Consider the following 54,896-nt stretch of genomic DNA (forward strand, 5'->3'; position numbering starts at 1 on the left):
ACGACTTTACCCGGATCAACAATCCGCCGCCGAACAATGATCCCAACATCTCCAACGACTATCGCTCCTGGGGCGTGGAACTGACCGGGCGCCTCAATCTCGGCAATTTCCGCCTGGCGGTCGATGCGACCTGGGTGAACCCGAAGATCAAGGACAGCGCAACGGCGGCGTTGGTCGGCAACCGGCCCGGTGGCATTCCCAAGCTCACCTATCTGATCTCGCCATCCTATGATGCGGGCCTGTTCGCGGTCGGCCTGTCGGCCAGTGGGCAGTCCAGCGCACCCAATGACGACTTCAATCTCTACACCGTGCGCGGCACGACCTTCTTCAATGGCTTCGTGAAGGTGCGGCCGATCGAGAATCTGGAGTTGGGCCTCAACGCCAATAATCTGTTCGATACGCTTGGCTATCGCGGTGGCGGCCAGCTGCTGCCGATCAGCGCAACGACTGGCATCTTCCAGAATAGCGCGGTCTATGGCCGCACCGTGACGGCCTCGATCCGCTATAATTTCTGACCCGATCCGATGCCGGAACCTATTTTTCGGCTACCTCGAAGGCCCGGCTCCCTCAGGGCGCCGGGCCTTTTCTTGTCAGCTTGACTCCCGGATCACGATCTCCGGCGCGATCTGGATCGATCCGACCTCCTCGCCCGCGAGCCGCTGACACAGCTGCTCGACCAGCAGGGCGGCACCGCGGCGGATATCCTGCCGAATGGTGGTGAGCGGAGGGTTGGACAGCCGTGCCAGCGGCACATCGTCAAAACCCACAACCGACAGCTGGTCGGGCACGCGAATATCCTGTTCGGCGGCGGCGGTGATGATGCTCATGGCGGTCACGTCGGATGCGGCAAATACGCCATCGGGGCGATGGCCCGCCGCAAAATAGTCGGCCGCCACGCGATAGCTGGCCTCCGGCGTGACATGCGCATGAACCAGTTCGACCCGATCGCGCACATCGGCGGGCAGGGCGGACAGAAAGCCTTCATAGCGGGCGGCAAATTCCGGCACTGCGACATTGCCGAAAAAGGCGAGCTTGCCGCGTCCACGCTCCAGCAGATGTCGCGCCGCGAGCGCGCCGCCAGCGACATTGTCGGTTCCGATCGTCAGATACTGATTGCGCTCGGCATGGGCGCCCCAGATCACCAGCGGGCGATAATGGCTCGCGGTACGGTCCAGCACGGCGCTCTGGTCGGACTGGCCGATGATAATGACGCCATCGACCCGGCCGGCGCGGATGAAGGCGTCCAGCCAATCCTCGCCATCGGGCAGGACGCGCGACAGCAGCAGGTCATAGCCGCGCTCCGTCAGTTCGTCGGCCAGAAAGCCCAGCATCGCCATGAAGAAAGGGTCGGACAGATGCTGCCCGCGCTCATGACCCAGGGGCAGCAGGACAGCGATCGCCCCGGTGCGGCCCAGTCGCAGATTCTGCGCAGCGACATTCAACTGGAAGCCATGCCGGGCCGCCAGTTCCTGAATACGGCGGCGGGTATCCTTGTTGAGCGCGCCCTTCGACGTCAGCGCACGCGATACCGTCGATACCGAGACGCCGGCGATCCGGGCGAGGTCGGTTATGCTTCGGACAGGTTCGTTCTGATGATCCGTCATGGCCTATCGTCTAGGCCAGGGAAGGACGGGGGACAATCCGGATCGCGGCTGTATCAACTCTTTCGAGGTTTCCTGACGATCAGGGTGGCAGCTCCGGCGGCGATCATCATCACACCGCTCATCAACAGGATGTTACGCGGATCGCTGCCCAGCAGCGGACGGTAGATGACCGGTACGATCAGTGTTTCAACCAGCATGGGAATGACGATGAACATGTTGAAAATGCCCATATAGACCCCGGTCCGCTCGGGCGGGATGGCGTTGGCCAGCATGACATAGGGATTGCCCATCATGCTGGCCCAGCCAATGCCGATGCCGATCATCAGCAGAAACAGGTGGGTGCGATCACTGGTGCCTGGGATGGCCAGCATCGCGGCACCGGACAAGGCTACGGCCACGGCATGGACATAATGCGGCCCGATCCGCCGACTGAGCGGCACCATGGCGAAGGCGGCGAGGAAGGCGACGGCATTGTAGAGCGCGCCCGCCTGGCCGGTGAGTAGCACAGCTTGGCGGAAGCCGCTGCTCGCTGGATCGGCAGTGTCGAAGATCGCGCGGGCCAGCGCGAAGCTGATGAACTGCCAATAGGCGAACATGGCGAACCATTGCAGCAGCATCGACAGGGCAAGCTGGCGCATGGCGACGGGCATGTCGCGCACCGCCGCGATGAAGTCGCGCAGCGCCGTGCCGAAGGACAAGCGCTCGCCGCGCATGCGCGCCATCTCGTCCGCTGGCAGCGGCAGTTCGGGCACGCGCAGCACGGACCACAGGATCGTCGAAATGGAAATGACCGCACCGACCAGAAAGGCTATCCGCGTGATGTCGGGTATGCCGTTCGCATCGACCAGATCGGCATCGAAGCCCCACCAGACCAGGAGCGTCGGCGCCAGATAGGACAGCGTCTGGGCAAGGCCGGTAAAGGCACTTTGCGTCAGGAAGCCGACCGATCGCTGGCTCTCATTCAGTCGATCGCTGACATAGGCACGATAGGGCTCCATGGTGATGTTGTTCGCCGCATCCAGCATCCAGAGCAGGCTGGCCGCAAACCAGAGCGTCGGGCTGTAAGGCATCATCAGCAGGCCGAGGCTGCACAGTAGGGCGCCGATCAGGAAATAGGGCGTGCGCCGCCCCCAGCGGCTGACCGTTCGGTCGCTCAATGCGCCCACGATCGGTTGCACGAGCAGGCCGGTAACCGGCCCCGCCAGCCAGAGCAGCGGCAAATGCGCCTCATCCGCGCCAAGATAGCGATAGATCGGCCCCATATTGGCCTGTTGCAGGCCAAAGGAGAATTGGATGCCGAGGAAACCGAGATTCATTTCGACGATGCGAGACAGACGCATTCGTGGTTTGCTGGCTCCGTCCCGCATATGATCCTCTCCGTCGCCCTTGCGACCTTTCTGACGTCGATCATACAGAGTGATGATGGATATGCAAACGTTTGCTTATTCTGCGAGGCAGTATTTTCGAGGCAGTATTTTCGAACCCAAATAGCTGGAGATTTATTGGCTGGATCGGCCGGGGAGGGGGCGCTCTGCATGATGGACAGCCATCGGAAGCTGTTGCAATCTTCGCGGCATTCATGATCCCTGATCATGACATCATGCCGATCATCGCATGAACCTGAACGGCCTCTCCTGTGTTATCCTCCATCTGGGTAGATGGCAGGCCGGAAGACGGCCGCCATTTTTTTCTTCGATAGAGCGCGCAACCAGCGTCTGCAGGGGAGATTTTCATGGCCGATTTTCCGGATATGGGCGTGTCGCGACGTGGCATATTGGCGGGCGGCGCCGCCTCCGCGACGGTTGCCGTCATTCCAGCACCAGTGCAGGCGCAGCCGTCTCCCGCTGCGCCACCGCCGATGATGGCGGTGGATTTCATCGTGAATGGCAAGCGGCAGCAGTTGAAGCTCGACACCCGCACGACATTGCTCGACGCGCTGCGCGAACATCTCAAGCTGACCGGCACCAAGAAGGGCTGCGATCATGGCCAGTGCGGCGCCTGCACCGTGATGGTCAACGGCACCCGCATCAACAGCTGCCTCAGCCTGGCTCTGCAGCATCAGGGCGACGAGATCACCACGATCGAAGGGCTGGGCATGCCCGACAACCTCCATCCGATGCAGGCCGCTTTCATCGCCCATGACGGCTATCAGTGCGGCTATTGCACGCCGGGGCAAATCTGCTCTGCCGTCGCCGTGCTCAAGGAAATCGAGCACGGCGTGCCCAGCCATGTCCAGGCGGACATCACCCGCGCCCCGGACTATTCCAATATCGAGATGCGCGAGCGGATGAGCGGCAATCTCTGCCGTTGCGGCGCCTATTCCAACATCGCGCAGGCCATGGCGCAGGTCGCGGGAGCAAAGGCATGAAGAGCTTCACCTATGAACGGGCGAAGACGCCCGAGCAGGCCGCCGCGGCCGTGGCCGGCCGGCCAGGCGCCAAATATCTGGCTGGCGGCACCAATTTGCTCGACCTGATGAAGCTGGAGATCGAGACGCCGACCCATCTGGTCGATGTCCAGGATCTGAAGCTCGACCGGATCGAGAAGACGGCGGAGGGCGGGCTGCGGATCGGCGCGCTCGTCACCAACACGGCGCTCGCGTCGGACATGGCGGTCCGCCGCGACTATGGCGTCCTTGCCCGTGCGATCGTCGCCGGCGCCAGCGGCCAGTTGCGCAACAAGGCGACGACGGCCGGGAACCTGCTGCAGCGAACCCGCTGCCCCTATTTCTACGACACCAACATGCCCTGCAACAAACGCCGGCCCGGCACCGGCTGCGCGGCGATCGGCGGTTTTTCCCGACAGCTTGCCGTCATCGGTTCGTCGGATCAGTGCATCGCCACCTATCCCGGCGACATGGGCGTGGCGCTGCGCCTGCTCGATGCGAAGGTCGAGACGGTCAAGGCCAATGGCGCAAAGCGCGCAATCGATTTTGCCGACTTCCATCGCCTGCCCGGCAATGAGCCGCAGCGCGACAATGTGCTGGAGGCTGGCGAACTGATCACCGCCGTCACCCTGCCCAAGCCGATCGGCGGCACCCAACTCTATTACAAGGTGCGCGACCGGGCCTCCTATGCCTTCGCGCTGGTTTCGGTCGCCACCGTCATCCAGAAGGACGGTGGCGGACGCGTGGCATTTGGCGGCGTCGCCCATCGGCCCTGGCGGGTGGAAGCGGCCGAAGCCGCCTTTCCAGGAGGCGCCCGCGCGGTGACCGAGAAGGTCTTTGCCGATGCCCGCCCGACCGAGGACAACAGGTTCAAGCTCAAACTGGCCGAGCGGACGCTGGCGTCGCTCATGGCCCAGGCGAGGAGTTGAGCCCATGAAATTCGATGCCCCCGCCAAGGCCAATCTGTTCGATCAGGCCAAGATCGTCGGCAAGTCGACGCCCCGGATCGACGGCCCGCTCAAGACCACCGGCCAGGCGCCCTATGCCGCCGAACGCCATGATGTCATCGCCAACCAGGCCTATGGCTTCGTTGTCGGATCGGCCATCGCCAAGGGGCGGATCGCCGCGATGGACACAAGCCTGGCCCGCGCCGCGCCGGGCGTGATCGCGATCGTGACCGCCCCTGATACCAAGCCGGTCGGCAAGGGCATGATGAACTATGCCCCGCTTTTCGGTGGCAGCGACATCCATCATTATCATCAGGCGATCGCCTGCGTGGTGGCCGAAAGCTTCGAGCAAGCGCGCGCCGCCGCGGCGCTCATCCGCACCGATTATGTGCGGGACAAGGGCGTGTTCGATTTTCCTGCCGTCGCCCCGGCCGCGCCGCTGGCCAAGGGGCAGGGAGGCAAGCCCGACACCAGCAGTCAGGGCGATTTCGCCACCGCCTTCGCCGCAGCTCCGGTGAAGCTCGACGCGCGCTACAGCACCGCGAACGAAAGCCATTCGATGATGGAACCGTTCGCCACCATCGCTGCCTGGGACGGCGACAGGCTGACGCTCTGGACGTCCAACCAGATGATCGCCTGGGCCAAGCAGAGCATGAGCAAGATCCTGGGCATCGACCCTGCCAATGTGCGGGTGGATTCGCCCTATATTGGCGGCGGTTTTGGCGGCAAGCTGTTCGTGCGGGCGGATGCCGTGCTGGCGGCGCTGGGCGCCAAGGCGGCCGGACGGCCGGTCAAGATTGCCGTGCAGCGCCCGCTGATGGCCAATAACGCGACCCATCGCCAGGCGACGATCCAGCGCATCCGTATCGGCGCGGAGCGGGACGGGCGGATTACCGCGATCGGGCATGAAAACTGGTCGAGCAACATCAACGGCACGGATGGCGAGGATGGCACGGCCCAGACGCCCAAAGTCTATGCCGGCGCCAATCGCATGACCGCCAATCATGTCGCCATGCTCGATCTGCCGGAGGGCAATGCGATGCGCGCGCCCGGCGAGGCGCCGGGGCATCTGGCGCTGGAAGTGGCGATCGACGAACTGGCCGAAAAGCTCGGCATGGACCCGATCGAACTGCGCATCCGCAATGAGCCCGAAGGGACGGTGCCCGCCAACGCGACCCAGCGCATTTCCGACCGCAATCTGGTCCGCTGCCTGCGCGAAGGGGCGGAGCGGTTCGGTTGGGCGCAGCGCAGCGCCAGGCCGGGGCAGCGCCGCGAAGGCGCCTGGCTGATCGGCATGGGCGTCGCGGCGGGCTATCGCGGCGGGCCGACGGCGACGTCCGGCGCGCGCGCGCGGCTCGGCACGGATGGCCGTATCACCATCGAAACCGACATGACCGACATCGGTACCGGCAGCTACACGATCATCGCCCAGGCCGCGGCGGAAACCATGGGCGTGCCGCTCGACCGGGTCCAGGTGGTGCTGGGCGATTCCGATTTTCCCGCGTCGTCGGGTTCGGGCGGCCAATGGGGCGCGGCCAGTTCGACCGCCGGCGTCTATGCCGCCTGCGTGGCGTTGCGCCGCGCGATCGGCCAGAAACTGGGGTTCGACGCCGATAGCGCGACCTTTGCCGACGGCCGGATCGATGCGGGCGGTCGCCGCATGGCGCTGACCGATGCCGGCGCCCTGACGGCGGAGGATGAAATCAGCTTCGGCGATTTCAAGAAGGGCTATGACGTCGGCACCTATGCCGGCCATTTCGCCGAGGTGGCGGTCAACGCCTATACCGGCGAAACCCGCATACGCCGCATGCTGGCGGTGTGCGATGCCGGCCGCATCCTCAATCCGCTGTCGGCGCGCAGCCAGGTGATCGGTGCCATGGTCATGTCGGCCGGCTCCGCCCTGATGGAGGAACTGGCGGTCGACACCCGCTTCGGCTTCTTCGTCAATCACGATCTTGCCGGCTATGAAGTGCCGGTTCATGCCGACATCCCGCATCAGGAATGCATCTTCCTCGACACGCTCGACCCGGTGGTCTCGCCGTTGAAGGCGAAGGGGGTGGGGGAACTGGGCATATGCGGTCCCGGATCGGCGATCGCCAACGCCATCTACAATGCCACCGGCATCCGCGTGCGCGACTATCCGCTGACGCTCGACAAATATCTCGACCAGATGCCCGACATCGCCTGACCCTTAACCGGAGCAAGACCATGAAGCCGGACAAGACCGCTATCGTCCTGATCGAATATCAGAATGATTTCGTCAGCGAGGGCGGTGCCCAGCATGAGGCGGTCCGTGACGTGATGCGCGCCAACAGCATGTTGACGAACAGCGTCGCGCTGCTGGATGGCGCGCGCCAGGCGGGGCTCACCATCCTTCATGTGCCGATCAGCTTTGCGGAGGGCTATCCCGAATTGTCGCCCCGGCCCTATGGCATCCTTGCCGGCGTGATCGCCGCCAGGGCCTTTCGCCGTGGCAGCTGGGGCGCGCAGATTGCCGATGCGATGGCGCCGACCGATGGCGAGATCGTGGTGGAGGGCAAGCGTGGCCTTGACTGCTTCGCCAGCACCAATATCGATTTCATCCTGCGCCAGCACGGCATCACGCACCTGGCCATTGCCGGCTTTCTCACCAATTGCTGTGTCGAATCCACCATGCGCTCCGCCTATGAACGGGGCTATCATGTCGCGACGCTGATCGACTGCTGCGCCACCATCGGCGAGGAGGAACAGCGCGTTGCGATCACCAAGGATTTCCCGATGTTCTCGCTGCCAATGACCGGGCGGGATTTCCTCGCGCAATTTGGCTGAAGGACCGATCTGCCCCCTCCAGAGCGGGGGACTTCTGGCCGGGAGGGCAGCATTTGCCCTGATGCCTGCACCATTCTGCAAACGCTTCATAAGTTTATGTTGCTGTGCAGCATAAGCCATTGTGGGCCGTAATCGCCGCGGTTAGGGGCGCTTTCGATGAGGCTGGCAGGGAACAGGTGTCGAGTTGGCGAGTGAGCGTTTCGGCTTGCGGCAGGCGGCCGCGTGGCTGTCGGAGGTCGTCGGGCCTGACCGCAGCTATGTAAATGTCGGGATCGTCTATACGGTGGCGATCAGCCTGTTGTCGCTGGCCACCCCCATCTCCGTGCAACTGCTGATCAACTCGGTGGCGCGCACCGCGCTGGTCGCGCCCTTGTGGATCCTGTCCGGCGTGCTGTTGGCGCTGCTGCTGGTCGTGGCGGGGCTGAGCGCGCTGCGCGTCTATTTGCTGGCGATCTTCGAACGCCGCATCTTTGCGCGGGTGGTTGCGGAAATCACCGTGCGCGCGGTCCATGCGCAAAACCCCTTCTTCGTGGATGAAAGCCGGGGCAGCCTGTTCAACCGCTATTTCGACATGGTGATCGTCCAGAAATCAGTGCCCAGCCTGGTGATCGGCGCCTTCACCATCGTGCTGCAGGGGGCGGTGGGACTAGTGGTGACCAGTTTCTACCATCCCTTCTTCCTGGCCTTCAACCTGGTGCTGGTGACGGTGTGCCTGATGATCTGGCTGGCCTGGCGGCATGGTGCGATCACCGGCGCGGTGGGCGTCAGCCATGCCAAGCATAATGCCGCGCACTGGCTGGAAAGCGTCGGCGGTTCGAACGGTTTCTACAAATCGGCCCGGCACCTGAATTTCGCGATGGACCGGTCCGAGACGGTCATTGCCGACTATATCGCCGCGCATCGCCGTTATTTCCGCTACAGTTTCGCGCAGACGCTGGGTTATTTTCTGGTCTATGCCTTCGCGGCGGCTGCCTTGCTCGCGCTCGGCGGTAATCTGATCCTGGCCGGCCAGCTTTCGATCGGGCAGCTGGTCGCGGCGGAACTGATCCTGTCCGGCGTCTTCTACGGCATCTACCAACTTGGTTCCTATCTCGACACCTTCTATGATCTGGTCGCAAGCAGCGAGGAATTGTCGCAAATCCTGGCCATCCCGCAGGAGCGGCTTGGCCGGCGCGGGGAGGCGCCACGCGACGGATCGGTGCGCTTCCGCGATGTCGAGATCGACAAGGCCCAGATCAATTTCGAGATTGCGAGCGGCGAACAGGCGGTGATCCTGGCCGAACCGGGCATGGAGAGCACCCTGGCGCTGCTGCTCAAGCGCCACGCCGCGCCCGACAGCGGCATCGTCCTGATCGGCGGCAGCGAATTGGGCAGTTTCGACATGTATCTGCTGCGATCGGCGGTGATGGTGCTCAATCGTCCGACCATCATCGATGTTACCCTGCGCGAATATCTGTCGTTCGCCGAAGGCCGCGACATGGATGGAGCGCGGATCATGAACGCGCTGGAACGGGTGGGCCTAGGCGCGCGGCTCGCCAGGCTGCCGCACGGGCTGGATACCCAACTCGCCAGCTCCGGCTCGCCGCTGTCGATCGTCGAAGTGATGCAGCTCAAGCTTGCCAATGCTCTGCTCAGCCGTCCGCGCGTGCTGCTGTTGTCGCAACTTTACGACATGATGCCGATTGCCAGCCTCAAGGCGACATTGGCCGAGTTGCGGGCAGCGGGCACGACCGTGCTGCTTAGCAGCGGGCGCCCCGAAGCGCTCGACCTCGACGCCTGGTATTGGGTTGGCGCGCGCGCGCAGCAACGGTTCACCGACAAGGATGAATTTGCCCGCTTCGTTGCGGCGCGGGAGGCGCAGGCATGACGCTCGATCGCGCCCAGGCCGAACATTTTCCGTCACTCGCCCAGTTGCGGCCGCCCCGACTGGTGACGACGGTCGCCTGGCTCATCCTGCTGGGCGTCCTGCTCGTGCTGGCGATCCTGTTCGTGCCCTGGCAGCAGACGGCGCAGGGCGGTGGTCAGGTCACGACGCTGAGCGCGCAGGACCGCGCCCGCGACGTATCCTCGCTGGTGAGCGGCCGAGTCGCCGAATTTTACGTCAGGGACGGCGATCATGTCCGGGCTGGCGATCCGATCGTGCGCGTGGTCGATGTCGATCCGGATTTTCTCGCCCGGCTGGCCGGGGAGAAGGCGCAGGTCGAGGCGCAGATCGCGGCGGTCCAGCAGGCGCGCGCGACCGCGATGATCGACGTCAATCGCACCAGCCAGCTCTATGCCGAAGGACTGGCCGCCCGGCGCGACTATGAGCAGACCCAGATCAAGGTCGCCGATGTCGATGCGAAGCTGGCCGAAGCGCGCGCGAAGCTCAAGCAGATCGAGATCAAGCTCGCGCAAAGTTCGGCGCAGATCGTCTCGGCACCGCGCGAAGGCCGGGTGCAGGATCTGAACGCCGCAGCGGGCGGCGCGCTGATCTCGTCGGGAACGGTGCTGGCGACGATCGCGCCCGAGAATATCACCCGCGCGGTCGAACTGTATGTCGACGGGCGAGACGTGCCGCTGGTCGAGCCGGGGCGCCAAGTGCGGCTCGAATTTGAGGGCTTTCCGGCCTTCCAGTTCAGCGGCTGGCCGGCTTTTGCTGTTGGCATCTATGACGGCCAGGTGCGGTCGGTCGATCCCACGCCGCGCACCGACGGGTTGTTCCGGATCTTGGTGGAACAGGCGCCGGGCAAGACCGCCTGGCCGGAGCGACGCTTCGTCCGTCAGGGCAGCAAGGTGCTGGGCTGGGTGCAGGGCGACACGGTGCCGGTCTGGTATGAATTGTGGCGCCAGCTCAACGATTTCCCGCTCAACTTTGGCCAGGATCAGGTGGCCGGCAAGGGCGAGGCGAAAGCGCCCAAGGACGACAAGAGTTCGATCGAGAAGAAGAAGTGAGGATGTGGCGTGCGATGGCGCTGCCCATGCTGGTCGCGGCCATGGGCGCGGGCACCCTGCCGTGCGCGGCTAGTGAGGCCCTGTCGGTCGATGCGACGCCCGCGCCGACCGCAGGGCAGCCCTCGACGCCGCTGACGCTGGATGAGGTGCTGCAATCCTCGGCCCGCTCGGCGCCCGATATCATTGCCGCCCTGGCTCGGGCGCGTCAGGCCGAAGGGCGCGCGATCAGCGCACAGGGGGCCTTCGACACGGTGTTTTCCGTGGATGCCCGCAGCCGGGTCGAGGGCTATTATGACGGCTCGTTGATCGACAGCAAGGTCGAACGCCCGCTGACCGGCAATGGCGGCTATGTCTATGGCCAATATCGCAATTCGCGCGGGGATTTCCCGGTCTATGAGGACAAGGCCTATACCAATCGCGCGGGGGAGCTGAAGATCGGGGCACTCTATGCCCTGATGCGCGATCGCCTGATCGACGCGCGGCGATCCGCGTCGCAAATCGCGGGCAATGACATCGACATCGCGCGCTTTGAAACGCGGGCGACCGCCATCGGTGTGCAGGCGCGCGCCATAGCCGCCTATCAGAAATGGGTGGCGAGCGGCCTCAAGCTCAAGGCCTATGAGGCGCTTTACGATCTGGCCGAAAGCCGTAGCCAGGGCATTGCGCGCCAGGTGCAGCTGGGTGCCAAATCCGCGATATTGCTGACCGAAAACGAAGCCAACATGGTCAAGCGCGAGGCGCTGGTGGTGCAGGCGCGGCAGGAGTTTATGGCGGCGGCCAACAGCTTCTCGCTCTATTATCGCGATGCGGACGGATTGCCGATCCTCGTCGATGCCGCGCGCCTGCCCGCGTCCGCCGCCGCGTTCGACGGCCTGCGGATCAACCCGCTGTTCGCGATCGAGGATCGCCCCGACTTCGGCATCCTGCTGGAGGAAATCGATAACGCCTCGGTCAAGCTGGCACTGGCCGAGAACGACACCCGCCCCAAGCTGGATTTCGAAGGACAGGTCGCCAAGGATGTCGGTGCCCAGGGGCTGGGTGGCTATAGCCGCACGCCGCTGGAAGTGATCGTCGGCGTCACCTTCAAAGTGCCATTGCAGAACCGCAAGGCGAGGGGCAAGGTTGCCGAGAGCCAGGCGAAGATCGACGAACTCACCGTCAAGCAGCGCTATCTGGCGGACAAGATCCGCACCGAAGTGGCTGGCATCGGCATCGAGGTCGATGCCGCGCGCGTGCTGGTCGATACGACCCGGCGGCAGCGCGACTTGGCCGAACGACTGGCCCAGGCCGAACGGCGCCGCTTCGATCTGGGATCGAGCGACTTCTTCCTGGTCAATAGTCGCGAGGAAGCGGCCACCGACGCCGCGGTCAAGCTGATCGAGGCGCAGGCCCGCATCGCCGCGGCCCAGGCCGAAATGGCGGCGGCAACGGCCGATGATCGGGCGCTGGGACTGGATCGCAGCTAGGCGGCATATGGCTGCGACCTGGCGTCAGGGCCCCGGTCGGTCGGGAAAAAGGGCCTTGATCGCCGCATAGGCGGCTCTCGCCTTCATCAGGGCGTCGAACTGGACATGGTGCCAGGGCGAGCCGATCGCGACGGCGCCATCGACAATCTTCCGGTTGCTGCCCCATAGTCGATGGCAGTGCCCCGCGCCGCGTGGGACGCAGCTGTCGAAGGACATGTCGGGGCGGCCCCCGATGCGATCCCTGATGTCGCGCATCAGAAGCTGGCCCGGCGCATAAGCGCGATAATCCTCGTCGAACGCCATCTTGAAGCCATGGCCCCAGATGGCGGCTTCAAACCAGCTCGACATGGCGATGGCGCGGCCCCCGACCGACAGGGTGGCGAGGCGGGCGCTGCCGTTCGCATGACCGCGCTCAATCACTTCGCAAAACAGGGCCTGGGTCGCGCCGTCGCTTGCCAATGCGCTGCCGCCCCGGCCTTTCCAGCCCGATGCCTCAAGGTCCAGAAACGCGTCGATCCAGGCTGTGCATGGCGCGTCCGGCGCCAGAATGTCGATCGTGACCGGGCCATGTTCCTGTTCCAGCCGCTTCGACAGGCTGCGCAGTCGGCTCCGCATTTTCGCGTCGCCGCGGCCTTCCCCTTGCTTGCCGGCGCGATAGGCTGGACGATCATGGCAATGGATGGTGTGGAATGCTCGCCTTTCCCGTTCGCAGCGGTCGAACAGGGCGATACTGACCGGATCGTCGGCATCCAGTCCGGAGACATGCAGCATGATCTCCCCGCCTGAGCGCTGGTCCAGGAAGGCGAACAGGCTCTTCCAGAACAGGTCGGCGGACTGCGCGATGACCAGCGGCGTACCCAGGAATTGGTTGGTCGCCGCCCAGTTGCGCCAGATGCGCACTGGCCATCGGCCGAAGCGTGGTACGGCGATCAGCGGCATGACGCCCAGCCATGGTCCATTGATGGGGGCGACGACGGTCAGAAACACGTCAGCGCCATCAGGCGCGTGGCTCAGGGCGGCGTCCATGAACCAGTCCTGCGCGAAGACATTGGCGGCCCCGGCCAGTGCCGACAGGGCTGCCCACTGCGCGCGATCATCGGCCGTCAGATCGGCATGGCGCAGGATGCGGACGGCGGGTTGGTCGGCATCCGACATCGGCCAGGCATGGCTGGCGTCCGGTTGGAAGCTGCCGGAGGCGGGAAGGTGGCTCATAACAGCCCGGCCTTGCGCGCCACGCGGCACCCGATCGAGCGCCATTTGGCGGCCTTGGGCCATATCGGCACGTCGCCGGTGGGCAGGCCCCATCGCCGCAGCAGCGGATTGATCTGCATGGCGTCGCCCAGCGCCTGGCTCCACTGGCTCTGCCAGGTGATCGACAGCGAAATGGATGGCTCCGCGCCCGCCCTTACCCAATGGGGCGAGGCATAGGGGATGAACAGGCCGTCGCCCGGCTGCATGGGGTGGATGTCGGCATCCGCTTCATAGGCGTCGTTCCAGGGCAGCATATTGTCGCCACCACCATAATAGGCTTCGTGCCGGTCGATCGGCAGCCATGGTGCCATCGGGCGATAGGTCGCGAACTGTTTGTCGCCCGCGATCTGGAAGAGGATATTATATTCGCAATCGAAGTGAAACGGGGTGAGCGTTCCCGGCGCGGAAATGAAGATGAACCCCCGCACCGTCAGCCCCGGACCGGTCGCTGGAGAAATTGCGGGGCCGATCTGGTCCATCAGCCTGGCCAGCAACTCGCGATAGGCGGGCAGTTGCTCGACGAAGCGGAGCATGATCCAGTTGCCGCTGGTCTGGATCGAGCGAATGACGGTGGCGACATCGGCGTCGTCGGAGCGATCCATCGCGAATTCGCCGCCATTGGGGGCGTTGCCGATCCGGCGTTCGACAAATTGCGGTGGCAGGTCGATGCTGGCTTTTGCCAGGGCTTCGAACGAGAGCAGCGGATGGTCCGTCAGGCTATGCTGCAGCATCGTTGGCGACAGCGGGTAGGCGCTGGCGAAAGGACCGAGACTGGACGGCGCAACAAAGCTCATGGAGGAAGTTCTTCCGCAATGACGAGATGAATTGCCGCATACTTGTCGTGCAAGGTTGAAGATCGCGTTAAACAAGGTGCGCGTCTTCCTGTATATTTTCAGGCCATAATAAGTTCAGTTTCTGTCTGGGCTGAGCTGAAATGGTGATGCGGAAATATCGATTTGGATGAAAAATGGTTGCGGCAATGATTTCTGGTCTGTTTCCGCATTTGATGCGATGAAGAAGATCGTAATGCGGTGTTTCGATCGTGCCTGGTCTTAGATGCGCGCCATTCTCCCCTTGCGCGATTGTCGGATGCCGCGCTGGCGGCAACCGTGCGGCATCATGATATTGCCGGCAGCGGCGAGAGATCGGCACTTGATGGGGCGCCGCGGACGCACGCGCCGGCACGACGCATTTTGCTGCGGAGAAGCCTTGAGGCTCTGGTTCAACTCAGCCGGTCGATCGCGTCGCTGTCGAGGCCGCCGGGGATAATCATGATCGGGCAGGGCATCTTGCCCGCGTCCGATCCGGTGAAATGGGAAACGAGCGCGCCGGGCGGGCCGCTGGCGGCGGCGCCCAGGACCAGGGCGGCGACATCGTCCATTTCCTCCAGCGTCTTGCGCACGACCGCGACGGGATCGCCCTGGCGCACGGTGATGCTGGGGCGGATGCCGGATTCGTCGGTCAGCGTGCCGGCCGCACTGGTCACCAGCGCTTCGGCCCGTTGCAGCGCCTCATCCTCCATCGTCGCCTGGACGCCGCCCCACTGAACGAATTCGGACGGCGGGATCAGGGCCAGGATGCGGATCGTCCCGGCCGTCTTGGCGGCGCGGCGCGCGGCGAAGCGCAGCGCGGTTTCCGCTTCGGGCGATTCGTCCACGACCACCAGATATGTCCGCATTGTTCGATATCCCCGAGAAACAAAAATCGGCCTTGCCGGCCCGTCAAAACTGCCCCGACGAACCAACGAGGTGAAATGTGGGGCATTATGGGCCCTTGCGCAAGGCGTGGCCTTGACCGTTCCGGCCAAAGGGTGAAAACGGGCTCCGAAACGGCGCGTGCCAGATAATCAAGAAGAGGCCCCGAACGCATGAGCAAGACGATCCAGATGCCTGCCCTGTCCCCCACCATGGAGGAGGGCACGCTGGCCAAGTGGCTGGTCAAGGAAGGGGACAAGGTATCGTCCGGCGACCTTCTCGCCGAGATCGAGACCGACAAGGCAACCATGGAATTCGAAGCGGTCGATGAAGGCACCGTCGCCAAGATCCTGGTGTCGGAAGGCGCCGAGGGCGTGAAGGTCGGCACCGTCATCGCGATCATCGCCGAAGAGGGCGAGGATGTCGCCGAAGCCGCCGCCAGCGGTGGCGCTGCCCCCGCGCCCAAGGCTGATGCGGTTCCCGCCAAGGCCGAAGCCGCCGCCCCCGCCGCCAAGGCTGATCCGGTGCCGGCGAAGGCGGCTGCGCCTGCCGCCGCTCCGGCGGAAGGCCGCGTGAAGGCGAGCCCGCTGGCCCGTCGCCTGGCCGAAGCCAAGGGCGTCGACCTGGCCGCTGTTGCCGGTTCGGGTCCCAATGGCCGCATCGTCAAGGCCGACCTGGATGGCGCCGCTGCTGCGCCGGCCAAGGCCGCTGCGCCGGCCGCTGCCGCGCCTGCCGCTGCCCCGGCACCGGTCGCCGCCGCTGCCGCGCAGGATTTCGGCATCCCGCACGACGTCATCAAGCTCAACGGCATGCGCAAGACGATCGCGCGCCGCCTGACCGAGTCCAAGCAGCAGGTGCCGCACATCTACCTGACCGTGGACATCCAGCTCGACAAGCTGCTGAAGCTGCGCGGCGAGCTGAACGCCGGCCTGTCGGGCCGTGGCGTCAAGCTGTCGGTCAACGACCTGCTGATCAAGGCGCTGGGCGTCGCGCTGATGCAGGTGGCCGAGTGCAACGTGCAGTTCGCCGGTGACCAGATGCTGCAGTTCAAGCGCGCCGACATTTCGGTGGCCGTGTCGATCCCCGGTGGCCTGATCACCCCGATCGTCACCGGCGCCGACATCAAGGGCGTCGCCGCCATCTCGAACGAGATGAAGGACCTGGCCGATCGCGCCAAGGCCGGCAAGCTGCAGCCGAGCGAATATCAGGGCGGCACCGCGTCGCTGTCGAACATGGGCATGTTCGGCATCAAGCAGTTCGAAGCCGTCATCAACCCGCCGCAGGGCATGATCATGGCGATCGGCGCGGGCGAGAAGCGTCCCTTCGTGGTCGATGACTCGCTCCAGATCGCGACCGTGATGTCGGCGACCGGCAGCTTCGACCATCGCGCCATCGACGGTGCCGACGGCGCCCGTCTGATGAAGGCGTTCCGCGAACTCATCGAAAATCCGCTGGGCATGCTGGCCTGATGGCGAAGATCGACGAGCAGCCGCCGGAGCATAGCCCGGCGGTGCGCGTCATCGCCATGCCGGCCGATACCAATCCCCATGGGGATATTTTCGGCGGCTGGCTGATGAGCCTGATGGATTCGGCTGCGGGTTCGGTTGCGGCGCGCTACAGCCACGGCCGTGCGGTGACGATCGCGGTGGAGGGCATGACCTTCCACCGTCCGGTCATCGTCGGCGATGAGGTGTCGGTGTTCGCGACGCTGAAGTCGGTCGGCCGCACATCGATGAAGATCGATGTCGAGGCGTGGCGCCGTGCCCGTCACGACGATCGATCCTATCGCGTGACCCAGGCGACCTTCACCTTCGTGGCGATCGGTGAAGATCGCCAGCCCCGTTCCGTGCCGCCGCTGCCTGCTCAATAAGGGCGCGGCCTGACCAAGATATCGAATAGCGAGAGAGACCATGGCTGATACCTATGACCTGATCGTCCTCGGCTCCGGCCCGGGCGGCTATGTTGCCGCCATCCGGGCGGCGCAACTGGGCCTCAAGACCGCGATCGTGGAGCGCGAAAATCTGGGCGGCATCTGCCTCAACTGGGGCTGCATTCCGACCAAGGCGCTGCTGCGTTCGGCCGAAATCTTCCATTATATGCAGCATGCCAAGGATTATGGCCTGGTTGCCGAGAAGATCAGCGCCGACATCGAGGCGGTGGTGAAGCGTTCGCGCGGCGTCGCCAAGCAGCTCAATCAGGGCGTCACGCACCTGATGAAGAAGAACAAGATCACCGTCCACATGGGCGATGGCAAGCTGACCGGCAAGGGCAAGCTGACCGTCACCAAGGACGGCAAGAGCGAAGAACTGACCGCCAAGCATATCATCGTCGCGACCGGCGCCCGCGCCCGCGACCTGCCACAGCTGAAAGCTGACGGCAAGCGCGTGTGGACCTATCGCCATGCCATGACCCCGGCGGAAATGCCGACCAAGTTGCTGGTCATCGGTTCGGGCGCGATCGGTATCGAATTCGCCAGCTTCTACAACGACATGGGCGCTGACGTGACCGTGGTCGAGATGATGGACCGGATCGTGCCGGTCGAGGATGCCGATGTCTCGGCCTTCCTGGAGAAGGCGGTCAAGAAGCAGGGCATGACCATCCTGACCGGCGCCAAGATCGAGAAGATCGCCGCGACCGACAAGGCCGTGACCGCGACCATCAAGGACAAGGCCGGCAAGGACATCACCGCCGAATATAGCCATGTCATCGTGGCGATCGGCATCGTCCCCAATGTCGAGAATATCGGTCTGGAAGAGGTTGGCGTCGAGCCCGACCAGCGCTTCCACATCAAGACTGACGCCTATGGCCGCACCAATGTCGACGGCATCTGGGCGATCGGCGACGTCACTGCGCCGCCATGGCTGGCCCACAAGGCGAGCCATGAAGCCGTCACCACGGTCGAGGCGATCGCGCAGGCGCTGGGCAACAAGGATGTCCACCCGCATGCGATGGACGTGCGCAACATTCCGGGTTGCACCTATTGCCACCCGCAGATCGCATCGGTCGGCCTGACCGAAGCCAAGGCCAAGGAAGCGGGCTACGACGTCAAGGTCGGCATGTTCCCCTTCATCGGCAATGGCAAGGCGATCGCGCTGGGCGAGGCCGAGGGCTTCACCAAGACCGTGTTCGACGCCAAGACCGGCGAACTGCTGGGTGCCCACATGATCGGCGCGGAAGTGACCGAGATGATCCAGGGCTATACCATCGGCAAGACGCTGGAGACCACCGAGGCCGAACTGATGCAGACGGTGTTCCCGCACCCGACCATCTCCGAATCGATGCATGAAAGCGTGCTCGCCGCTTATGGGCGTGCGCTCCATATCTGATCGGCCAAAGACGCTGGCAAAGGGCGCGGGGATATTCATCCTCGCGCTTTTTTGCGTGCTGGGAATTGCGCTGGCGCAGCGCAATGGGCTGCTCGACGATCTGAACATCGGCCTGATGGGCTGGGCCGGACAGGGGCGCGAGACGGCGCTGGGCGGGCATGTGACCATGGTCATGCGGCTCGCCTCGGCGATCGGCGGCACCGCGATCCGCATCATCCTGTCGCTGGTCGTGCTGGGGGCGCTGGTCTTCACCGGACGGCGCGCGGCGGCCTTGTGGTTTGCCGGGGTGGAGATTGGCGGCACGCTGCTCAACCTGATCCTCAAACAGATTTTCGCCGCGCCCCGGCCCGACCTGCTGCCGCATCTCGACATCGTGCATAGCTACAGCTTCCCCAGCGGCCATGCGGCGGGGAACATGATGTTCTTCGGTGCGCTGGCGATGCTGGCCGGCCGACGCTGGGCTTATGGTGCAGGCGGGGCGATGATCGCGCTGATCGGCGCCAGCCGGGTGTGGCTGGGCGTGCATTGGCCGAGCGACGTGATGGCCGGATGGATCGAAGGGCTAGGCTGGCTTGTGCTGTGCGCGGTCTGGCTACCAGCGCGGCGAGGGCAGCAGTAAGGCCCGGCCGATGCTGCTGTGCGGTGGCATGCCGTCGGCGGTAACGAAGCCATGGACCCAGAAACTGTCCCAGGCGCTGAGCATAGCCACCAGCAGCAGAGCCAGGCCTGCGCTGGCACAGAGCAGGCGGGCGCCCCGCAGCGGATCGGCCGGCATCAATGCCAGCAGCACGAGCGGCAGCAGCGGCAGGAAATAGCGGCCCTGCGTCCCCTGGACATAATCGGCGCCGAGCGGCGTGCCGGTGAGATACATGGCGGTTTCAATCAGCAGCGCGGTGCCGAGCGCGATCGCCAGCCACCAGAGCCGCTGGCCGAGGCCGAAGCGCACGCCCGATCCGCTCAGCACGGCGCTGCCAAGCATCAGCAGGGCAAGGGGGTAAGCGAGCAGCGGCAGCAGGATCGCGTTCCAGCCGAAGCGGCCGACGATTTGCAGCGCATAGACTGGTGCCCGCTCGACGATGCTGGAGACGAGGATCCGGGCATAGCCGGCCGGATCGGCCAGGATCACGGCGAGTTGCTGCGCCAGCGGCGCGGTCAGCACGCTCTCCCCGGTCTTGCGCGAGGTGATGTGATAGAGCGCCTGGCTGCCGCCATTGGCCTTCATCCAGACAGCGAAGATGACAGCGCCCAGCAGCATTGCGCCAAGGATCAGGGCGTTGCGAAGCAGGCCGGCGCGGCTTGGCCAGCGCAGGCCGGCGGCCATCAGCGGCAGATAGACGCCCTTGGCCAGCGCCAGCAGCGGCGCGGTGACGAGCGTGGCGGCTGCGCTGGCACGGTCCGGCGCCATGAAGCCGATCCGCAGTGCCAGAGCGAGGCCGAGAAAGCCGATACCGTTGATGACCGCATCGGGCGAGAGCGAGCCGATCTGGTAGCAGAAGGTCGGCAGCAGCGCGGTGCCGAGCAGCGCCATCCGGCCAAATGGGATGAGGCGCAGCGCGGCGGCGAGCAGGAGCAATGCGGTCAGCGCATTGGCGATACGGCCGGCATAGAAGGCGCCGATGCGCGGCAGGCCGAGCGCGTCGCCTATCGCGAGGCCGACGGCGCCGGGGGTATAGAGGGTTGGCGCATAGCTGGCGACATTGGGAAATTCGGCAAAGCCCGTGCCGGGGCGAGCGGCGTCGGCGGCCCAGGCGCGGTCGATCATCGTCTTGTCATAGCGGTGGCGTTGGCCGTCCGGTTCGGTCGGGAAATCGAGAGCATGCAGCTCAACCGCGGCACGCGGCAGTTCCGCGCCGATCCGGTCGCCCTGGATTTGCATCACGACCTGGCCCTGCGACAGGGCCAGCGCCTTCATATAATGCTGGTTCTCATCCGGGGCCTGGAAAGGAGGTGTCAGGAGCGCGAAGAACAACGTCGCGAGGCAGATCGCAAGAAACACTATCCGTTCGAGACGCGACCATGGCGCGGCGATCGCCATGTCGGCATAAGGATGGTGCCTGAAAGAAGATCGCTCGCTGCGCATGCCCGCCGTTCGGTTGAATATTGATACGCCCTAGATATGCCCCGTTAACATTTTGCGATGCGAAAGACGAAGGTTGAATGGCAGCGATCTCGAAGTGCCTATCCGTACTCGCAGCGACGATACAAGGGCAGCGAGACTAATGGCCAACTGCTAACACTCCTTCTCCCGCTGGCGGGAGAAGGATACGAAGCCTTGCTGGCAAAGCCGGCTAGGCGAAGTTGGATGAGGGCTGCTGACTCCAGAAGACCCTCACCCTCCCACGCCTTCGGTGCGGGCCCCTCTCTCTCCTGTAGGCGGGAGAGGAATGGCGGAACGTCTGCTCGCCACTGAATATCATCACCGTGGCGAAGGCCTTACCCTCAGGCCTCTTCCGCTTCCAGTTCCTGTTCGACCGGCGGGTGGAGCCGCAGGCGGGTGACGCGGCGGCCGTCGCTGGCCAGGACTTCCAGTTTCCAGCCGCTCTGTTCGTGCGGGATGATTTCGCCCGGTTCGGGGACGCGGCCGGCGAGCACGAAGGCGAGGCCGCCCAGCGTGTCGACATCTTCCTCAATCTCGCCCAGGCGCGGGTCGATTTCCTCGGCCACATCGTCCAGTTCGGCGCGGGCGTCGGCATCCCACATGCCGCCTTCCAGCGGCACCAGCATCGCTTCGGGCGCGTCGTCATGCTCGTCCTCGACCTCGCCGACGATTTCCTCGACCAGATCCTCGAAGGTCAGCAGCCCTTCGGTGCCCGAATATTCGTCCAGCACGATGGCGAGATGGGTGCGCTTGGCGCGCATTTCGGCAAGAAGGTCGAGCGCGCCCATGCTTTCGGGCACATAGAGCGGCTGGCGGATCAGCGGCGCCAGCGTATCGGGCACCGGCGCCTTGCCGGCGAGGATCGCGAAGGCATCGCGGATATGGACCATGCCGACGATCGTATCGAGCGTCTCGCGATAGACCGGGATGCGGCTGTGGCCGGCCTCGGCGAACAGTTCTGCCAGTTCGGCGAAGCTCGCCTTTTCCTCGATCGCGACGATGTCGGCGCGGGGCAGGGCGACGTCGTCGACCGTATGTTCGGAAAAATGCAGCAGGTTGCGGACCATCTGCCGCTCGATCGCGGACAGATCGCCTTTGGCAGGCGGGGCCGCGCCCTCTTCCTGCTCTTCCTCATCATATTCGTCGAGCGCCTCTTCCAGTTCCTTGCGGAGGCTGGGGGCTTCATTCTCGCCGAACAGGAGCGACTTCAGGCCGCTCCATAAACCGCCCTCGTTACTACTGTCCGCTTCCTTGGAACCGGCGCTATCCTTCGGGCTGCCTTCAGCCATCTTTCTTCCTATTCCCCTGTTTCAGAACATTGTCGAAGCCGGTGATAGACCGGATCCGAATAAGCATGATCAACCATTGTCCCGATCCCCATAGGGATCGGCCAGGCCAAGGCTGAGGAGTGCGCGGATTTCCAGCGCTTCCATCGCCTCGGCCTCATTGTCGTCCATATGGTCATATCCAAGCAAATGAAAAGTCCCGTGGACGATCAGATGCGTGGCATGGTCGGCAACCGATATGCCCTTTTCCGCGGCTTCGGCGGCGCAGACCCCCTCGGCCAGCACGATGTCGCCCAGCAGAACCTCGCCATCATCGGTGTTCGCCGTCACTTCCAGCAGGTCTTCCTGCACCATCGGGAAGGACAGGACGTTGGTCGGCTTGTCCTTCTCGCGATAGACGCGGTTGAGCTGATGCACCTCATCATCGTCGGTCAGCTTGACCGCGACTTCATAGAGGGTGGAGTCGGTCGCGAAGGCGGCATAGGGACTGTGCGCAATGGCGGCCGAAACCGCCTGTTGCGCGAGAAATTCCCAGTCCGTGCCGGGCCAGCCTTCTTCATGAAGGACAGCGACTTCGATCATAATGTTGAGATCCGTTGTGAAGATTTAGGCATCCGGCCCCTCATAGGCCTGGACGATGCGGCCGACCACCGGATGGCGCACGACGTCGCCAATGCCGAAGGGGACCATGGCGATGCCCTCGACCCCGTCCAGCCGCGCGACCGCGTCGGCCAGGCCCGAAATGCCGGGTTGCGGCAGGTCGACCTGCTTGGGATCGCCGCAGATGACCATGCGGCTGCCTTCGCCAAAGCGGGTCAGGAACATCTTCATCTGGGCGATGGTGGTGTTCTGTGCCTCGTCCAGCACGATGAAGGCATTGGCGAGCGTCCGGCCGCGCATGAAGGCGAGCGGCGCAATCTCGATCTCGCCGCTGGCTATCCGCCGTTCGACCTGCTCGGCCGGCAGCGTGTCGTGCAGCGCATCATAGATCGGCCGCAGATAGGGATCGACCTTTTCCTTCATGTCGCCGGGCAGGAAGCCGAGCTTCTCGCCCGCCTCGACGGCGGGACGGGAGAGGATCAGGCGATCGACGCTGCCGGTGATGAGCTGGCTCACCGCCTGAGCAACCGCAAGATAGGTCTTGCCGGTGCCTGCCGGGCCAAGCGCGAAGATGATGTCGTTCCGGGTCAGCGCCTCCATATAGGCGACCTGAGTGGCGGAGCGCGGAACGATCGTCTTCTTGCGGGTGCGGATCATCACCTTGGGCGGTTCGGCGACGTCATGGCGGATGATGCCGTCCAGCGTCGGTTCGGCCGACATGGCGATCACGGCTTCGACTGCGCCATTGTCGATTTCCTGCCCGGCGACGATGCGGTTGTAGAGGCCGGTCATTACGTCGCGGGCGCGGGCGGCGGCTTCGGCCTCGCCCTCGATCTGCAGCTTGTTGCCGCGCGCGGCGATATAGACGCCAAGCCGGTTCTCAATCGCGACCAGATTCTGGTCATATTGGCCGAACAGCGCACCCAGAAGATGCGGCTTCTCGAACGTCACTTCCAGGCGCGCGCGCTCGGCAATGTCGGTGCGGGGATGGTGCGGTTTCTTGCCCATTCAAAAGCCTCCCTGGCTCGTCATGCATCTCGTAAGGACCGGCAGGCGCCGTGGGTCGGGGAGATGGCTTCCCGGCTGTGCGGGAATGACGAGGCTTTGGTTCAAGCGGCTTTCCTCCTGCTGATTTCGCCGGCCAGGCTGTTTGGGCCGGCGCTGATGATATCGACATCGACCATGTCGCCAATGCCATATTCGGGGGCGGTGACATGGACGGATTGCAGCCAGGGCGTCTTGCCGATCAGCTGGCCGGGATAGCGGCCCTTGCGTTCGAGCAGGATGCTGGTGGTGCGGCCCACCGTGGCGCTGTTGAAATCGACCTGATGGCGGTTGATCGCGGCCTGCAGCCGGGCCAGCCGTTCGTCCATCACTGCGGCCGGGATCTGGTGATCCATGTCCGCCGCCGGGGTGCCGGGGCGGGGGCTGTATTTGAAGGAATAGCATTGCGCATAGCGCACCTGGTCGACGATCTTGAGAGTATCTTCGAACTCTGCGTCGGTTTCGCCGGGGAAGCCGACGATGAAGTCGCCCGACAGGGCGATGTCCGGCCGGGCCTCGCGCACGCGCTCGATGATGCGCAGATAGCTGTCGACCGTGTGGCTGCGGTTCATGGCCTTGAGGACACGGTCATTGCCTGATTGCACCGGCAGATGGAGGAAGGGCATCAGCTTGGGCTCGTCGCCATGGGCGGCGATCAGGCCGTCGCTCATGTCGTTGGGGTGGCTGGTGGTGTAACGGATACGCTCCAGTCCGCCCAGCTTCGCCAGTTCGCGGGCCAGGCCGTCCATGCCCTGCATCCGGCCCCGATCATCCTCGCCGGTCCAGGCGTTGACGTTCTGGCCGAGCAGGGTGATCTCGCGCACGCCGCCATCGACCAGCGCCTTGGCCTCATCCAGGATCGCGGTCCAGCTGCGGCTGATTTCCGCGCCGCGGGTATAGGGCACGACGCAATAGGTGCAGAATTTGTCGCAGCCTTCCATGATCGTCAGGAAGGCGGTCGGCCGGGCCTGCTTGGTGCGGCCGGGCAAAGCGGCGAACTTGGAATTGGCCGGCATGTCGGTGTCGACCGCATCCTCGCCACGCTGCGCCTTGCCAATCAGATCGGGCAGGCGGTGATAGGCCTGCGGGCCGACGACGATGTCGACATTGCGGGCGCGGCGCTGAATCTCGCCGCCTTCGGCCTGGGCAACGCAGCCGGCGACCGCGATCATCGGGCGCGTGCCATCCTCGCGGGTCAGGCGGCCAATGTCGGAATAGACCTTGTCCACCGCCTTTTCGCGGATGTGGCAGGTGTTGAGAATGACGAGGTCTGCCTCTGCGCCATCGGCAGCAGCGGTCATGCCGCGCTCGCCCAGCATTTCGGCCATGCGTTCGCCATCATAGACGTTCATCTGGCAGCCGAAGGATTTGACCTGGAAGGTGGCCGGGCCCTTGCCGGCTTTATGTTCGGGGGCGTCGTTACGATTCATGCCGTCCAGCTATACAGGCGCTTGGCCCGAAGAGGAAGGTGGCAGGTGCGCAGCAATGCTTGCGGCGATCCGCTGGTGCGCGGTGGCCGCCAATATCTTGCGATCGGCGCAACTGGCCGGGTCGAACGGCTCCAGGAAGCGGATGGTGACGGGCAGGCGGCCCTTGCGTTCCAGCAGCCGTTTGACGTTGGCGCCGGCGGGTTCGTCGCCATGCCAGGCGATCTCTGCCGTGGCTGCGCCATAATCGATATGGACCGGCTGGATCATCACCGCGCGCGGCGGCGGCATCAGCACGGCGAGCAGCGAGGGCTTGAAGGGCAGCAGGCCACTGCCATCGCTGGTCGTGCCTTCCGGAAAAAGCGCGACCGGCTGGTGACCGGCGAGCGCGGCGCGCAGCGCATCGAGCTGGCCCGACAGGCTGCCGCGTTTCTCACGCGAGACGAACAATGTGTTGTTCTGCGCGGCGAGCCAGCCGATCACCGGCCAGCTGGCAATGCCGTCATGGGCGACGAAGGCGGCGCCGGTGGCGTCAGCCAGGGCGAGAATGTCGATCCAGCTGACATGATTGGCGACCAGGAACATGTCGCTGTCGACCGGGCGACCCTCCACCCGGACGCGGGCGCCGACCGAGCGGGCCGCCATCCCCAGGAAGCGGCGTGGCCAAGGGGATGGACGGCGAAGCAGGCGCCACAAGAGGTGCGGGGGCAGGCAGAGCAGCAGGCTGCCCAGCAGGGCGGCGATGCGGCCTGCCCGGCGCAGTGGCGCCAAGGCGTCAGTCCTTGCGGTCGAGGGCGACGCCGTACAGTTCCATGCGGTGGTCGACCAGGCGGAAGCCGAGCTTTTCGGCGATCTGCTTCTGCAGCAGTTCCAGTTCGGGATCGACGAATTCGATGACGTTGCCGGTTTCGACGTCGATCAGATGGTCATGATGCGATTCCGGGGCGGCTTCGTAGCGGGCGCGGCCGTCGCCAAAATCGTGGCGCTCCAGAATGCCGGCTTCCTCGAACAGGCGCACGGTGCGGTAGACGGTGGCGATCGAGATGCCCGGATCGATGGTGGATGCGCGCTTGTGCAGTTCCTCGACATCGGGGTGATCGGTCGCGTCGCTCAGCACCTGGGCGATGACCCGGCGCTGTTCGGTGATGCGCAGGCCCTTTTCGTGGCAAAGGGCTTCGACGTCGATCTTGCGGTTCATGCGGGGGGCTGGCTCGCTTCAAAAATGGAAAAGTCGGACATTGCCTAGCCGCTTTTGTTCCAACGGAAAAGGGGCGCATCGTCGATGCGCCCCTTTCGCAATAGGTAAATACCGCAAAAGGGCGCTTATTTCTCGCCACGGGTTCGGCGGCGCTTGGTGCCCAGACCGATCTTCTTGGCCAGCGAGCGGCGCTGTTCGGCATAATTGGGGGCGACCATCGGGTAATCGGCCGGCAGGCCCCACTTGGCGCGATAATCTTCGGGGGTCATCTGATAATGGGTCATCAGGTGACGCTTGAGCATCTTCAGCTTCTTACCGTCTTCCAGACAGATGATGTAATCCGGCTTGATCGATGCGCGCACCGAAACAGCCGGTTCCGGCTTGACTTCGGGGGCGGGCGCCGGGGTCGAAAGACCGGTCAGCGCGGCATGAACATTCTGGATCAGGGTTGCGACGTCGGAAACAGCAACACTGTTGTTCGAGACGTGCGCAGCGACAATGTCGGAGGTCAGAGTGACGAGCAGTTCGCTCTGTGCCGATTCGTTTTCCATTTTTCTTGTTTCCTGCAAAGGCTTCTATTGTGCGACCCGCCTGAGGAAATGGATTCAGAGCGGTATATCTTGGCTAGACCCTGTGGCCTGCCTTCGCAAGAGAAGATTGCCTTAAACAAGCATGTCGATGCGAAAACTCAAAGCGTCATGAAGCTTTCCATCATTGCCCCGATAGTAACCGGGGCGACGATGTACATATTCGAAACCAATAGTCTCATAAAGTTTGACCGCCATGTTCGATGCGCGGACTTCCAGGTTCATCGACGTGATGCCGCGGCGACGCGCCAGCGTCAGGCTGTGGCCCAGCAGGGACCGGCCAATGCCACGGCCACGCCATAGCGGATCGACCGCCAGCAGCAGCAGTTCGCATTCGTCCAGCACGGAGCGGACCAGGGCGAAGCCGAGCGGGGCCGCATCGACATGGGCGACGGTCAGCCAGGTGCCCGGCATGGTCATGACCCCCGACAATTGGGGCAGGGTCCAGGCCTCGCCGAACAGCGGGTCGAAGGCGCGGGTCATAACTTCCATGGCGTCGGCGAGCGCATTGCGCTCGCCCTCATCATAGGTGTCGAGCGTCAGGCCTGCGGGGATCATGAAGCGGCGCGCTCCGCGATCGTCTTGGCGTCGGCCTCGCGGCCATAGAGCGGGGAGGGGGCAAGCGGTGGCAGCTCTGCAATCAGGCTGTAGCGCGCAGCTTCGGGATAAAGGGCAATTGCGGTGCCGTCGCCGCGCGCGGTGACCAGCGCCTCGGCCCCGGTGCCGTAAAATTGCGCCATGTCCAATTGGGTCGCGAGCGTGGCGATCGGCGTGGAGGCGGGCTGGGTCGTGGCGGTGCGGCCATCGGCCTCGAACAATTGCCAGAAGAGTTCGCCATGGCCGCCGGTGATGGTGACCGCGACCGGGTCATCCCGATGGTCGAGCGCCGCCATCGCGGCGATCAGGCAAAAGGCGCTATAGCCATGGAGCGGCACCGACCAGGCGAGTGCCAAAGCGCGGGCGGCGGCGATGCCGATGCGCACGCCGGTGAAGCTGCCCGGCCCGACATCGACCGCGATCGCATCGGCGCGCCCGCCATCGGGCAGCGCGGCGATAGCGGGCAGCAGCGCCTCGGCATGGCCGCGGCCGACGATTTCATGAAAATGGCCGATTGGCTGGCCGTCTTCCAGCAGCGCAACGGACAGCGCCTGTGTGGCGGTGTCGATGACCAATATGCGCAAATTCACTCCCCCGAAGCCGCGGTGCCGATATGGATATGGCTGCGGTTAATCGATCCGGGGCGATTTGCCAAATCCGGTCATCGCAGCGTCAGACCGCGCGGACTTCCGTCACTTCCGGCACATAATGTTTGAGCAGCTGCTCGATGCCGTTCTTGAGCGTTGCGGAGGAGGAGGGGCAGCCGGCGCAGGCGCCCTGCATGCGCAGATAGACGGTGCCCTTGTCGAAGCCGCGATAGATGATGTCGCCGCCGTCATTGGCCACGGCCGGACGCACGCGGGTTTCGATCAAATCCTTGATCTGGTCGACGATTTCGGCATCTTCCGGGTCATCGGTGAAAGCCTCTTCTTCGGCCGGGACGCTGAAGCCCGCGGCGGTGCCGGCGGCGAACAGCGGCATGTTGGCCGAGAAATGGTCGAGCAGGATCGAGAGGATTTCCGGTTTCACGTCGCTCCATTCGGCGCCCGGCGCGATCGTCACCGAAATAAAGTCGGCGCCGAAGAAGACGCCAGTCACGTCACCCAGGCCGAACAGCGCATCGGCCAGCGGCGTGGCTTCCGCCTCTTCAGGGTTGGCAAAGTCGCGGGTTCCTGCAGCACCCATGACGGCCTGGCCGGGGAGGAATTTGACAGTCGCCGGATTGGGCGTGAGTTCGGTCTCGATCAGCATGGCCGCTATGTGGCGACGCGCGCGCGAGAGATCAAGCGGTCAAACGGAACTTCGGCGGCGTCGGGCCATTTCCCTTGATGAAGCCCCAGATAAGGAGATGGAAAGATGAGCGACGACAAGGATATTCGCGAACGTTTCTGGACGGATCTGTCGAGCAGCCCGTTCCTGATGGTGGGGTTGCAGGGCAGCCATGCGCACAGCGTGCCGATGACCGCGCAATTGGACAAGGATGCCGATCATTGCTTCTGGTTCTATACCAGTCGCGACAATCGGCTGGCGCCCGGCGGCCCGGCGATGGCGCAGTTCGCGGCGAAGGACCATTATCTGTTCGCCTGCATCAACGGCACGCTGGTGCCGGAGACCGACGAGGCGGTGATCGACCGCTATTGGTCGAAGCAGGTCGAGGCCTGGTATCCGGGCGGACGGCAGGATCCCAACCTGCTGATGCTGCGCTTTGATCTTGGCACGGCGGAAATCTGGCGCGCCGATCTGTCGATCGGCGGCGTGTTCAAGATGATGTTCGGCGGCGATGTTCGGGCGGAGTTGCGCGACAAGCATGCCGAGGTCAACCTCTAAAGGACTGACATGATGTTGGGCGGCCGCGGGCGAAATCCCGTGGCCGCTTGCTTTTCGGCGGCATTTGCCCCATATGTGCGGCAGCGCAGCATGGCCCTTGGGGCCCGATAGCGATTGGCAGCGTGATCGTTCCTGGCTCTGACAGGCCCTGGGAACCGGCCAATGACAGTCTGCGCCAAGCTTGAGGCTTCCCTATTCACGCGGGGCGTTTCCTAACCCGCCTTGCGCCCTTGCTGCGTCCGCAGACAGGTTGGCGCCCGGCCGACTTGTGAGTTTCTCATGCATTTCAATGAACTTGGTCTTTCCGAGCCGATCATCAAGGCGCTTACCGCCAAGAAATATGCCGAGCCGACGCCGATCCAGCAAAAGGCCATTCCGGTCCTGCTGGAAGGCCGCGACCTGTGCGGCATCGCCCAGACCGGCACCGGCAAGACCGCAGCCTTCGCTCTGCCCAGCCTCGACTATTTCGCGCGCAATCCCAAGCCGACGCCGATCAAGGGCTGTCGCATGCTGGTGCTGTCGCCGACCCGCGAGCTGGCCGCCCAGATCGCCCAGAGCTTCCGCGACTATGGCCGCTTCCTGCGCTTGTCGGTGGAAACCGTGTTCGGCGGCGTGCCGGTCAACAAGCAGATCCGTGCCCTGTCGGCCGGCGTCGACATCGTCGTCGCCACCCCCGGCCGTCTGCTTGACCTGATCGACCAGCGCGCCTTCACCATCAAGGACACGGAAATCTTCGTCCTCGACGAAGCCGACCAGATGATGGACATGGGCTTCATCCATCCCCTGAAGCGCATTGCCAAGCTGTTGCCGCGCGATCGCCAGAACCTGTTCTTCTCGGCCACCATGCCCAAGGAGATCGAGGCGCTGGCCGGCCAGTTCCTCAATGATCCGGTCAAGGTCAGCGTCGCGCCGCAGTCGACCACGGCCGAGCGCGTCCGCCAGCAGCTGACCTTCGTCAACCAGGCGGAGAAGCAGGCGCTGCTGCATATCGTGCTGAAGACCGAGGAGATCGACCGCGCGCTGATCTTCACCCGCACCAAGCATGGCGCTGACCGCGTCGTGCGCTTCCTGGAGGGTGCGGGCATCCAGGCCTTCGCGATCCATGGCAACAAGAGCCAGGCGCAGCGCACCACTGCGCTGCAGGCGTTCCGCCATGGCCATTGCAAGCTGCTGGTCGCGACCGACATCGCCGCGCGCGGCATCGACGTGTCGGGCGTGTCCCACGTCATCAACTTTGAAATCCCGAACGTGCCGGAACAATATGTCCACCGCATCGGCCGCACGGCGCGTGCCGGCGCGGACGGCATCGCCATCAGCTTCGTGGCGGATGATGAACGGCCTTACCTCAAGGCGATCGAGCGGGCGACCAAGGTGAAGCCCGAGATCGTGCCCCTGCCGGAGAATTTCCTGGAGGCCGTGCGCAACCTTCCCAAGCCCGCGCCGCAGCGCAAGGGGCCGAGCCAGAGCCCGGCCCAGCAGGCCAAGCGTGCCGAAGGCCAGCGTCGCTATCAGGAAGGGCAGAAGGCCCAGCGCGGCGCGCCAGACAAGGCTCGCCGGGGTGAAGGGGGCCATCGTGGCGAGGGCGCGCATCGTGGCGAAGGCGATGGTGCCGGCGCCAAGAAGAATTTCCGTCGTCGTCGCGGTGGCGGCGGTGGCGGTGGCGCCGTCGGCACGCACAAGGGCGCGGTCCAGCGCACCGGCGCACCGCGCGGCTAATAGCTAAGGCGTTCCGGGCGCCCCCATGGGGCGTCCGGAACGAACCGCACTGGCGCGTTCCCTTTCGCGCGCAATGCTCCGATGCCGCGGCGTGACCATCTTTGTCAGTGGTCATTCAGGAAAATGCCGTTAGGCTCCCCTGCCTATGCGTTTGACCTCTCGCCGTTCGGCCGCTTCGCTCACCATTCTTGCCCTGCTTCTGTCGGGCTCTCCCCTGCCGCTGGCGGCCAGGACCGATCCTTCGGTCGCCGGGGCAAAGGCTGCGCCGGGTGGCAGCCAGGCGGATATCCGCCCCTGGCTCTACGAAAATAGTGATGTGCCGATCGACACGGCGTGGCGGTTCGGCACGCTGTCCAACGGGCTGCGCTATGCCATCCGCCGCAACGGCGTGCCGCCGGGGCAGGTGTCGATCCGCCTGCGCATCGATGCCGGATCGCTGATGGAGCGTCCCGATGAACAGGGCTATGCCCATTTCATGGAGCATCTGTCGATGCGCGGGTCGCGCCATGTGCCCGACGGCGAATCGAAGCGCATCTGGCAGCGGCTGGGCGTGACCTTCGGCAGCGACAGCAATGCCGCAACCACGCCGACCGGCACGACCTATGCGCTCGACCTGCCGCAGGCCAATCAGACGAGCCTTGGCGAAAGCCTGAAAATCCTGGCCGGCATGATGACCGACCCCAATATCGTCGACAGCGCGGTCGATGCCGAGCGGGCGGTGGTGCTGGCCGAACGGCGCGAGAGCGACGGGCCGCAGATGCGCATTTCCGATGCCAGCCGCCAGCATTTCTTCGCCGGCCAGGCCTTGGCCGACCATGCGCCGATCGGCACGGTCGCGACGCTCAACGCGGTGACCGCGGCCAAGGCCGAAGCCTTCCACCAGCGCTGGTATCGCCCTGAAAACACGGTGATTGCGATTGCCGGCGATATCGACCCGGCGTTGGCCGAACAGTTGCTCAAGGATAATTTTGCCAGCTGGCAGGATAGCGGCAAGGGCGCCGAGCAGCCCGATTTCGGCGAGCCGGACCCCAAGGCGCCGGCCACCAGCGTCGTGGTGGAGCCGGGCTCGCCGACGGGCCTCACCATGGCCTGGCTGCGTCCGTGGAAGCCGCATGCCGACACGATCGTCTATAATCAGGACAAGCTGACCGACATGCTGGCGCTGCAGATCGTCAGCCGAAGGCTGGAGCAGGCGGCACGGGCAGGGGGCAGCTTCCTGGCGGCGGGTGTCGACCAGCAGGATATCAGCCGGTCGGCCGACGGCACCTTCATCACCATCACGCCCACCGGCGAGAATTGGGAGAAGGCGCTGGCCGATGTGCGTGCGATCATCGAGGATGCGAAGGCCGCGCCGCCGACCCAGCAGGAAATCGACCGCGAATATGCGCAGCTCGACACGGCGCTGGCGATCCAGGTCGAAAATGCCGACACGGAAGCCGGGGCGAAGCAGGCGAGCGATCTGGTGAGCGCGGTGGACATTCGCGAAACCACGGTCAGCCCGCAGGCGGCGCTCGACATCTTCCGTTCTGGCAAGCCGGCGATGACGCCGCAGAAGATACTGGATTGCACCCGCCGCCTCTTTTCCGCCGGGGTGTTCCGGGCGATGCTGATCACCGGCAAGGTCGAGGCGGGGCAGGACCAGAAGCTGGCTGCTGCGCTCGCCGCGCCGGTCAAGGCGGCGACCAATGCTCGGCTGGCCGACAAGGCGGTGACGATGGACGACCTGCCCAAATTCGGTGCGTCCGCGACGGTCGTGTCGCGCACGCCGGTTGGGTTGCAGGGCATGGAGAGCATCACCTTCTCCAATGGCGTCAAGCTGACCTTGTTTGCCAATGATGCGGAGACCGAGAAGGTGCGCATCAATGTCCGCTTCGGTCATGGGCAGCAGGCCTTTTCACCCACCAAGCCGGTGGCAAGCTGGGCCGGCGATTATGCGCTGGTGGCCAGCGGCATCGGCAAGCTGGGCCAGCGGGAACTGGACGACCTGACCAATGGCCGGCGCATGGGCATGCAGTTTTCGACCGACGATGACGCGTTCGAATTGCAGGCGGTGACGCGCCCGGCCGATTACAAGGACCAGTTGCGCCTGTTCGCCGCCAAACTGTACCAGCCCGGCTGGGATCCCGCGCCGATCGCGCGGGTGAAGACCGGCGCCTCGGTCGCCTATGACGCGATGTCGCGCGCGCCCGATGGCGTGCTGGGGCGCGACCTCAACTGGCTGCTGCATGACAAGGATGTGCGGTTCCGCACCCCGTCCAAGGCGGAAATCAACGCGCTGACGCCCGAAAGCTTCCGCCAGACCTGGGAGCCGATCCTGGCTTCGGGACCGATCGAGATCCAGATTTTCGGTCAGGTGAAGGCCGAAGAAGCGATCCAGGCCGTGGCGGCGACCTTTGGCGCGATGCCGGCCCGCCCGGACGTGCCGGTGCCGGCCGCGAACAAGGTGCAGCGTTTCCCCGCCCATGTCGAACAGCCGGTCATCCTGCGCCATGATGGCGACAAGGAACAGGCGGCTGCCGTCATGGCCTGGCCGACCTCGGGCGGCTTTGCGCTGACGAAGGAGGCGCGCCAGCTCGAAATCCTGACCCAGATCTTCAATGACCGGTTGTTCGACAAGCTGCGCTCGACCGAGGGCGCGGCCTATTCGCCCAGCGTGCAGAATAGCTGGCCCTTCTCCTATGATAGCGGCGGCTATATCTTGGTGACCAGCCAGGTGCGGCCCGACCGGGTCAATTATTTCTACAGCGTCGTGAAGGAAACGGCGGCCGATCTGGCCAAGACGCCGATCAGCGCCGACGAACTGCAACGGGCGGTGGCGCCGATGCGGCAGTTGCTGATGCGCGCCAGCACCGGCAATGCCTTCTGGATGGGGCAGATGGAGGGATCGACCCATGATCCCCGCTATGTGCAGGCGATGCAGACCATGAGCCAGGATCTGCTCAACGTCACGCCGGCCGATATCCAGGCGCTGGCCACCAAATATCTGGTGCCGGGCAAGAGCTGGTCGGCGGTGGTGCTGCCACAGGGCGTCGCCGCCGAATAGGCGGCTGGATCAGGCGGAGGCGACTTGCGCGTCCTCCGCCTGCAGCAATTGCTCGTAGAGCCGCGCATATTCCAGATGCATGTTGCGGAGCGCCGGTGTGGCCGATCGCGCCGCCAACTGGCGATTGCGGTCGCGTCGCTGCTCGAAATAGGCGCGGCCGAAATTCGCTTCCAGATCCATGAAATACCTCCCTCGATTGATCCTCCAATGGCCGGGGCGCTAACAGGTTGCGAGCAGGGCAGGGGCTTGCGGTGGACGGGGGTGAAACGGGGGTGGGCGGCGCGATGCCGCCATCCATCTTTGCCCTTGATGCTGGCGGGCTTTGGTCGCTAGGTCAGGGGCTTGGGGCAATGATGATCCGGCCATACGCGGCCTGGACATCGATCGCCCAGGGGGATTTGCATCGCATGTTGAAGACTGTCCGGGCATCGGCCATGGCCACCACCATCCTGTTGTCGCTGGCTGCCGCGCCGGCGCTTGCCGAGCAGGTGGTCGTCACCGCGGACCATATGGTCGATGTGCTGGCCGGCAAGACGGTCGATTATCCGGCTATCTTCATCACCGATGGTCGCATCACCGGCATTGCCGACGCCCGGACCGTGCGCTGGGGCAGTGACGTCCGTCATATCAACCTGTCGGGCAAGACCATCCTGCCGGGGCTGATCGACATGCACGTCCATTTGACCAGCCTGGCGGAAGTGGGCGGCTATCAGGGGCTGCGTTACACTGACAGTTTCTGGACGGCCGTGGGCGTCAAGAATGCGCGCATCACGCTGAAGGCGGGCTTTACCACGGTGCGCAATGTCGGGTCGGCGGACTTCGCCGATGTGGGCCTAAAGCAGGCGATCGAGGAAGGGCAGATTGTTGGGCCGCGGATCATCCCGGCCGGCTATGCGATCGGCGCGACCGGCGGCCATTGCGATGGCGGTGGCCTGCCGCCATCGATGGATCGCAAGGAACCTTCGGTGGTCGACAGCCCGCAAGAGGGCCGCGCCAAGGTGCGCTGGCTGCACAAATATGGCGCCCGCGTGATCAAGATCTGTGCGACCGGTGGTGTCTTCTCGCTGGGCGACGCGGTCGGCGCCCAGCAACTGAGCTTTGACGAGATGAAGGCGATTGCCGACGAGGCGCATATGCTGGGCCTCAAGGTCGCGGCCCATGCCCATGGCAATGACGGCATTCGCACCGCGATCGAGGCGGGGATCGACACGATCGAACATTGCAGCCTGGCCGATGACGAGACGATCAAGCTGGCGGCGAGCAGGAAGACCTGGTTCGACATGGATATCTATAATGACGATTATATCCTGGCGACCGGCACGGCCAATGGCACTGAACAGGAAAGCCTGGACAAAGAGAAACTGATCGGGCGTCTCCAGCGCGAGACGTTCCGCAAGGCGGTGAAGGCGGGCGTGCCGATGCTGTTCGGCACCGATGCCGGCGTCTATCCCCATGGCGACAATGGCAAGCAGTTCGCCAAGATGGTCGAATGGGGCATGACCCCGATGCAGGCGATCCAGGCGGCGACCGTCAGCGGCGCCAGGGCACTGGGCTGGGAAGCCGATGTCGGCGCGATCGCCGTCGGCCGTTATGGCGATATCGTTGCGGTCCAGGGCGATCCGCTCAAGGACGTCACCCTGCTGCAGCATGTCAGCGACGTGGTGAAGGGCGGCGAACTGGTGGAGTGATCCGCCGCTGCCGGTTCACGATCGGTGTGAACCGGCTTTCGCTGCGATCAGCGCACGGCCTTCAGGCCTGCCACGATCATCTGGGCGGCGCGCCGGGCCGACGCCTCCGGGCTGAGATTGGGGCGCGACAGGCTGCGATGGCCCAGGCCGAACATGCAGGCCAGGATCATCTCCTCCGCGCCGTCCAGCGCCTCGCCCGAAAGCTCAGGATTGGCGGCGCAGGCAAAGTCGCGAATATCGTCGCGGAAACGGCCGCACATGGTGCCGATCATCTCGCCGACCGTCGGATTGCGGAAGCTTTCGGCCAGGATGTCGAACGACAGCGCCTCATCCTTTTCGTCAATGACGTGCAGCATCAGTTGCTCGAACGTATCGTCGATGCTCAACTCGCCACTGTCGAGTCGTTTGCGCAGGATATCAACGTCCTCCGCCCACTGGTCGGCGTCGGCATGGACGATAGCCTCGATGATATCTTCCTTTCCTTTGAAAAGCCGATATATTTGCCCCACTGATACCTGTGCGGCGGAAGCGAGTTCGGCCATGGACGTCTGGTGGAAACCATGGCTGTTGAACAGGTCTCGCGCCGCTGCGAGTACACGGTCGCGACTGCTTTTTTCATGCTGCGCTGCAACCATTTTACCCTCGGAAAATTGTTTTTCTCTTGAATTCCCTCTGACAGCTTCTTAGGTGCGCGGCAAGCGGAATGAACGTTCATTCCGGTCCTGCGATATTTATCGGATTGGGAAAATTGATGCAAAAGGGGAACTTCTTCGGATTGCTGGCCTGTGTTTCGGCCCTTGCGCTGAGCGCTTGCGGTCAGGAAGCGCCGCCCGCACCGCCGCCGCCGAGCGTGGGCGTGGTGACGCTCAAGACCGAGTCGGCACCGTTGCTGAACGAACTGCCGGGCCGCATTTCGGCCTTTGAAACGGCCGAAGTCCGGCCGCAGATCAGCGGCGTGATCCGTCGCCGCCTGTTTACCGAAGGCGGTACTGTCCAGGCCGGGCAATTGCTCTACGAGATTGAGGACGCGCCCTATCGCGCGGCGCTCGCCCAGGCCCAGGGCTCGTTGGCCAATGCCCAGGCGGCGATCCGCTCGACCGGGCTGCAGGCTCAGCGCTACAAGGATCTGGTCGGCATCAACGCGGTGTCGAAGCAGGAATATGATGACGCGGCGGCCGCGGCCCAGCAGGCCCGTGCCAATGTTGCGGCGCAGCAGGGCGCGGTGCAGGCGGCGCAGGTGAACCAGAATTTCACCCGCATCCGCGCGCCGATTTCGGGCCGTATCGGCCGTTCGCTGCTGACGCCGGGCGCACTGGTCCAGACCGGCCAGGCCGATCCGCTGACCACGATCCAGCGTACCGACCGTGTCTATGTCGACGTGACGCAGTCGGCCGCGCAGATAATCGACCTCAAGCAGGCGATGAAGGCCGGCGGCATCAGCGAGGCGCAGGGCGCCCGCATCCAGCTGATCCTGCCCAATGGCAGCGTCTATCCGGGTGAAGGCCGCTTGCAATTTGCCGACGTGACGGTGGATTCCAGCTCGGGCGCGGTCACTCTGCGCGCGATCTTCCCCAACGGCGACGGCCTGTTGCTGCCGGGCATGTATGTCCGCGCCAAGCTGATCGAGGGTGAGCGCACCCAGGCGATCCTGGCCCCGCAGCAGGGCATTTCGCGCGACGCGCGCGGCCGGGCTACGGCGATGGTCGTTGGCAAGGACAACAAGGTCGAGATGCGCCAGGTCACCGTCGACCGCGCGATCGGCGACAAGTGGATCGTCACCAGCGGCCTGAAGCCGGGCGATCAGCTGATCGTCGAGGGGCTGGTCAATCTGCGCCCCGGCACGGTGGTGAAGCCCGGTGCACCGCAACAGGTGACTGCGCCTGAAGGCGGCGCGAAGCCGGCCGCTGCACAAGGCGCGTCGAACGCGGGCGAGGCGCACTAAGCCATGGCCCGCTATTTTATCGACAGGCCCATCTTCGCATGGGTCATCGCCATCGTCATCATGCTGGCGGGCCTGCTCGCGATCCGGTCGCTGCCGGTCGCGCAGTTCCCGGAAATCGCCCCGCCGGCGGTGACGATCCAGACCACCTATCCCGGTGCCAACGCCCAGACGCTGGAAAGCACGACGACGCAGATCATCGAGCAACAGCTCAAGGGCATCGACAATCTGCGCTATTTCTCGTCCACCAGCGATGGTTCGGGCAATCTCAACATCACCCTGACCTTTGAGCAGGGCACCGATCCTGACATCGCGCAGGTGCAGGTGCAGAACAAGCTGTCGCAGGCGACCCCCCTGTTGCCGCAGGAAGTGCAGCAGCAGGGCCTGCGCGTGGGCAAGTCCACGTCCAGCTTCCTGCTCATCATGGCGGCCTATTCCGACGACGGCATCCATGATCAGGAGGACGCGGCGGACTTCATCGCGTCCAGCCTCCAGGATCCGCTGAGCCGCGTCACCGGCGTTGGCGATACCCAGCTGTTCGGTTCGCAATATGCGATGCGCATCTGGCTCGACCCCTACAAGATGGCCAATCTGGGCGTGACCACCGGCGACGTGAAGTCGGCGATCACCGCGCAGAATGCCCAGGTGTCGGCCGGCCAGATCGGTGGTTCGCCTTCGCCCAAGGGCCAGGCGCTCAACGCCACCGTCACGGCCCAGTCGCGCCTGCGCACGCCGGAGGAATTCCAGAATATCCGCCTGCGCAGCAACAGCGACGGTTCGGTCGTGCTGATGAAGGATGTCGCCAAGGTCGAACTGGGCGCGGAAACCTATGGTTTCGGCGTGAAGTTCAACGGCCATCCGGCATCGGGCTTCGGCATCAAGCTGGCACCGGGCGCGAACGCGCTCGACACGGTGGAAGCGGTCAAGGCGCGCGTCGACCAGCTGTCGAAGAATTTCCCCAGCTGGGTCAAATATGACTTCCCGGTCGACAACTCGACCTTCGTCAAGCTGTCGGTGGAGCAGGTGGTCCATACCCTGTTCGAAGCCGTGCTGCTGGTGTTCGTCGTCATGTTCCTGTTCCTGCAGAACTGGCGTGCGACGCTGATCCCGACGATCGCGGTGCCGGTGGTTCTGCTGGGCGCGCTGGCGATCCTCAGCGCAGCCGGCTTCACCATCAACACCCTGACCCTGTTCGGCATGGTGCTGGCGATCGGCCTGCTGGTCGACGACGCGATCGTCGTCGTCGAGAACGTCGAACGTCTGATCCAGGATGAAGGGCTCAGCCCCAAGGAAGCGGCCAAGAAGTCGATGGACGAGATCAGCGGCGCGCTGATCGGCATCGGCCTGGTGCTGTCGGCGGTGTTCCTGCCGATGGCCTTCTTCGGCGGCTCGACCGGCGTCATCTTCCGCCAGTTCTCGATCACCATCGTGTCGTCGATGATCCTGTCGGTGCTGGTCGCGTTGATCCTGACCCCGGCGCTCTGTGCCACCATCCTCAAGCCCGCCTCGCACGGGCATAGCTGGAACGGGCCGATCGGTTCGATCCTCGGCCGCTTCTTCGACTGGTTCAACCGCACCTTCGACAAGGGCGTGGTGCGCTATGGCAAGGGCGTCGAGAAGGTCGAGCGCAGCTGGGTTCGTACCATGCTGGTCTATGGCCTGGTGGTGGTTGGCATGGCCTTCATCTTCCTGCGTCTGCCCAGCGGCTTCCTGCCGGACGAGGACCAGGGCATCATCATCAACCAGGTGTCGCTGCCCGCGGGCACGACGCTGGAGGAGACCGAGCGGGCCCTCGCCCGGATGCGCGACCATTATCTGGTCGATGAGAAGAAGAATGTCTCGGCCGTGTTCACGGTCGCCGGCTTCGGCTTCGTGGGCCAGGGCCAGAATGTCGGCATCGTCTTTGCCCGCATGAAGGACTGGCATGAACGGTCGGGTGCGGACAATCGCGTGCCCGCGATCGCCCTGCGCGCCAATATGGCGTTCCAGAAGATCTCGTCGGGCATGGCCTTCGCCTTCGTGCCGCCGGCCGTGCAGGAACTGGGCAATGCGTCCGGTTTCGACTTCCAGCTGCTCGATCAGGCCAATCTTGGTCATGAGAAGCTGCTGGAAGCCCGCAACCAGTTGCTGGGCATGGCGATGGGCGACAAGCGCCTGGCGCAGGTCCGTCCCAATGGCCTGGAAGATACGCCGCAGCTGAAGCTGAATGTCGATCAGGCCGCAGCCGGTGCGCTGGGCATCGCCCAGTCGGACGTCAATGACACGATCAGTACCAATCTGGGCGGATCCTATGTCAACGACTTCATCGACCGCGACCGCGTGAAGCGCGTCTATGTCCAGGCCGATGCACCGTTCCGTACCTCGGCCGACGCGATCAACGCCTATCATGTGCGTGGCAGCACGGGCGTGATGGCGCCGCTCTCTGCCTTCTCCACCACGGAATGGGTCCAGGGCCCGGCCCGTCTGGAACGCTATAATGGCGTGCCGTCGATGAACATCCAGGGCGCCCCGGCACCCGGCGTGTCGAGCGGCACCGCGATGCAGGCGATGGAAGAGTTCGCGGCCAAGCTGCCGGCCGGTATCGGCTATGCCTGGAACGGCATTTCCTATGAGGAACAGACCTCCGGTGGACAGGCGCCCTATGTCTATGCGCTCTCGATGCTGATCGTCTTCCTCTGTCTGGCTGCGCTCTATGAAAGCTGGTCGGTGCCGATCGCGGTCATGCTGGTCGTGCCGCTCGGCGTGCTCGGCGCGGTGATCGCGGCGACGCTGGCGGGCCTCAACAACGACATCTATCTGCAGGTGGGCCTGATCACGACCATCGGCGTGTCGGCGAAGAACGCGATCCTGATCGTGGAATTTGCCGAAGAGAAGATGCGCGAAGGGCTGCCGCCCGCCAAGGCGGCGCTGGAAGCGGGCAAGCTGCGTCTGCGGCCGATCCTGATGACCAGCTTCGCCTTCATCTTCGGCGTGCTGCCGCTGGCCGTGTCCAAGGGCGCGGGCGCGGGTGGCCAGAACGCCATCGGCTGGGCCGTGGTCGGCGGCATGCTGTCCGCCACCGTCCTCGCCATTTTCTTCGTGCCGGTCTTCTTCACCGTGGTGAAGCGGTTGTTCCGCGAACATCATGAAGGGGAAGAACAGCGTAACGCCGACGGCGAAACGCCGAACGCACCGCAGGAGGCATAAGAATGTTGCGTAATATCAAAGCAATGTCGGTCGCCTCTTTGGCGCTGACGCTGGCCGCCTGTGACATGGCGCCCAAATATGCCCGCCCCGAACTGCCGGTGCCGCAGGCCAGCCCCCAGGGGCCGGCCTATGCGGCCGCGGCGGACGGCGGCGCGGCGATCGTGCCGGCCGATACCGCCTGGCGCGATTTCTTCACCGACCCGCGTCTGGTGCGGGTGATCGAGACGAGCCTCGCCAACAATCGCGACCTGCGCATTGCGGTCGCCAATGTCGAACAGGCACGGGCGCAATATAAGGTGCAGCGGGCCGATCTGTTGCCGACCGTCGGGGCCACCGGCACCGCGACCTATTCGGAACAGCCGCTGGTCCAGTTCGGCCAGAGCCAGCGCCTCAACACCGATGTCTATCAGGCGCAGGTCGGCATCTCTGCCTGGGAAATCGACCTGTTCGGGCGGGTGCGCAACCTGACCAAGGCGGCGCAGGAGCAATATTTCGCCTCGGTCGAAAACCGCAATGCGGCCCAGACCGCACTGGTGGCGGAAGTGGCGACGGCCTGGGTGAACATGGCCGCCGATCAGGAATTGCTGTCGATCGCGCGCACGCTGGCGACCGCGTTCAAGGAGACGCTGGACCTCAACAAGGCCCGCTTCGACAAGGGCATCGCGTCCGAACTGGAAGTGCGCGAGGCACAGACCAGCTATGACCAGGCGCGGGCCGCCATCGCCAGCGCTACCACGCTGGTCGCGCAGGACCAGAATGCACTGAACCTGCTGGCGGGCACGACGCTCGGCAGCGAGGATCTGCCCTCGGCCCTGCCGGAAGGCCATGTCACGCTCGACAATCTTCCGGCGGAACTGCCCTCGACCCTGTTGCTGCGCCGGCCCGACATTGCGTCGGCCGAGCATCAACTGATCGCGGCCAACGCCAATATCGGTGCGGCGCGGGCGGCCTTCTTCCCGCAGCTGTCGCTGACGGCGGCGCTGGGCACGGTCAGCCTTGGCCTGTCCGGCCTGTTCAAGTCGGGCAGCGATACCTGGTCGGTGGCGCCCAGTGCGACCCTGCCGATCTTCGACTTCGGCCGGAACAAGGGTAATCTGCGTTACGCCAGGGCGACCTATGACGCGATGCTGGCCACCTATGAAAAGAGCGTGCAGACCGGCTTCCGCGAAGTCGCCGATGCGCTCGCCCGGCGTGGCACGATGACCGATCAGGTCGAGGCGCAGACCTCGCAACGCGATGCTGCGCGCAAGGCCTATGACCTGACGCAGGCCCGCTTCCGCGCGGGTGTCGACGGCTTCCTGCCGACCCTGGTGTCGCAGCGGACCCTGTCGAGCGCGGAACAGAGCCTGGTATCGACCCGGCTGGCACGGCTCACCAACATGATCGAGCTGTATCGTGCCATGGGCGGTGGCCTGAAATGATGCGGCCTGCCGCTTGCGGACTTTGACCGCAAGCGGCAGGAAGCGGGGGCGGGGATCATCGCCTATCTCCAGCGATGACGCATGGAGGATGACGATGACCCTGGCCTGTATGACGATGCCCTCGCCGGTGGGCGACCTGACGCTGGTTGCAAGCGACGAGGGATTGATGGCGGTCCTGTGGCCCGACGATGATCCCGCCCGCGTCCGCCTGGGCACCCGGTCCGAAGCGACCGACCATCCGGTGCTGCGCGAGACGGCCTCCCAGCTATCGGAATATTTCGCCGGTCAGCGGCAGCATTTCTCCGTCCCGCTGCATTTTCAGGGCACGGATTTCCAGCGCCAGGTCTGGGCTGCGCTGCTCGACATACCGTTCGGCGAGACGCGGAGCTATGCCGACATCGCCCGCGCCATCGGTCGCCCGACCGCGACCCGTGCCGTCGGCGCCGCCAATGGCCGCAACCCGATCTCGATCATCGCGCCCTGTCACCGGGTGGTGGGCAGCAATGGCGCGCTCACCGGCTTTGCCGGCGGCGTCGAAACCAAGAAATATCTGCTCGATCTGGAAGGGGCCTCCGCAATGACCGGGGGGCTGCAGGCGATACTGCTGTGATTGACCGTCTTTCATGGTCATAAAGCCCGCGGAGGGGCCGTGCGGTGTGGCCCTATTTCGTCATGCTGAAACTGGCCTTCATGAACAGGCCGAAAGTCACTTCATCTTCGCGCGAGGCGTAGCCGATCCTGAAACCGGGCAGGATCTGCGCGTCTCCCTTGGGAATGAGATAGACGGGCAGTTCCACGCCATAATCGTCGCTTAGGGCGTCATAGGTGAACTTCGGCGAGAAGGCGAGGCTAGCGTCCAGAACATCCTTTCCGATCGCCTGCCGATACTCGAAGGACAGGTTGACGGCGTCCTGACGATCGGGTGCCTGTGGTGCCGCCTTAAAGCAATCCTTGTCAGGGTCAGTCACCAATGGCTTGCAAAGTATCTTTTCATCTGCCGCTTGATAGCTGGACTGATAGTCGATGGCGAAGCTTAGCATGCTTTTCTGCTCACCGGGATAGAAGGCGATGAAGCCGCCGATAGCCAGCTGTGGTTTCCAGCTGGAATATTTCGTCAATGTCGTCGGGTCACGATAATGGAACTGGTTGGTGCCGATCCTCGCTTCGCCACCAAATTGCCAGAATTGATTTTTGAGGCCTGACGGATCGTCCCGTGTGGTCGCGTTGTAGCGCGACAGGCTGAAGGTTAGTGCCGGCCCGTCCGAAAGCCGGTCGAGTAATTGCGGATCGACCAGATTATCTTCGCCACCCAGTGGAACGGATAGCGACAGCCCGTAGCTGGTTTGCCGAAAGTTGCTGCTCATGCCATCGACGCCTGCAGCGACTATCTCTGGCGATAGCTTCCCGTTGAAGCTGAGCGACGCCTTGGGCTCGCCGCCATTAATTTCTATCTCCCCGCCAAGGCCGCTGAGGAGGGAATCACTTCTTCCGCTTGGGGCTGAAGTTCGTTTTTCTTGCAGATCATCAGTCTGGTTGACGGCCGTTGATACGGCGGGAGGTATATTTGGCTGAGCGAAAGCCAATGCGGGAAAGCCGGTCACGGCCGTTCCTATCAGGAACTTCCAGCCCCCTTTCATACGGAGAACTCCGCTATGACATGGTCGCCGCTTGAGGTTAAGGGAACCTTGAGGACCAATGGCCAGTCTGTGTCGGGTGACAATGGCTCGGCATTATTAATGCTCACCTTCACTGTTGCGCCACTGCCATTGGCATGTACGACCAGGCGATGCTCGCCCGGCGTCAGTGAAAGCAGTATTTCGAAATCGCGGTTGAATTTCGTGACCGGCCGGTGATCGACGAAGATCGCCCATGTCATGGTGGCTGCATCCGGGAAGACCCGTAACAAATGTGCCATTCCAACCTCCAAAACCATCAATGTTTCGGAGGGAGAGCCTATCGTTCGCCGTGATAATCACCATTTCAACTGGGTCGGAAATGGATCAATCAGCGCAAGCCGACCGTCAAACTGTGCCGTTCTGCAGCATAATGTCGATAAATGGTGCACCCAAGTGGATTCGAACCACTGGCCTTTGCCTTCGGAGGGCCTAGCTAGCACGGTTTTCCGCCGCTGTTCAAGGTTTGTTCGCGCGAACATTGGCGGAACGAATCGGTGCGCGACGCTGGATGCGCACACATTACCGTACACACTCGCCACCCGCCCCGCCGATCTGATGGGGAGGGGGATGTGAGCGAGGAACTGACCCCGGCTATGCGCGCGCGGGCGCTATTCCCTAACCAGGGGATGCACCGCAATGCTGAGTTCGTCGCGAACCTTCATCCGTTGGCGATTGACTATCTGGAACAGGCGCCGGTGCTGGCGGCTTCATTTGGCGTGAAGGCAAACAGCCGTGCGGATCGCCTCTATATCGCAAGTCGGATCGGCGGACCTATCGAGCGCGGCGAAAGGCTCAAGATGGTGATGGCTTCTGTCGGTATATCGACGCCCCTTCGCAAACTGAAGGGATACGCGATCCAGCCATATATGTCGGATTTGTTCGCGAGCTGAATGACCTTTCGCCGTCGACATTGTCACAGGTGATACCGGACCGGCCTCATGCGCAGCGGAAATGGCTTGGCGCGCTGAAGACGTATCGTCGGCGAATGCGGCTGAACCACTCTTCACCGAAAGCGGGATTTGCCTGGATTGCGCAGCACGCCCACCGATGCGCTGAAGGGGAGGCTAGCGACTTTGCCGACTTTGTGTCGCGGAACAAATCTGTCGATATCACGCGGTGGTCATTCGAGCGCATGGCGAACGAGGTTCAGCTTTGGCACGATCGGCTCGCTGGTGACAGTTCTCTGGGCAAGCTGGGCATCGGCATCACGCCAACGACTGTCATCGACCTGAGCGACTGGCCGGATCACGCCGCGCATGGCGGATTCGAGTTCTTCAAGCTGTCGACGCCTTCCATGCTGATGGAGGAAGGGCGCCGGATGCGGCACTGCGTCGCCACCTACATTCCCCGCGTCATGAATGGCGGATGCCATATCTACTCGATCCGGATCGATATGCGGCGAATGGCGACCCTAGAAATCGTCGGGCAGCGCGCCGTCCAAATAAAAGCGTTCGCCAATAAGTGGCCCGCGAAGGGCGTGATTGATGCTGCGGACACCTTTGTCAGAATCCACCAGCCTGGAGCCGCAGCATGACCCCCGCCCACCAGCTAGCCGAGAAGCTGACAGAGGCGCAGCGGCGGGCGGTGATCGAAACTGGCGAGAGCGATTTGCGCCCATATCGCGAGGTCAATGGCCATGTCCGCGTGCCCCTGTTCCGCGAAGGGATATTCGCCAGCGAGTGGGCTGCTGGGCACATCTTTTTCTCCCTCACCCCGCTCGGCCTCGCCGTCCGCGCCCACCTCCTATCCAAGGAAAATGAACGATGACATCTGATGCTGTGAAGATGGCGAAGGAAGCCCTGCGCCCGTTTTCTCTGGATATCCGCCCCGAAGTGCCGGGCGACACGATGATGGACACGCTGGCTTGGTCTGCTGATCAGCACCGCGCTGCGTCGCTGGCTCTCGCCGCCCTTGAGCAGGCCGGGGAGCCGGTGGCGGACTTCTATTATCCTATCGAAATGCCATTGAACGCTGATGGTCATGGGCCGGCGACAGTGGGAGAAGACGTAACAACTATGACGTTTGAGGTCTGGGACCAGTTTTGCGATAGCCACGGCCGATTTGCCCGGCTGTCCGATGCGATACAGAGGGCAAGGCAGTTGAATGCACTCCCCACCCTCCAGCGTCTCGACCAAGAGTTCGATGCGGGGGAGGCTGAGCCTTTCGCCTACATGATCCGGGATAGCGACGGCAAAGTCTTCTGGGATGAGGATCATTGCATCTGGACACATCGGGAGGATGCTGAGGAAGCCGCCGAAGACAAGGGAATGACGATGTTTGGCGTCTATGATGGCCCTGTTCCGCCCCAATCTCGCGGGCAGGCGTTCGACGGCGAGGGGGAGGAATTGGGGCGCTTTGGCCACCATCCCGACGCCCGCATTGATTATGAATGCGAGACTGATGCCCTGATCGGAATGGCCTATGACCGCCTGACCGGAATGGCGCAGCATGGCGACCTCGAATATCGCATCCTTCGCGCGATGGAGTTCCGCACGACCAGCACGCCCGGCGAATTGCGATGGCTAAGCCAGAAGTTCAACGGGACGTGCGAGATTTACGCCATTGAGCCAGAATGCATGGCCGCCCTCTCCAGCGCCAAGCGCGGGGAGGAAGGGTGATGGCATTCGGACCATTGCCTGATGAGTATCACCGCCATGAATTACCCGGAAGCGATTGGGTGACATGCAACGGTTGTCCGCAATTTCGGGTACATGATTTCCATTATTTTTACTGCCGCCAGCTTGACGATAAGAACCGACCAGATGTGGCTTATTCCGGTGGGTGGGTTCGCATAGCCAATCCTGTTTTTCAGAGCGTTGAGGACGCGCCGTGCCAAAAGGAACCCGCCCATGACTAAGCCGAACGAACCCGAGGGGCAGAAACTTCGCGACCTCATCGCCGAAGTCGCGGCCGATCTGTCCAATGAAAACCCTTTCTGGACCGCCAAGATTCTTGCCGATGCGCTCATAGCTCGCGGGATCGGCATTGTCCCCGCCCAGCCGATCGCGGACGCTGGCGGGGTAACGGAAGCCGACCGCGAGTTGCACATGTGGCTGACCGGCTATCCGCTGGACGATGGCGATAGCGAGACGGTGCGCCGGATCATCGCCCACCGCCTCCAGTCCGTCGCCGCTGCAACCGCCGCGAAGGATGCGGAGATTGCGGAATTGACCGAAGCTGTGCGCTGCATCATGGCGCGATGCGAGGCTTTGGAAGATGAGGCGTATAACGGCATCGCGACAGTGAGCGCCAACGGCCGAGATGAGACGCATGAGGCGGGGTTCTGGCGCGGGCAAAAATCAACCGCGAAATCCATCCGAGCGCATCTGCACGACATGACGCGCGCCGCCCTCTCCGAAGCGCGGGAGGCGGGGGATTCCCTTGCCGCCGGGGATCGGGTATAAGGCGGCATGGGTGACGGAGGCCACGGGTTCAAGTCCCGCTTCGGGGTGTAAGAGACTCCGATATAGCTCAGTTGGATAGAGCGCCGTCACCCTTCTTTGCAAAAAGCGCAAATTACTTTAGCCAAGACCAGCGCCTTCCCGCTTTGATGTCAGTAATTAATTGACGCGAAACACCATATGCCTTTCCTAATTCTGGATGAGGCTTTGTGCTGGACCGAATTTCCAATACTTGGGCAACCGTTAGTTTCGCTCTAGGGCTCTGCTCGCCCCTATGGTGGGTGCCGTGCGTAAGTTTGTCAGCGTTGTTTTCTTTCGGTGTCTTCCATGCAAGATGTTTTGGGTTGCAACAACCTAAATGCCCCTTCCCGCACAAGTGGGATGCTTCATGCACCGGCGTTGGCGGCGGCCCATGCTCAGCCTCGCAGACAACGCGAGTTACAAGGCGCTTTTCTCCTTTGTACGTTACAATCCCATAGCCGCTTCTCTTGACATAAGGCCAAATCAGGCAGTCTTTCCCGTGATATGAAATGACTGTGTTTTCCAAAAATGCGAGCGGTTCCCCCTTTGGCGTTCGCCCTGAAAGAGGATCTCCATGCGCTAGCCAGCGCTGGTAATGCGCGCTGCACCATTGCCGCTTCCAGCGCACCTTGCCGCAGGTCTCTATGGCGCATATAGAAAAATCATCCATATTCGACTCCTAAACAGTCGGTTTGGTCAGGGCCGGGCGCTGTTGACGCAGCGTTCCGGCCCGTTCTTATTATCAGAATCACTGGTGACCAGCAACATCAACGGCGCTTTGATCCTTCGCCCATGACTGCAATTCTATCAGCATGTCCGTATTGTCTTGAGCCGATTTTAAGAGGGCAGGAATTGCTTCACATGAGGTTCCTGCATGAGCTTAGCAGGCGGCTTCGCTGGCGGCGGACATTCCAGCCTTTGAGGAGCTACTAAAATAGGCTTCGGACTTGGCGCGCAGGCTGTCATAGCGAGACTGACCAACGGCAATCCTTTCCTCCAGCGCATCGATATGGCGATCATTGATTTCCTCCTGATCCTTCTTAATCTTTGCGTTGACGGCCTTCTGGGCTATCAGGGCTTGCGTGGCCTTCACCTCCACCTGCTCGCGAAACAGCGTGTATTCGCGCCGCACGTTCGCCGCGTCGGCCTTGTGGGACGCGCGCAGGCTGTCGATGCGCCAGACCCAGATCGCAGCGGCAAGGATCGCTATGCCGGCCGCGCCGAGAAGGTAGGGGCGTAGGGTTGCGGGGAGGGGGATCATGCCAGTTGCTTCCAGATCAGGCATGCCGCGATCACCAGCCCGCCGACCACGGTTGCGGCGCCCATGAAGAATCCAGCAGCGAAGATCATCGCACTTCCTCCTGAACCGGCGGCAGCTTGGCGATCAGCTGCTCGCTATTGTCGCGGGCCTTGAACGTGCCGATCACCCCCGTCAGGCCGGCGATGGCGGAACCGATGAAGGCCAGCGCCCCGATGATGCGCGCCAGGTTCACTTCCGTGTCGGCCTGAGCGAAGATGCACACCGCGGCGCCGGCCAGCGACATGATGACGATCGCTGCGAGGGTGGCGAGATAGGCGATCACGTTGTGGCGGTTGGTCACAACAGCAGCCCCTTCGCCTTGGCCAGCTGCACCTTGCGATCATTCAGGCCATTGGTGCCGCCGTTCACCTTTTTGGTGACCGCCAGCACATCGTCCCGATCCGCCAGCGCCGACAGCCCGCGCGACTGCCAGTAATCGCAGGCGGTGGTGACGGCGATGTCGGGGCGCTCGGCAAGCTCAGGCTGCGATGCGAGAGGCTGCCCGATCGCCTTGCCGGCGCGCTCGTAGTTTGCCCGTCCGGTGAGCTGGAAGATACCGCGCCCCATGAAGCGCTTCCCGTCGCCGGGCTGGACATTGCCGAGGTCGTTGCGGCCCTCGTAGCGCAACTGCGCCGGCGTCGGTCCCCAGATTTCCCGCAGCCATTTGAAGCCGCCGGTTTCGTGCGCCGCCTGCGCCATGAAGTGGGCGATGCGCAGCGGGGTGGTCAGGCCGTAGAGGGTGAAGTCCCGCGCCGCCTGCTTGCCCAGCGCGTCGGCATTCTCGCGCGCTCCCATGGCCCGGAACAGCGCGGCGTAGGTCTTGGGGCCGGCGATGCCATCGGCTACGACGCCAAGTCGGGCTTGGATCGGTTGCCAGTCCATCATTCACCTCCCAAGGGCCGCTTGCCCGCTGCGATATCGGATAGGTTGCGCTCGGCGCTCAGCTCCATCTGAGCCGCCTGCCGGATCTCGGCTTTGACGTGTTGCTGTAGTTCGGCATCCACCCGCTTGAGGAACCAGACGCGAACCATGCGGATGAGCCGGTCCGAGGAAAGCCCGATCAGCGCGGCAGCAGTGGCTGCATCGGTGGGGTTAAGGCCGAGCCGGGCAATCACCCAGCGTGCCAGCAACACCACCATGCCCATCAGCAGAACGTCGATCAGCATCACCTTGAGGGTGATCCTGCGTCCTTCGCCGAGCATCAGCCCGTATTTCGCAGCCGTGCCGATGGCCCAGCCCGTCACGATCGCGCCATACTTGACGACGAGCGCCTCGCCCCATGGCGTCATCGACGTTACCCCCTGTTGTGTGTGCATGAACGCTCCTCTGAGCGGATTGTGAGCGGCAACATCCTCGCCGATACGGACGGCATGGATTACCGTCGTCTCGGCGAGGCGTTGTAATTATCTTACTTATTTCTGGAATATTCGGCAACTAATATGCGCGAGGTGGGCGCGTGGATTTGCGCGATATTCTACCCGAAAGCGCGAAGCGTTATGGTCTGGTCCTGCCGGACTTGCTGCCGGATTTTCCCTGGCGCGCGGCCATCCGCTTCCGGCGGACATGGCGGATCATCGAACGCTGCAGCGCATTCATGCCGTAGCGTAGCAGGAAGATCAGGAAAGCACTGATTGCGATGGCGCCGTATATGCCCATGTGCGCTTCCTATCGGATAATGTGGCCGTTGCCATCTGTCGCTTGACCGAATCACGATCCTTGGAAAGCATAATCTGTCTGTTGGATCATGAGGAATGGTAATGCCCAAAACGACACCGGAATTATGGGCTGAAATAAGACAGAAAACCAATATCACATTGCAGGGCGGATTTGCGTCAAGGCCATTCGACATGAAGGATGGGGCTGTCATCGAAGGGCCATGTCTTCTGACATCGCCGCCCAATCTTCTATACAGTTTCGGTGCTTACTCCATCCTTCGAGATGCAGGTGCTGCCCGCTTCCTCTCCATTGGTCGATTTACATCGATTGGGCCACGCCTTTATTCCTGCGCTCCCGAGCATAATATGTACGGTGTCAGTACATCCTCTATCTTCATCAACGATTATGACTGGGCGCGGCCAGTCGATAAGCCTCTGCCGCCTCCTTTGAATATCGAGAGGGCCGGATTCGATATTCCGCGGACGGTTATCGGCAATGACGTATGGATTGGGCGAAATGTATATTTGAGATCCGGCATAAGCATTGGTGACGGGGCCGTAATCGGCGCTCATTCCGTCGTGACAAGAAATGTGGCGCCATACACCATTGTGGCAGGCAACCCTGCAAAAGTCATTCGCGCGCGGTTTGCGCCTGAGCTGGCACAACGACTGCAGGCGATACGGTGGTGGGATTATGATCCGGAATGGATAGCCAAGGTGGACATTCGGGATACGGAAGGCGTGGCCTCGTTTTTCGAGCGTGAAGGGAATAGTCTTCCGCCGTTTAATCCAGCGCGTGTTATATTTACGGATGAGATCGATATCAGAGGTCAGTTATAGGCGGATCATTGCCATGCGATTTTGTCACTCTGCCTGAAAGCACGATGCGTTAGGGCCTGGTCCTGCCGGGCTTGCTGCCAGATTTGGCTGGGCGCCGCCATCCGCTTGCGGCGAACATGGCGGATCATCAAGCGCGGCAGTGCATTCATGCCGTAGCGCAGCAGGAAGATCAGGAAAGCACGGATTGCGATGGCGCCGTATATGCCCATGGACCCGCGCTATCCGATAACTGGACTTGCCGAAAGTATACAGATGTAAGGCGCAGCATTTAGAATTGTTGAACTTGCGCGCCCTTTGTGACTGCCATAGATGATTTCAAATCACTCTATGGCACTGAGCACCAATGCATCAAAATCTTTACTCAGGCGTGCATAATGAAGAGGAGTAGTGAAATGGATATGAAGCTCGCTCGCGAAAGATTGGATGAGTTCGACAACATTGCGGCACAAGCGCGCGAGATTGGTGGGCCTATTGGGGCGCTGATCGAACGTATGGCCATGGTGATTGCGGCCGAGATCGAGGCCAATGATCCAGAATCCTTGATCATGTAGACATCCCCGCCACCCAAGCCGCCAGCACTTCCGCGATCACATGACGGTTGGCGCCCACCGGGTGCAGTTCATCAGTGATCACCGTCGTGGCCAAGCCGCCTGTCGTGGCAATCCGTTTTCCGCGCCGTTCGACCAACCGCTGATGGTGTCCATCACCGCCCAGGTCGACAGGATCGAAAACTTATCGTCCGCGAAGCTCTGCTCAAACGCCAGCATGGCCTTGATGGCAGGCACATATTCCTCCCGCCACTTTCGGTCCGAGCTCGCTATGCGCGGAATGTTAGGCAGCCACCATGCTATCTGGGCATTCGGGCAGGCCTCCCGGATCGACGGCACCATGATGTGCATAGCATCGACGATGAACTGCAAACTCGATGCCGGCGCATGGGTGTTGATGTCGTTCGTGCCCAACCCAATGGGCACGAAATCTGGATCATCGATGCCCACGCCGTTGAGGAAATGCCGGAAACCGAAAATCTTGCCGTTGCGGATTTTCGCAGGGTCGTCACCGCCCACCGGATCACGGGCGTAAGGATTGCGGCCCCAGCGCCCGGCCGCATCTGCATTCTCCGCCCCTAAGGCAAGATATGCCGGGAAATCGGTGACCGCGCCGTAAGTGGTGAACTGGTAGATGAAATCAGCCGCGCGCCAGCCACCACGGCCTTCACCGTTGACGATAGGGTCTGCCCCCGTGTCACGGTTGTTCATGGTGCCAAAGAACTGCGGCGTCTTTCCAATGGCCTCGAGCTTGGCCTTCATCAGCGCGAGGATATTCCGGTTCGTGATGCTATCGCCCAGCGCGAGGATCTTCGGGCTACTCGGCGCCGGTGCACTGACGCGGCGGTTCGATATTGCGCGGGTATAGCGGCGCTTAACGCGCGCGCCACGCTCCGTCATGGTGGTGAGGCTGAAATCCGATGACGTGTCGATTACCAAGGCATCCTGGCGGCCATCAGCGCGCCACGGAAGAGCCGCATTGTTCGCGGGCGCCGACCATGCAGACAGGCTCACCATGGAAGGATCATCGCGCTCAGCGAGAAGCGAGGCCTTGAGGATAGGCATGTCTCGCCCTACAATGGCGAAATGGTGGCGGCCATAGAGCGGCTCGGGTCGATAAGGGCGCGGGTAATCCGCGCGCAGGAGCATGCCGGGTTGTGAACCCACATAGGCCTGGGCCCCGCAGACAATGGCATCTGACCCGGTTTGGGTAAGGCCCACGGTGAAGCTCACCGGCTGCGCATCCAGATTATAGGGCGCATCAACCGAATACATGCGCAGGCGCGGCGAAATGATCTTCTCCAGCACGAGGTCCGCCGAATGAATGATGGATTGGGCACTGTCCATCAGGTGGAGGCGCGGCCCTACCACCGCATTATCAGTCGACGTCACAACGAGAATTCGCGCCCGGTAGAAGCCCCGCTGCGGCGTATCCTTGGGCAATTCCTGCCCATAATAGGCGCTGGTGCCTGAGACACCGGTGGTGATGCCGCGCGCTACAGCATCCGCATCGGTTACCGCCACCGGGGTAGATGCCGCCGCATACATGACCGCGCCAAACGCATCGAGCGCGTTGAAAAACATCTGTGGACGCCCCTTCGGATGCAAGCAGTAAATCGGGGTTTGTTGGCACGTAGTCGGATGCTGTCATCTGTCCGGCCTCGATGAGCAGCGCCATATGCTGCGGGCCAGTATGGGAGTTCGCGGACCGGATCCATTACAGGTTTACGCGCTTGGTTAGCGCTCTGCCATTCCCTGGTTCTTCCAGCCCCGTCTCGCCGACTGTTGTGCCATACCCTCCTTCGACCGCCTACGTCTCCGACGCCTCTGGCCGCTGCCTTGGCTTACGCCGCAACTGCTGCCGGAGCTCTGTAATCTTCATTTCTGGTGAGCAGTGCCCAGACCATGCGCGCCATCTTGTTGGCGAGCGCCACCGAGACGAGCATGCGCGGTTTGCGCGCGAGCATCCGCTCCAGCCACGAGCCGGCCGGCGCGCCGAACCGGCAGGCCTGACGCACCATCGAGCTACCTCCGATAATCAGTAGTCGCCTGATCGTCCGCTCGCCCATCTTCGATATGCTGCCGAGCCGCTGTTTGCCGCCGGTCGAGTGCTGACGGGGGGCGAGGCCAAGCCAAGCCGCGAAGTCGCGCCCCTTACGGAACGTCTCGACCGGCGGGGCCAGCGCGATGATGGCGGTCGCAGCGATAGGACCGATCCCTGGAATGGTCATTAGCCGCCTGGCCGCTTCATCCTCCTTAGCACGCCGTGCGATCTCACGGTCCAGCACGGCAATCTGCTTGTCGAGATCGGCCAGCATGTCGACCATGAGCTTGAACATGGGCCGTGCCGCTGCAGGCAGACTTGAAGTCATTTCCTCATCCTCGAGCAGGTCGGCGAGCATTGTCATATGCGCTGTGCCGCGCGGTGCTACCCAACCATACTCCGCTAGGTGCCCGCGAATGGCGTTGATCAGCTGAGTGCGCTGCCGCACCGCTAGGTCACGTGTGCGGAACACGAGCCCTGCGGCCTGTTGCTCTTCGCTTTTCACCGCCACGAAGCGCATGCCTGGGCGCTGCGCAGCCTCGGCAATCGCTTCAGCATCAATCGCATCGTTCTTGTTCCGCTTCACGAATGGCTTCACGTAAGATGGTGGGATCAGCCGCACATCGTGCCCCATCGTCTGTAACTGACGCGCCCAATGATGGGCGCCGCCGCACGCCTCGAGCGCTACTATGCATACCGGCTGACCTGCAAAGAACTCGAGCAGCTTTGCTCTCGTCAGCTTGCGGCTGAACACCATCGCACCCCGCTCGTCAGCGCCATGCGCATGGAAAACGTTCTTGGCGATATCCAGACCGATTGTGGTAACCTGTGACACGGACGCCTCCTCAGTGGTGCTTCAACACCTCCACTTTGCCATAAAGGCTGTCGGGGGGCGTCCACCCCATCAGGTTTGGCACCCGTCCGCCCGGCACATCACCGGCCAGCGCGAATTCGCTATGCACATATGTGCAGACGCCCGGCGGCGGCCTCCACATAGACGGCTGGTCCAGCAGGCTCTCGGGCTACTATGCCGGCCGGGCCTATGCCAATTCGCTACAGCTCGATGGCGGCGGTCTCTATTATGACCCGGATCGCAAGTTCCGCCCCACTGAAATGCTTTCCGCCAGGGCACAGGGGCCGCGCCTGATCGAAGCCTTGTTCAACGTGCCGGTGGGGCCGCTGGTGTTCGACACCACACGCGTCAGTGATCCGGGCGCCTATGCGCGATAGCGAGACGATCAGCCGATTGCAGCGAGAAAACGCCCGGCTTCTTGGCGCGTTGGCAACCGAGCAAAAGCGCTTCAAGCTGGCAGATGAGCGCGACACCGAGGCGCTTGT

At 63.3% G+C, this 54,896-nt stretch carries 58 protein-coding genes (2 of these 58 cut by a window edge); 29 read left to right on the forward strand and 29 right to left on the reverse strand.

The window, feature by feature from the left end:
* Positions 1-515 carry the end of a TonB-dependent receptor domain-containing protein gene (locus VHN57_RS05210; protein ID WP_278987548.1) on the forward strand. The gene continues 1,996 nt to the left of window position 1, outside the view, so 515 of the gene's 2,511 nt are visible here — the last part of the coding sequence; the start codon falls outside the window, past its left edge; the stop codon is at positions 513-515.
* Positions 516-590: 75 nt separating this feature from the next.
* On the opposite strand, the gene VHN57_RS05215 is transcribed toward VHN57_RS05210, so the two are convergent.
* The gene (locus VHN57_RS05215) at positions 591-1,604 is read right to left on the reverse strand and encodes a LacI family DNA-binding transcriptional regulator (RefSeq protein WP_278987550.1); all 1,014 of its coding nucleotides are present in this window, start codon (positions 1,602-1,604) and stop codon (positions 591-593) included.
* Between the two features lie 53 nt (positions 1,605-1,657).
* Positions 1,658-2,944 carry an MFS transporter gene (locus VHN57_RS05220; RefSeq protein ID WP_423283001.1) on the reverse strand — a complete coding sequence of 429 codons (1,287 nt, stop codon included), beginning with the start codon at positions 2,942-2,944 and terminating at the stop codon, positions 1,658-1,660.
* 392 nt (positions 2,945-3,336) lie between these two features.
* On the opposite strand from VHN57_RS05220, the gene paoA reads away from it, so the two are divergent.
* The 7 genes from paoA (at position 3,337) to VHN57_RS05255 (ending at position 12,145) form a co-directional block, all read left to right on the forward strand.
* A complete protein-coding gene (gene paoA / locus VHN57_RS05225; RefSeq protein WP_278987111.1) occupies positions 3,337-3,972 on the forward strand; it encodes an aldehyde dehydrogenase iron-sulfur subunit PaoA in 636 nt (211 codons plus the stop codon).
* On the forward strand, positions 3,969-4,919 hold the full coding sequence (locus tag VHN57_RS05230) for an FAD binding domain-containing protein (protein ID WP_278987112.1): 951 nt from the start codon (positions 3,969-3,971) through the stop codon (positions 4,917-4,919). The genes paoA and VHN57_RS05230 overlap by 4 nt, the downstream gene beginning before the upstream one ends.
* Positions 4,920-4,923: 4 nt before the next feature.
* On the forward strand, positions 4,924-7,125 hold the full coding sequence (gene paoC, locus VHN57_RS05235; protein ID WP_278987114.1) for an aldehyde oxidoreductase molybdenum-binding subunit PaoC: 2,202 nt from the start codon (positions 4,924-4,926) through the stop codon (positions 7,123-7,125).
* Positions 7,126-7,145: 20 nt separating this feature from the next.
* A complete protein-coding gene (locus tag VHN57_RS05240) occupies positions 7,146-7,745 on the forward strand; it encodes a cysteine hydrolase family protein (RefSeq protein ID WP_423283004.1) in 600 nt (199 codons plus the stop codon).
* 184 nt (positions 7,746-7,929) lie between these two features.
* The gene (locus VHN57_RS05245; RefSeq protein ID WP_278987118.1) at positions 7,930-9,612 is read left to right on the forward strand and encodes an ATP-binding cassette domain-containing protein; all 1,683 of its coding nucleotides are present in this window, start codon (positions 7,930-7,932) and stop codon (positions 9,610-9,612) included.
* Positions 9,609-10,679 (forward strand): efflux RND transporter periplasmic adaptor subunit, encoded by a 1,071-nt coding sequence (locus VHN57_RS05250; protein WP_017501808.1) that lies wholly within the window; start codon positions 9,609-9,611, stop codon positions 10,677-10,679. The genes VHN57_RS05245 and VHN57_RS05250 overlap by 4 nt, the downstream gene beginning before the upstream one ends.
* Positions 10,680-10,681: 2 nt before the next feature.
* Positions 10,682-12,145, forward strand: a complete 1,464-nt coding sequence (locus VHN57_RS05255) for a TolC family protein (protein ID WP_341462724.1) — start codon at positions 10,682-10,684, stop codon at positions 12,143-12,145.
* Positions 12,146-12,169: 24 nt separating this feature from the next.
* Here the strand turns inward: VHN57_RS05255 and VHN57_RS05260 are convergent, their stop codons facing one another.
* From VHN57_RS05260 to VHN57_RS05270, 3 genes are all read right to left on the reverse strand, one after another.
* Positions 12,170-13,357, reverse strand: coding sequence for a GNAT family N-acetyltransferase (locus VHN57_RS05260; protein ID WP_423283007.1), 1,188 nt, complete (start codon positions 13,355-13,357; stop codon positions 12,170-12,172).
* The gene (locus tag VHN57_RS05265) at positions 13,354-14,190 is read right to left on the reverse strand and encodes a cupin domain-containing protein (RefSeq protein ID WP_097383583.1); all 837 of its coding nucleotides are present in this window, start codon (positions 14,188-14,190) and stop codon (positions 13,354-13,356) included. Before VHN57_RS05265 ends, VHN57_RS05260 begins: the two co-directional genes overlap by 4 nt.
* A gap of 428 nt (positions 14,191-14,618) precedes the next feature.
* Complete coding sequence (locus VHN57_RS05270; protein ID WP_004207608.1) at positions 14,619-15,074, reverse strand: universal stress protein; 456 nt, start codon at positions 15,072-15,074, stop codon at positions 14,619-14,621.
* Between the two features lie 189 nt (positions 15,075-15,263).
* Here VHN57_RS05270 and VHN57_RS05275 point away from each other — a divergent pair, with 189 nt between their 5' ends.
* Genes VHN57_RS05275 through VHN57_RS05290 form a run of 4 tightly spaced genes read left to right on the forward strand, consistent with a single transcriptional unit; the run spans position 15,264 to position 19,035 of the window.
* Positions 15,264-16,559 carry a pyruvate dehydrogenase complex dihydrolipoamide acetyltransferase gene (locus tag VHN57_RS05275; protein WP_278986582.1) on the forward strand — a complete coding sequence of 432 codons (1,296 nt, stop codon included), beginning with the start codon at positions 15,264-15,266 and terminating at the stop codon, positions 16,557-16,559.
* The gene (locus tag VHN57_RS05280) at positions 16,559-16,960 is read left to right on the forward strand and encodes an acyl-CoA thioesterase (protein ID WP_004207606.1); all 402 of its coding nucleotides are present in this window, start codon (positions 16,559-16,561) and stop codon (positions 16,958-16,960) included. The genes VHN57_RS05275 and VHN57_RS05280 overlap by 1 nt, the downstream gene beginning before the upstream one ends.
* A 40-nt stretch (positions 16,961-17,000) precedes the next feature.
* Positions 17,001-18,416 carry a dihydrolipoyl dehydrogenase gene (lpdA, locus tag VHN57_RS05285; RefSeq protein WP_010336022.1) on the forward strand — a complete coding sequence of 472 codons (1,416 nt, stop codon included), beginning with the start codon at positions 17,001-17,003 and terminating at the stop codon, positions 18,414-18,416.
* Positions 18,394-19,035 (forward strand): phosphatase PAP2 family protein, encoded by a 642-nt coding sequence (locus VHN57_RS05290; protein ID WP_278986585.1) that lies wholly within the window; start codon positions 18,394-18,396, stop codon positions 19,033-19,035. The genes lpdA and VHN57_RS05290 overlap by 23 nt, the downstream gene beginning before the upstream one ends.
* Here the strand turns inward: VHN57_RS05290 and VHN57_RS05295 are convergent.
* The 11 genes from VHN57_RS05295 to VHN57_RS05345 all read right to left on the reverse strand — a co-directional run bounded on the left by VHN57_RS05295 (position 19,009) and on the right by VHN57_RS05345 (position 28,504).
* Positions 19,009-20,451 (reverse strand): DUF2142 domain-containing protein, encoded by a 1,443-nt coding sequence (locus VHN57_RS05295; protein ID WP_423285981.1) that lies wholly within the window; start codon positions 20,449-20,451, stop codon positions 19,009-19,011. The two genes, VHN57_RS05290 and VHN57_RS05295, sit on opposite strands and share 27 nt — an antisense overlap.
* Before the next feature lie 404 nt (positions 20,452-20,855).
* Positions 20,856-21,803 carry a hemolysin family protein gene (locus tag VHN57_RS05300; RefSeq protein WP_004207601.1) on the reverse strand — a complete coding sequence of 316 codons (948 nt, stop codon included), beginning with the start codon at positions 21,801-21,803 and terminating at the stop codon, positions 20,856-20,858.
* A gap of 69 nt (positions 21,804-21,872) precedes the next feature.
* Positions 21,873-22,382 carry an rRNA maturation RNase YbeY gene (gene ybeY / locus VHN57_RS05305; protein ID WP_278986587.1) on the reverse strand — a complete coding sequence of 170 codons (510 nt, stop codon included), beginning with the start codon at positions 22,380-22,382 and terminating at the stop codon, positions 21,873-21,875.
* Positions 22,383-22,406: 24 nt separating this feature from the next.
* Positions 22,407-23,408: a PhoH family protein gene (locus VHN57_RS05310; protein WP_010336027.1), complete on the reverse strand. Its 1,002-nt coding sequence runs from the start codon at positions 23,406-23,408 to the stop codon at positions 22,407-22,409.
* Positions 23,409-23,509: 101 nt separating this feature from the next.
* The gene (miaB, locus tag VHN57_RS05315; RefSeq protein WP_423283012.1) at positions 23,510-24,874 is read right to left on the reverse strand and encodes a tRNA (N6-isopentenyl adenosine(37)-C2)-methylthiotransferase MiaB; all 1,365 of its coding nucleotides are present in this window, start codon (positions 24,872-24,874) and stop codon (positions 23,510-23,512) included.
* 9 nt (positions 24,875-24,883) lie between these two features.
* Positions 24,884-25,642: a lysophospholipid acyltransferase family protein gene (locus tag VHN57_RS05320; protein WP_278988651.1), complete on the reverse strand. Its 759-nt coding sequence runs from the start codon at positions 25,640-25,642 to the stop codon at positions 24,884-24,886.
* Between the two features lie 4 nt (positions 25,643-25,646).
* Positions 25,647-26,069: a Fur family transcriptional regulator gene (locus VHN57_RS05325; protein WP_004207596.1), complete on the reverse strand. Its 423-nt coding sequence runs from the start codon at positions 26,067-26,069 to the stop codon at positions 25,647-25,649.
* Between the two features lie 125 nt (positions 26,070-26,194).
* Positions 26,195-26,620, reverse strand: a complete 426-nt coding sequence (locus VHN57_RS05330) for a Ros/MucR family transcriptional regulator (protein ID WP_278988652.1) — start codon at positions 26,618-26,620, stop codon at positions 26,195-26,197.
* Positions 26,621-26,731: 111 nt separating this feature from the next.
* Positions 26,732-27,214, reverse strand: a complete 483-nt coding sequence (locus VHN57_RS05335) for a GNAT family N-acetyltransferase (RefSeq protein WP_004207594.1) — start codon at positions 27,212-27,214, stop codon at positions 26,732-26,734.
* Entirely contained in the window at positions 27,211-27,837 is a 627-nt protein-coding gene (tsaB, locus tag VHN57_RS05340) for a tRNA (adenosine(37)-N6)-threonylcarbamoyltransferase complex dimerization subunit type 1 TsaB (protein WP_278985710.1), read from the reverse strand. Before tsaB ends, VHN57_RS05335 begins: the two co-directional genes overlap by 4 nt.
* Before the next feature lie 88 nt (positions 27,838-27,925).
* Positions 27,926-28,504 carry a NifU family protein gene (locus tag VHN57_RS05345; RefSeq protein WP_423283016.1) on the reverse strand — a complete coding sequence of 193 codons (579 nt, stop codon included), beginning with the start codon at positions 28,502-28,504 and terminating at the stop codon, positions 27,926-27,928.
* A gap of 105 nt (positions 28,505-28,609) precedes the next feature.
* Here VHN57_RS05345 and VHN57_RS05350 point away from each other — a divergent pair, with 105 nt between their 5' ends.
* The 3 genes from VHN57_RS05350 to VHN57_RS05360 all read left to right on the forward strand — a co-directional run bounded on the left by VHN57_RS05350 (position 28,610) and on the right by VHN57_RS05360 (position 33,839).
* On the forward strand, positions 28,610-29,080 hold the full coding sequence (locus VHN57_RS05350; protein WP_278985712.1) for a pyridoxamine 5'-phosphate oxidase family protein: 471 nt from the start codon (positions 28,610-28,612) through the stop codon (positions 29,078-29,080).
* Between the two features lie 279 nt (positions 29,081-29,359).
* Positions 29,360-30,796: a DEAD/DEAH box helicase gene (locus VHN57_RS05355; protein WP_278985713.1), complete on the forward strand. Its 1,437-nt coding sequence runs from the start codon at positions 29,360-29,362 to the stop codon at positions 30,794-30,796.
* Positions 30,797-30,941: 145 nt separating this feature from the next.
* Positions 30,942-33,839: a M16 family metallopeptidase gene (locus VHN57_RS05360; RefSeq protein WP_278985714.1), complete on the forward strand. Its 2,898-nt coding sequence runs from the start codon at positions 30,942-30,944 to the stop codon at positions 33,837-33,839.
* 9 nt (positions 33,840-33,848) lie between these two features.
* Here VHN57_RS05360 and VHN57_RS05365 read toward each other — a convergent pair whose 3' ends face one another.
* Positions 33,849-34,019, reverse strand: a complete 171-nt coding sequence (locus VHN57_RS05365) for a hypothetical protein (RefSeq protein ID WP_169861321.1) — start codon at positions 34,017-34,019, stop codon at positions 33,849-33,851.
* A 227-nt stretch (positions 34,020-34,246) separates the two neighbouring features.
* Here VHN57_RS05365 and VHN57_RS05370 point away from each other — a divergent pair, with 227 nt between their 5' ends.
* Positions 34,247-35,527, forward strand: a complete 1,281-nt coding sequence (locus VHN57_RS05370) for a Xaa-Pro dipeptidase (RefSeq protein WP_423283019.1) — start codon at positions 34,247-34,249, stop codon at positions 35,525-35,527.
* A gap of 47 nt (positions 35,528-35,574) precedes the next feature.
* Here the strand turns inward: VHN57_RS05370 and VHN57_RS05375 are convergent, their stop codons facing one another.
* Entirely contained in the window at positions 35,575-36,162 is a 588-nt protein-coding gene (locus VHN57_RS05375; RefSeq protein WP_004207585.1) for a TetR/AcrR family transcriptional regulator, read from the reverse strand.
* A gap of 116 nt (positions 36,163-36,278) precedes the next feature.
* On the opposite strand from VHN57_RS05375, the gene VHN57_RS05380 reads away from it, so the two are divergent.
* From VHN57_RS05380 to VHN57_RS05395, 4 genes are all read left to right on the forward strand, one after another.
* Positions 36,279-37,469 carry an efflux RND transporter periplasmic adaptor subunit gene (locus tag VHN57_RS05380; protein WP_037516934.1) on the forward strand — a complete coding sequence of 397 codons (1,191 nt, stop codon included), beginning with the start codon at positions 36,279-36,281 and terminating at the stop codon, positions 37,467-37,469.
* Positions 37,470-37,472: 3 nt separating this feature from the next.
* The gene (locus VHN57_RS05385; RefSeq protein WP_004207583.1) at positions 37,473-40,652 is read left to right on the forward strand and encodes an efflux RND transporter permease subunit; all 3,180 of its coding nucleotides are present in this window, start codon (positions 37,473-37,475) and stop codon (positions 40,650-40,652) included.
* 2 nt (positions 40,653-40,654) lie between these two features.
* Complete coding sequence (locus VHN57_RS05390; RefSeq protein WP_214865234.1) at positions 40,655-42,073, forward strand: efflux transporter outer membrane subunit; 1,419 nt, start codon at positions 40,655-40,657, stop codon at positions 42,071-42,073.
* A 94-nt stretch (positions 42,074-42,167) separates the two neighbouring features.
* Positions 42,168-42,683: a methylated-DNA--[protein]-cysteine S-methyltransferase gene (locus VHN57_RS05395; protein WP_278985716.1), complete on the forward strand. Its 516-nt coding sequence runs from the start codon at positions 42,168-42,170 to the stop codon at positions 42,681-42,683.
* 52 nt (positions 42,684-42,735) lie between these two features.
* On the opposite strand, the gene VHN57_RS05400 is transcribed toward VHN57_RS05395, so the two are convergent.
* Together VHN57_RS05400 and VHN57_RS05405 are read right to left on the reverse strand one after the other, a co-directional pair.
* Positions 42,736-43,674: a hypothetical protein gene (locus tag VHN57_RS05400; RefSeq protein WP_278985717.1), complete on the reverse strand. Its 939-nt coding sequence runs from the start codon at positions 43,672-43,674 to the stop codon at positions 42,736-42,738.
* Between the two features lie 32 nt (positions 43,675-43,706).
* Positions 43,707-43,988, reverse strand: coding sequence for a hypothetical protein (locus VHN57_RS05405; RefSeq protein WP_278985718.1), 282 nt, complete (start codon positions 43,986-43,988; stop codon positions 43,707-43,709).
* A 330-nt stretch (positions 43,989-44,318) separates the two neighbouring features.
* On the opposite strand from VHN57_RS05405, the gene VHN57_RS05410 reads away from it, so the two are divergent.
* From VHN57_RS05410 to VHN57_RS05430, 5 genes are all read left to right on the forward strand, one after another.
* The gene (locus tag VHN57_RS05410; protein WP_278985719.1) at positions 44,319-44,639 is read left to right on the forward strand and encodes a hypothetical protein; all 321 of its coding nucleotides are present in this window, start codon (positions 44,319-44,321) and stop codon (positions 44,637-44,639) included.
* Between the two features lie 95 nt (positions 44,640-44,734).
* Positions 44,735-45,283 carry a PcfJ domain-containing protein gene (locus VHN57_RS05415; RefSeq protein ID WP_278985720.1) on the forward strand — a complete coding sequence of 183 codons (549 nt, stop codon included), beginning with the start codon at positions 44,735-44,737 and terminating at the stop codon, positions 45,281-45,283.
* Complete coding sequence (locus VHN57_RS05420; protein WP_278985721.1) at positions 45,280-45,516, forward strand: hypothetical protein; 237 nt, start codon at positions 45,280-45,282, stop codon at positions 45,514-45,516. Before VHN57_RS05415 ends, VHN57_RS05420 begins: the two co-directional genes overlap by 4 nt.
* The gene (locus tag VHN57_RS05425; RefSeq protein WP_278985722.1) at positions 45,513-46,367 is read left to right on the forward strand and encodes a hypothetical protein; all 855 of its coding nucleotides are present in this window, start codon (positions 45,513-45,515) and stop codon (positions 46,365-46,367) included. Before VHN57_RS05420 ends, VHN57_RS05425 begins: the two co-directional genes overlap by 4 nt.
* A 231-nt stretch (positions 46,368-46,598) precedes the next feature.
* A complete protein-coding gene (locus VHN57_RS05430; RefSeq protein WP_423283024.1) occupies positions 46,599-47,153 on the forward strand; it encodes a hypothetical protein in 555 nt (184 codons plus the stop codon).
* A gap of 112 nt (positions 47,154-47,265) precedes the next feature.
* Here the strand turns inward: VHN57_RS05430 and VHN57_RS05435 are convergent, their stop codons facing one another.
* The 6 genes from VHN57_RS05435 to VHN57_RS05460 form a co-directional block, all read right to left on the reverse strand.
* Positions 47,266-47,841 (reverse strand): HNH endonuclease family protein, encoded by a 576-nt coding sequence (locus VHN57_RS05435; RefSeq protein WP_278988591.1) that lies wholly within the window; start codon positions 47,839-47,841, stop codon positions 47,266-47,268.
* Positions 47,842-48,051: 210 nt separating this feature from the next.
* A complete protein-coding gene (locus VHN57_RS05440; RefSeq protein ID WP_278988593.1) occupies positions 48,052-48,456 on the reverse strand; it encodes a hypothetical protein in 405 nt (134 codons plus the stop codon).
* Positions 48,457-48,517: 61 nt separating this feature from the next.
* A complete protein-coding gene (locus VHN57_RS05445) occupies positions 48,518-48,772 on the reverse strand; it encodes a hypothetical protein (RefSeq protein ID WP_278988595.1) in 255 nt (84 codons plus the stop codon).
* On the reverse strand, positions 48,769-49,356 hold the full coding sequence (locus VHN57_RS05450; RefSeq protein ID WP_278988597.1) for a glycoside hydrolase family 19 protein: 588 nt from the start codon (positions 49,354-49,356) through the stop codon (positions 48,769-48,771). Before VHN57_RS05450 ends, VHN57_RS05445 begins: the two co-directional genes overlap by 4 nt.
* The gene (locus VHN57_RS05455; RefSeq protein WP_423283027.1) at positions 49,353-49,787 is read right to left on the reverse strand and encodes a hypothetical protein; all 435 of its coding nucleotides are present in this window, start codon (positions 49,785-49,787) and stop codon (positions 49,353-49,355) included. The genes VHN57_RS05450 and VHN57_RS05455 overlap by 4 nt, the downstream gene beginning before the upstream one ends.
* A 178-nt stretch (positions 49,788-49,965) precedes the next feature.
* Positions 49,966-50,127, reverse strand: a complete 162-nt coding sequence (locus VHN57_RS05460) for a hypothetical protein (protein WP_423283029.1) — start codon at positions 50,125-50,127, stop codon at positions 49,966-49,968.
* Positions 50,128-50,228: 101 nt separating this feature from the next.
* Between VHN57_RS05460 and VHN57_RS05465 the strand changes: the two genes are divergently transcribed.
* Positions 50,229-50,966 carry a CatB-related O-acetyltransferase gene (locus VHN57_RS05465; RefSeq protein WP_423283031.1) on the forward strand — a complete coding sequence of 246 codons (738 nt, stop codon included), beginning with the start codon at positions 50,229-50,231 and terminating at the stop codon, positions 50,964-50,966.
* 5 nt (positions 50,967-50,971) lie between these two features.
* On the opposite strand, the gene VHN57_RS05470 is transcribed toward VHN57_RS05465, so the two are convergent.
* Positions 50,972-51,175, reverse strand: a complete 204-nt coding sequence (locus VHN57_RS05470; RefSeq protein ID WP_423283033.1) for a hypothetical protein — start codon at positions 51,173-51,175, stop codon at positions 50,972-50,974.
* Positions 51,176-51,358: 183 nt separating this feature from the next.
* On the opposite strand from VHN57_RS05470, the gene VHN57_RS05475 reads away from it, so the two are divergent.
* The gene (locus tag VHN57_RS05475) at positions 51,359-51,517 is read left to right on the forward strand and encodes a hypothetical protein (RefSeq protein ID WP_423283035.1); all 159 of its coding nucleotides are present in this window, start codon (positions 51,359-51,361) and stop codon (positions 51,515-51,517) included.
* Between the two features lie 78 nt (positions 51,518-51,595).
* On the opposite strand, the gene VHN57_RS05480 is transcribed toward VHN57_RS05475, so the two are convergent.
* Both VHN57_RS05480 and VHN57_RS05485 read right to left on the reverse strand, forming a co-directional pair.
* The gene (locus VHN57_RS05480; RefSeq protein WP_423283037.1) at positions 51,596-53,098 is read right to left on the reverse strand and encodes a hypothetical protein; all 1,503 of its coding nucleotides are present in this window, start codon (positions 53,096-53,098) and stop codon (positions 51,596-51,598) included.
* A 260-nt stretch (positions 53,099-53,358) separates the two neighbouring features.
* Entirely contained in the window at positions 53,359-54,393 is a 1,035-nt protein-coding gene (locus VHN57_RS05485; protein WP_423283039.1) for an IS110 family RNA-guided transposase, read from the reverse strand.
* Positions 54,394-54,524: 131 nt separating this feature from the next.
* On the opposite strand from VHN57_RS05485, the gene VHN57_RS05490 reads away from it, so the two are divergent.
* On the forward strand, positions 54,525-54,788 hold the full coding sequence (locus VHN57_RS05490; protein ID WP_278985532.1) for a hypothetical protein: 264 nt from the start codon (positions 54,525-54,527) through the stop codon (positions 54,786-54,788).
* Positions 54,778-54,896: the beginning of a tyrosine-type recombinase/integrase gene (locus tag VHN57_RS05495; protein ID WP_278985531.1), read on the forward strand. Its footprint extends 364 nt past the window's final position; only the first 119 of its 483 coding nucleotides appear in the window; its start codon is at positions 54,778-54,780; the stop codon falls past the right edge of the window. The genes VHN57_RS05490 and VHN57_RS05495 overlap by 11 nt, the downstream gene beginning before the upstream one ends.

This window comes from Sphingobium salicis subsp. salicis, assembly GCF_049472635.1.
GTDB classification, from domain to species: domain Bacteria; phylum Pseudomonadota; class Alphaproteobacteria; order Sphingomonadales; family Sphingomonadaceae; genus Sphingobium; species Sphingobium yanoikuyae_A.

What these genes read in the sequence shown, in the direction of transcription:
- lpdA (WP_010336022.1), top strand. Translation starts at nt 17,001, where the DNA reads ATGGCTGATACCTATGACCTGATCGTCCTCGGCTCCGGCCCGGGCGGC.
- VHN57_RS05375 (WP_004207585.1), bottom strand. Translation starts at nt 36,162, where the DNA reads ATGGTTGCAGCGCAGCATGAAAAAAGCAGTCGCGACCGTGTACTCGCA.
- VHN57_RS05280 (WP_004207606.1), top strand. Translation starts at nt 16,559, where the DNA reads ATGGCGAAGATCGACGAGCAGCCGCCGGAGCATAGCCCGGCGGTGCGC.
- VHN57_RS05230 (WP_278987112.1), top strand. Translation starts at nt 3,969, where the DNA reads ATGAAGAGCTTCACCTATGAACGGGCGAAGACGCCCGAGCAGGCCGCC.
- VHN57_RS05345 (WP_423283016.1), bottom strand. Translation starts at nt 28,504, where the DNA reads ATGCTGATCGAGACCGAACTCACGCCCAATCCGGCGACTGTCAAATTC.
- VHN57_RS05385 (WP_004207583.1), top strand. Translation starts at nt 37,473, where the DNA reads ATGGCCCGCTATTTTATCGACAGGCCCATCTTCGCATGGGTCATCGCC.
- VHN57_RS05470 (WP_423283033.1), bottom strand. Translation starts at nt 51,175, where the DNA reads ATGGGCATATACGGCGCCATCGCAATCCGTGCTTTCCTGATCTTCCTG.
- VHN57_RS05295 (WP_423285981.1), bottom strand. Translation starts at nt 20,451, where the DNA reads ATGGCGATCGCCGCGCCATGGTCGCGTCTCGAACGGATAGTGTTTCTT.
- VHN57_RS05365 (WP_169861321.1), bottom strand. Translation starts at nt 34,019, where the DNA reads ATGGATCTGGAAGCGAATTTCGGCCGCGCCTATTTCGAGCAGCGACGC.
- VHN57_RS05310 (WP_010336027.1), bottom strand. Translation starts at nt 23,408, where the DNA reads ATGGGCAAGAAACCGCACCATCCCCGCACCGACATTGCCGAGCGCGCG.
- paoC (WP_278987114.1), top strand. Translation starts at nt 4,924, where the DNA reads ATGAAATTCGATGCCCCCGCCAAGGCCAATCTGTTCGATCAGGCCAAG.
- VHN57_RS05335 (WP_004207594.1), bottom strand. Translation starts at nt 27,214, where the DNA reads ATGATCCCCGCAGGCCTGACGCTCGACACCTATGATGAGGGCGAGCGC.
- VHN57_RS05250 (WP_017501808.1), top strand. Translation starts at nt 9,609, where the DNA reads ATGACGCTCGATCGCGCCCAGGCCGAACATTTTCCGTCACTCGCCCAG.
- VHN57_RS05420 (WP_278985721.1), top strand. Translation starts at nt 45,280, where the DNA reads ATGACCCCCGCCCACCAGCTAGCCGAGAAGCTGACAGAGGCGCAGCGG.
- VHN57_RS05395 (WP_278985716.1), top strand. Translation starts at nt 42,168, where the DNA reads ATGACCCTGGCCTGTATGACGATGCCCTCGCCGGTGGGCGACCTGACG.
- VHN57_RS05460 (WP_423283029.1), bottom strand. Translation starts at nt 50,127, where the DNA reads ATGGGCATATACGGCGCCATCGCAATCAGTGCTTTCCTGATCTTCCTG.
- VHN57_RS05350 (WP_278985712.1), top strand. Translation starts at nt 28,610, where the DNA reads ATGAGCGACGACAAGGATATTCGCGAACGTTTCTGGACGGATCTGTCG.
- VHN57_RS05275 (WP_278986582.1), top strand. Translation starts at nt 15,264, where the DNA reads ATGAGCAAGACGATCCAGATGCCTGCCCTGTCCCCCACCATGGAGGAG.
- VHN57_RS05325 (WP_004207596.1), bottom strand. Translation starts at nt 26,069, where the DNA reads ATGAACCGCAAGATCGACGTCGAAGCCCTTTGCCACGAAAAGGGCCTG.
- VHN57_RS05255 (WP_341462724.1), top strand. Translation starts at nt 10,682, where the DNA reads ATGTGGCGTGCGATGGCGCTGCCCATGCTGGTCGCGGCCATGGGCGCG.
- VHN57_RS05370 (WP_423283019.1), top strand. Translation starts at nt 34,247, where the DNA reads ATGTTGAAGACTGTCCGGGCATCGGCCATGGCCACCACCATCCTGTTG.
- miaB (WP_423283012.1), bottom strand. Translation starts at nt 24,874, where the DNA reads ATGAATCGTAACGACGCCCCCGAACATAAAGCCGGCAAGGGCCCGGCC.
- VHN57_RS05330 (WP_278988652.1), bottom strand. Translation starts at nt 26,620, where the DNA reads ATGGAAAACGAATCGGCACAGAGCGAACTGCTCGTCACTCTGACCTCC.
- VHN57_RS05290 (WP_278986585.1), top strand. Translation starts at nt 18,394, where the DNA reads ATGGGCGTGCGCTCCATATCTGATCGGCCAAAGACGCTGGCAAAGGGC.
- VHN57_RS05260 (WP_423283007.1), bottom strand. Translation starts at nt 13,357, where the DNA reads ATGAGCCACCTTCCCGCCTCCGGCAGCTTCCAACCGGACGCCAGCCAT.
- VHN57_RS05465 (WP_423283031.1), top strand. Translation starts at nt 50,229, where the DNA reads ATGCCCAAAACGACACCGGAATTATGGGCTGAAATAAGACAGAAAACC.
- VHN57_RS05270 (WP_004207608.1), bottom strand. Translation starts at nt 15,074, where the DNA reads ATGCGGACATATCTGGTGGTCGTGGACGAATCGCCCGAAGCGGAAACC.
- VHN57_RS05425 (WP_278985722.1), top strand. Translation starts at nt 45,513, where the DNA reads ATGACATCTGATGCTGTGAAGATGGCGAAGGAAGCCCTGCGCCCGTTT.
- VHN57_RS05430 (WP_423283024.1), top strand. Translation starts at nt 46,599, where the DNA reads ATGACTAAGCCGAACGAACCCGAGGGGCAGAAACTTCGCGACCTCATC.
- VHN57_RS05475 (WP_423283035.1), top strand. Translation starts at nt 51,359, where the DNA reads ATGGATATGAAGCTCGCTCGCGAAAGATTGGATGAGTTCGACAACATT.
- VHN57_RS05240 (WP_423283004.1), top strand. Translation starts at nt 7,146, where the DNA reads ATGAAGCCGGACAAGACCGCTATCGTCCTGATCGAATATCAGAATGAT.
- VHN57_RS05360 (WP_278985714.1), top strand. Translation starts at nt 30,942, where the DNA reads ATGCGTTTGACCTCTCGCCGTTCGGCCGCTTCGCTCACCATTCTTGCC.
- VHN57_RS05415 (WP_278985720.1), top strand. Translation starts at nt 44,735, where the DNA reads ATGCGGCTGAACCACTCTTCACCGAAAGCGGGATTTGCCTGGATTGCG.
- VHN57_RS05265 (WP_097383583.1), bottom strand. Translation starts at nt 14,190, where the DNA reads ATGAGCTTTGTTGCGCCGTCCAGTCTCGGTCCTTTCGCCAGCGCCTAC.
- VHN57_RS05390 (WP_214865234.1), top strand. Translation starts at nt 40,655, where the DNA reads ATGTTGCGTAATATCAAAGCAATGTCGGTCGCCTCTTTGGCGCTGACG.
- VHN57_RS05480 (WP_423283037.1), bottom strand. Translation starts at nt 53,098, where the DNA reads ATGTTTTTCAACGCGCTCGATGCGTTTGGCGCGGTCATGTATGCGGCG.
- VHN57_RS05220 (WP_423283001.1), bottom strand. Translation starts at nt 2,944, where the DNA reads ATGCGTCTGTCTCGCATCGTCGAAATGAATCTCGGTTTCCTCGGCATC.
- VHN57_RS05450 (WP_278988597.1), bottom strand. Translation starts at nt 49,356, where the DNA reads ATGATGGACTGGCAACCGATCCAAGCCCGACTTGGCGTCGTAGCCGAT.
- VHN57_RS05405 (WP_278985718.1), bottom strand. Translation starts at nt 43,988, where the DNA reads ATGGCACATTTGTTACGGGTCTTCCCGGATGCAGCCACCATGACATGG.
- VHN57_RS05380 (WP_037516934.1), top strand. Translation starts at nt 36,279, where the DNA reads ATGCAAAAGGGGAACTTCTTCGGATTGCTGGCCTGTGTTTCGGCCCTT.
- VHN57_RS05355 (WP_278985713.1), top strand. Translation starts at nt 29,360, where the DNA reads ATGCATTTCAATGAACTTGGTCTTTCCGAGCCGATCATCAAGGCGCTT.
- VHN57_RS05440 (WP_278988593.1), bottom strand. Translation starts at nt 48,456, where the DNA reads ATGCCTGATCTGGAAGCAACTGGCATGATCCCCCTCCCCGCAACCCTA.
- VHN57_RS05215 (WP_278987550.1), bottom strand. Translation starts at nt 1,604, where the DNA reads ATGACGGATCATCAGAACGAACCTGTCCGAAGCATAACCGACCTCGCC.
- VHN57_RS05455 (WP_423283027.1), bottom strand. Translation starts at nt 49,787, where the DNA reads ATGCACACACAACAGGGGGTAACGTCGATGACGCCATGGGGCGAGGCG.
- VHN57_RS05300 (WP_004207601.1), bottom strand. Translation starts at nt 21,803, where the DNA reads ATGGCTGAAGGCAGCCCGAAGGATAGCGCCGGTTCCAAGGAAGCGGAC.
- paoA (WP_278987111.1), top strand. Translation starts at nt 3,337, where the DNA reads ATGGCCGATTTTCCGGATATGGGCGTGTCGCGACGTGGCATATTGGCG.
- VHN57_RS05435 (WP_278988591.1), bottom strand. Translation starts at nt 47,841, where the DNA reads ATGGATGATTTTTCTATATGCGCCATAGAGACCTGCGGCAAGGTGCGC.
- ybeY (WP_278986587.1), bottom strand. Translation starts at nt 22,382, where the DNA reads ATGATCGAAGTCGCTGTCCTTCATGAAGAAGGCTGGCCCGGCACGGAC.